55 protein-coding genes and 1 pseudogene (1 of these 56 cut by a window edge) are annotated in these 56,248 nt (G+C 57.1%); 37 read left to right on the plus strand and 19 right to left on the minus strand.

Annotated elements, in window-relative coordinates:
* Positions 1-323: 323 nt before the first annotated feature.
* Positions 324-1,463, minus strand: coding sequence for a tRNA epoxyqueuosine(34) reductase QueG (queG, locus tag NKJ21_RS20440; protein WP_008807198.1), 1,140 nt, complete (start codon positions 1,461-1,463; stop codon positions 324-326).
* Between the two features lie 13 nt (positions 1,464-1,476).
* Here queG and nnr point away from each other — a divergent pair, with 13 nt between their 5' ends.
* The 9 genes from nnr (at position 1,477) to hflC (ending at position 11,713) form a co-directional block, all read left to right on the plus strand.
* Positions 1,477-2,988, plus strand: coding sequence for a bifunctional ADP-dependent NAD(P)H-hydrate dehydratase/NAD(P)H-hydrate epimerase (nnr, locus tag NKJ21_RS20445; protein WP_254733179.1), 1,512 nt, complete (start codon positions 1,477-1,479; stop codon positions 2,986-2,988).
* Positions 2,981-3,442, plus strand: a complete 462-nt coding sequence (gene tsaE / locus NKJ21_RS20450; protein ID WP_008807197.1) for a tRNA (adenosine(37)-N6)-threonylcarbamoyltransferase complex ATPase subunit type 1 TsaE — start codon at positions 2,981-2,983, stop codon at positions 3,440-3,442. The genes nnr and tsaE overlap by 8 nt, the downstream gene beginning before the upstream one ends.
* 16 nt (positions 3,443-3,458) lie before the next feature.
* On the plus strand, positions 3,459-4,808 hold the full coding sequence (amiB, locus tag NKJ21_RS20455) for an N-acetylmuramoyl-L-alanine amidase AmiB (RefSeq protein WP_022064852.1): 1,350 nt from the start codon (positions 3,459-3,461) through the stop codon (positions 4,806-4,808).
* A 10-nt stretch (positions 4,809-4,818) separates the two neighbouring features.
* Positions 4,819-6,678, plus strand: a complete 1,860-nt coding sequence (gene mutL, locus NKJ21_RS20460; protein WP_022064853.1) for a DNA mismatch repair endonuclease MutL — start codon at positions 4,819-4,821, stop codon at positions 6,676-6,678.
* Positions 6,671-7,621 carry a tRNA (adenosine(37)-N6)-dimethylallyltransferase MiaA gene (gene miaA / locus NKJ21_RS20465; protein ID WP_002885652.1) on the plus strand — a complete coding sequence of 317 codons (951 nt, stop codon included), beginning with the start codon at positions 6,671-6,673 and terminating at the stop codon, positions 7,619-7,621. Before mutL ends, miaA begins: the two co-directional genes overlap by 8 nt.
* A gap of 92 nt (positions 7,622-7,713) precedes the next feature.
* On the plus strand, positions 7,714-8,022 hold the full coding sequence (gene hfq / locus NKJ21_RS20470; protein ID WP_002885659.1) for an RNA chaperone Hfq: 309 nt from the start codon (positions 7,714-7,716) through the stop codon (positions 8,020-8,022).
* Positions 8,023-8,097: 75 nt separating this feature from the next.
* Positions 8,098-9,378 carry a ribosome rescue GTPase HflX gene (gene hflX, locus NKJ21_RS20475; protein ID WP_008807194.1) on the plus strand — a complete coding sequence of 427 codons (1,281 nt, stop codon included), beginning with the start codon at positions 8,098-8,100 and terminating at the stop codon, positions 9,376-9,378.
* 65 nt (positions 9,379-9,443) lie between these two features.
* On the plus strand, positions 9,444-10,706 hold the full coding sequence (gene hflK / locus NKJ21_RS20480) for an FtsH protease activity modulator HflK (RefSeq protein ID WP_012543112.1): 1,263 nt from the start codon (positions 9,444-9,446) through the stop codon (positions 10,704-10,706).
* A 2-nt stretch (positions 10,707-10,708) separates the two neighbouring features.
* Entirely contained in the window at positions 10,709-11,713 is a 1,005-nt protein-coding gene (gene hflC / locus NKJ21_RS20485) for a protease modulator HflC (protein WP_002885662.1), read from the plus strand.
* 83 nt (positions 11,714-11,796) lie between these two features.
* Here hflC and NKJ21_RS20490 read toward each other — a convergent pair whose 3' ends face one another.
* The gene (locus tag NKJ21_RS20490; RefSeq protein WP_008807192.1) at positions 11,797-12,087 is read right to left on the minus strand and encodes a hypothetical protein; all 291 of its coding nucleotides are present in this window, start codon (positions 12,085-12,087) and stop codon (positions 11,797-11,799) included.
* Positions 12,088-12,310: 223 nt separating this feature from the next.
* On the opposite strand from NKJ21_RS20490, the gene NKJ21_RS20495 reads away from it, so the two are divergent.
* The 6 genes from NKJ21_RS20495 (at position 12,311) to NKJ21_RS20520 (ending at position 19,537) form a co-directional block, all read left to right on the plus strand.
* Positions 12,311-12,508, plus strand: a complete 198-nt coding sequence (locus tag NKJ21_RS20495) for a DUF2065 domain-containing protein (protein WP_002885664.1) — start codon at positions 12,311-12,313, stop codon at positions 12,506-12,508.
* 102 nt (positions 12,509-12,610) lie between these two features.
* Positions 12,611-13,909 (plus strand): adenylosuccinate synthase, encoded by a 1,299-nt coding sequence (locus tag NKJ21_RS20500; RefSeq protein WP_032736719.1) that lies wholly within the window; start codon positions 12,611-12,613, stop codon positions 13,907-13,909.
* Between the two features lie 150 nt (positions 13,910-14,059).
* Positions 14,060-14,485, plus strand: a complete 426-nt coding sequence (nsrR, locus tag NKJ21_RS20505; protein WP_002885667.1) for a nitric oxide-sensing transcriptional repressor NsrR — start codon at positions 14,060-14,062, stop codon at positions 14,483-14,485.
* 36 nt (positions 14,486-14,521) lie between these two features.
* Positions 14,522-16,960 carry a ribonuclease R gene (rnr, locus tag NKJ21_RS20510; protein ID WP_008807189.1) on the plus strand — a complete coding sequence of 813 codons (2,439 nt, stop codon included), beginning with the start codon at positions 14,522-14,524 and terminating at the stop codon, positions 16,958-16,960.
* 82 nt (positions 16,961-17,042) lie between these two features.
* The gene (gene rlmB, locus NKJ21_RS20515; RefSeq protein WP_008807188.1) at positions 17,043-17,774 is read left to right on the plus strand and encodes a 23S rRNA (guanosine(2251)-2'-O)-methyltransferase RlmB; all 732 of its coding nucleotides are present in this window, start codon (positions 17,043-17,045) and stop codon (positions 17,772-17,774) included.
* A 125-nt stretch (positions 17,775-17,899) separates the two neighbouring features.
* Positions 17,900-19,537, plus strand: a complete 1,638-nt coding sequence (locus NKJ21_RS20520; RefSeq protein WP_016160152.1) for an isovaleryl-CoA dehydrogenase — start codon at positions 17,900-17,902, stop codon at positions 19,535-19,537.
* Here NKJ21_RS20520 and yjfN read toward each other — a convergent pair.
* Together yjfN and bsmA are read right to left on the minus strand one after the other, a co-directional pair.
* A complete protein-coding gene (gene yjfN / locus NKJ21_RS20525; RefSeq protein WP_008807186.1) occupies positions 19,528-19,803 on the minus strand; it encodes a DUF1471 family protease activator YjfN in 276 nt (91 codons plus the stop codon). The two genes, NKJ21_RS20520 and yjfN, sit on opposite strands and share 10 nt — an antisense overlap.
* A gap of 137 nt (positions 19,804-19,940) precedes the next feature.
* On the minus strand, positions 19,941-20,249 hold the full coding sequence (bsmA, locus tag NKJ21_RS20530; RefSeq protein ID WP_008807185.1) for a biofilm peroxide resistance protein BsmA: 309 nt from the start codon (positions 20,247-20,249) through the stop codon (positions 19,941-19,943).
* 209 nt (positions 20,250-20,458) lie between these two features.
* Here bsmA and yjfP point away from each other — a divergent pair, with 209 nt between their 5' ends.
* Entirely contained in the window at positions 20,459-21,175 is a 717-nt protein-coding gene (yjfP, locus tag NKJ21_RS20535) for an esterase (protein WP_064143092.1), read from the plus strand.
* Here the strand turns inward: yjfP and ulaR are convergent.
* Entirely contained in the window at positions 21,172-21,927 is a 756-nt protein-coding gene (gene ulaR / locus NKJ21_RS20540) for an HTH-type transcriptional regulator UlaR (protein ID WP_008807183.1), read from the minus strand. The genes yjfP and ulaR overlap by 4 nt on opposite strands.
* Positions 21,928-22,034: 107 nt before the next feature.
* A complete protein-coding gene (ulaG, locus tag NKJ21_RS20545; RefSeq protein ID WP_008807182.1) occupies positions 22,035-23,099 on the minus strand; it encodes an L-ascorbate 6-phosphate lactonase in 1,065 nt (354 codons plus the stop codon).
* Between the two features lie 366 nt (positions 23,100-23,465).
* Between ulaG and ulaA the strand changes: the two genes are divergently transcribed.
* From ulaA to NKJ21_RS20575, 6 genes are read left to right on the plus strand one after another with little or no spacing between them, the layout of a single operon-like run.
* Positions 23,466-24,866 carry a PTS ascorbate transporter subunit IIC gene (gene ulaA, locus NKJ21_RS20550; protein ID WP_012543107.1) on the plus strand — a complete coding sequence of 467 codons (1,401 nt, stop codon included), beginning with the start codon at positions 23,466-23,468 and terminating at the stop codon, positions 24,864-24,866.
* Positions 24,867-24,878: 12 nt separating this feature from the next.
* A complete protein-coding gene (gene ulaB, locus NKJ21_RS20555; RefSeq protein ID WP_002885682.1) occupies positions 24,879-25,184 on the plus strand; it encodes a PTS ascorbate transporter subunit IIB in 306 nt (101 codons plus the stop codon).
* 9 nt (positions 25,185-25,193) lie between these two features.
* Positions 25,194-25,661 carry a PTS ascorbate transporter subunit IIA gene (ulaC, locus tag NKJ21_RS20560; RefSeq protein ID WP_110190787.1) on the plus strand — a complete coding sequence of 156 codons (468 nt, stop codon included), beginning with the start codon at positions 25,194-25,196 and terminating at the stop codon, positions 25,659-25,661.
* A gap of 13 nt (positions 25,662-25,674) precedes the next feature.
* Positions 25,675-26,325 carry a 3-keto-L-gulonate-6-phosphate decarboxylase UlaD gene (ulaD, locus tag NKJ21_RS20565; RefSeq protein ID WP_008807179.1) on the plus strand — a complete coding sequence of 217 codons (651 nt, stop codon included), beginning with the start codon at positions 25,675-25,677 and terminating at the stop codon, positions 26,323-26,325.
* 9 nt (positions 26,326-26,334) lie between these two features.
* On the plus strand, positions 26,335-27,189 hold the full coding sequence (locus tag NKJ21_RS20570) for an L-ribulose-5-phosphate 3-epimerase (RefSeq protein ID WP_008807178.1): 855 nt from the start codon (positions 26,335-26,337) through the stop codon (positions 27,187-27,189).
* Positions 27,189-27,875, plus strand: a complete 687-nt coding sequence (locus NKJ21_RS20575; protein WP_012969108.1) for an L-ribulose-5-phosphate 4-epimerase — start codon at positions 27,189-27,191, stop codon at positions 27,873-27,875. The genes NKJ21_RS20570 and NKJ21_RS20575 overlap by 1 nt, the downstream gene beginning before the upstream one ends.
* 65 nt (positions 27,876-27,940) lie before the next feature.
* Here the strand turns inward: NKJ21_RS20575 and NKJ21_RS20580 are convergent, their stop codons facing one another.
* Both NKJ21_RS20580 and NKJ21_RS20585 read right to left on the minus strand, forming a co-directional pair.
* On the minus strand, positions 27,941-29,134 hold the full coding sequence (locus tag NKJ21_RS20580; RefSeq protein ID WP_239270675.1) for an MFS transporter: 1,194 nt from the start codon (positions 29,132-29,134) through the stop codon (positions 27,941-27,943).
* Between the two features lie 149 nt (positions 29,135-29,283).
* A complete protein-coding gene (locus NKJ21_RS20585) occupies positions 29,284-29,559 on the minus strand; it encodes a DUF1471 domain-containing protein (protein WP_002885689.1) in 276 nt (91 codons plus the stop codon).
* Positions 29,560-29,900: 341 nt separating this feature from the next.
* On the opposite strand from NKJ21_RS20585, the gene rpsF reads away from it, so the two are divergent.
* Genes rpsF through rplI form a run of 4 tightly spaced genes read left to right on the plus strand, consistent with a single transcriptional unit; the run spans position 29,901 to position 31,339 of the window.
* Positions 29,901-30,296, plus strand: a complete 396-nt coding sequence (gene rpsF, locus NKJ21_RS20590; protein ID WP_008807174.1) for a 30S ribosomal protein S6 — start codon at positions 29,901-29,903, stop codon at positions 30,294-30,296.
* 5 nt (positions 30,297-30,301) lie between these two features.
* A complete protein-coding gene (gene priB, locus NKJ21_RS20595) occupies positions 30,302-30,616 on the plus strand; it encodes a primosomal replication protein N (protein ID WP_002885722.1) in 315 nt (104 codons plus the stop codon).
* Positions 30,617-30,620: 4 nt separating this feature from the next.
* The gene (gene rpsR, locus NKJ21_RS20600; protein WP_000135199.1) at positions 30,621-30,848 is read left to right on the plus strand and encodes a 30S ribosomal protein S18; all 228 of its coding nucleotides are present in this window, start codon (positions 30,621-30,623) and stop codon (positions 30,846-30,848) included.
* Between the two features lie 41 nt (positions 30,849-30,889).
* Entirely contained in the window at positions 30,890-31,339 is a 450-nt protein-coding gene (gene rplI / locus NKJ21_RS20605; protein WP_008807173.1) for a 50S ribosomal protein L9, read from the plus strand.
* A 108-nt stretch (positions 31,340-31,447) separates the two neighbouring features.
* On the opposite strand, the gene NKJ21_RS20610 is transcribed toward rplI, so the two are convergent.
* Positions 31,448-32,125, minus strand: coding sequence for a LysM-like peptidoglycan-binding domain-containing protein (locus NKJ21_RS20610; protein WP_016160154.1), 678 nt, complete (start codon positions 32,123-32,125; stop codon positions 31,448-31,450).
* Positions 32,126-32,343: 218 nt separating this feature from the next.
* On the opposite strand from NKJ21_RS20610, the gene fklB reads away from it, so the two are divergent.
* Positions 32,344-32,964: an FKBP-type peptidyl-prolyl cis-trans isomerase gene (gene fklB / locus NKJ21_RS20615; RefSeq protein WP_002886687.1), complete on the plus strand. Its 621-nt coding sequence runs from the start codon at positions 32,344-32,346 to the stop codon at positions 32,962-32,964.
* A 305-nt stretch (positions 32,965-33,269) separates the two neighbouring features.
* Entirely contained in the window at positions 33,270-34,673 is a 1,404-nt protein-coding gene (gene cycA / locus NKJ21_RS20620; RefSeq protein ID WP_012969106.1) for a D-serine/D-alanine/glycine transporter, read from the plus strand.
* A 63-nt stretch (positions 34,674-34,736) separates the two neighbouring features.
* Here cycA and ytfE read toward each other — a convergent pair whose 3' ends face one another.
* The 4 genes from ytfE to NKJ21_RS20640 form a co-directional block, all read right to left on the minus strand.
* On the minus strand, positions 34,737-35,399 hold the full coding sequence (ytfE, locus tag NKJ21_RS20625) for an iron-sulfur cluster repair protein YtfE (protein ID WP_012543104.1): 663 nt from the start codon (positions 35,397-35,399) through the stop codon (positions 34,737-34,739).
* A gap of 82 nt (positions 35,400-35,481) precedes the next feature.
* The gene (locus NKJ21_RS20630; protein ID WP_012969105.1) at positions 35,482-36,453 is read right to left on the minus strand and encodes a DMT family transporter; all 972 of its coding nucleotides are present in this window, start codon (positions 36,451-36,453) and stop codon (positions 35,482-35,484) included.
* 76 nt (positions 36,454-36,529) lie between these two features.
* A complete protein-coding gene (locus tag NKJ21_RS20635; protein ID WP_012543102.1) occupies positions 36,530-37,354 on the minus strand; it encodes an AraC family transcriptional regulator in 825 nt (274 codons plus the stop codon).
* Positions 37,355-37,431: 77 nt separating this feature from the next.
* The gene (locus NKJ21_RS20640) at positions 37,432-38,280 is read right to left on the minus strand and encodes an SDR family oxidoreductase (protein WP_008807166.1); all 849 of its coding nucleotides are present in this window, start codon (positions 38,278-38,280) and stop codon (positions 37,432-37,434) included.
* A 90-nt stretch (positions 38,281-38,370) separates the two neighbouring features.
* Here NKJ21_RS20640 and NKJ21_RS20645 point away from each other — a divergent pair, with 90 nt between their 5' ends.
* A complete protein-coding gene (locus NKJ21_RS20645) occupies positions 38,371-38,742 on the plus strand; it encodes a helix-turn-helix domain-containing protein (protein WP_012543100.1) in 372 nt (123 codons plus the stop codon).
* A 128-nt stretch (positions 38,743-38,870) separates the two neighbouring features.
* Here the strand turns inward: NKJ21_RS20645 and cpdB are convergent, their stop codons facing one another.
* Entirely contained in the window at positions 38,871-40,814 is a 1,944-nt protein-coding gene (gene cpdB / locus NKJ21_RS20650; RefSeq protein WP_023323514.1) for a 2',3'-cyclic-nucleotide 2'-phosphodiesterase, read from the minus strand.
* Positions 40,815-41,006: 192 nt separating this feature from the next.
* On the opposite strand from cpdB, the gene cysQ reads away from it, so the two are divergent.
* Positions 41,007-41,750, plus strand: a complete 744-nt coding sequence (cysQ, locus tag NKJ21_RS20655) for a 3'(2'),5'-bisphosphate nucleotidase CysQ (RefSeq protein ID WP_012543098.1) — start codon at positions 41,007-41,009, stop codon at positions 41,748-41,750.
* On the opposite strand, the gene NKJ21_RS20660 is transcribed toward cysQ, so the two are convergent.
* Entirely contained in the window at positions 41,740-42,297 is a 558-nt protein-coding gene (locus NKJ21_RS20660) for a YtfJ family protein (RefSeq protein WP_008807162.1), read from the minus strand. The genes cysQ and NKJ21_RS20660 overlap by 11 nt on opposite strands.
* Before the next feature lie 323 nt (positions 42,298-42,620).
* Here NKJ21_RS20660 and NKJ21_RS20665 point away from each other — a divergent pair, with 323 nt between their 5' ends.
* Positions 42,621-42,827 (plus strand): DUF1107 domain-containing protein, encoded by a 207-nt coding sequence (locus NKJ21_RS20665; protein ID WP_002886707.1) that lies wholly within the window; start codon positions 42,621-42,623, stop codon positions 42,825-42,827.
* A gap of 61 nt (positions 42,828-42,888) precedes the next feature.
* On the opposite strand, the pseudogene NKJ21_RS20670 reads toward NKJ21_RS20665, so the two are convergent.
* Both NKJ21_RS20670 and NKJ21_RS20675 read right to left on the minus strand, forming a co-directional pair.
* Positions 42,889-43,026 (minus strand): annotated as a pseudogene (locus NKJ21_RS20670) (helix-turn-helix domain-containing protein); the annotation flags it as partial.
* 62 nt (positions 43,027-43,088) lie between these two features.
* Positions 43,089-44,426 (minus strand): hemolysin family protein, encoded by a 1,338-nt coding sequence (locus NKJ21_RS20675; RefSeq protein ID WP_008807158.1) that lies wholly within the window; start codon positions 44,424-44,426, stop codon positions 43,089-43,091.
* A gap of 520 nt (positions 44,427-44,946) precedes the next feature.
* On the opposite strand from NKJ21_RS20675, the gene NKJ21_RS20680 reads away from it, so the two are divergent.
* On the plus strand, positions 44,947-45,699 hold the full coding sequence (locus NKJ21_RS20680; protein ID WP_032736724.1) for an oligogalacturonate-specific porin KdgM family protein: 753 nt from the start codon (positions 44,947-44,949) through the stop codon (positions 45,697-45,699).
* A 104-nt stretch (positions 45,700-45,803) separates the two neighbouring features.
* On the opposite strand, the gene NKJ21_RS20685 is transcribed toward NKJ21_RS20680, so the two are convergent.
* Positions 45,804-46,826, minus strand: coding sequence for a LacI family DNA-binding transcriptional regulator (locus NKJ21_RS20685; protein ID WP_012543095.1), 1,023 nt, complete (start codon positions 46,824-46,826; stop codon positions 45,804-45,806).
* A gap of 291 nt (positions 46,827-47,117) precedes the next feature.
* Here NKJ21_RS20685 and NKJ21_RS20690 point away from each other — a divergent pair, with 291 nt between their 5' ends.
* The 3 genes from NKJ21_RS20690 (at position 47,118) to NKJ21_RS20700 (ending at position 50,240) form a co-directional block, all read left to right on the plus strand.
* Entirely contained in the window at positions 47,118-48,050 is a 933-nt protein-coding gene (locus tag NKJ21_RS20690) for a dihydrodipicolinate synthase family protein (RefSeq protein WP_022065390.1), read from the plus strand.
* 129 nt (positions 48,051-48,179) lie between these two features.
* Positions 48,180-49,469: an Nramp family divalent metal transporter gene (locus NKJ21_RS20695; protein ID WP_012543094.1), complete on the plus strand. Its 1,290-nt coding sequence runs from the start codon at positions 48,180-48,182 to the stop codon at positions 49,467-49,469.
* Positions 49,470-49,568: 99 nt separating this feature from the next.
* Positions 49,569-50,240, plus strand: coding sequence for a hypothetical protein (locus NKJ21_RS20700; protein ID WP_008807153.1), 672 nt, complete (start codon positions 49,569-49,571; stop codon positions 50,238-50,240).
* 30 nt (positions 50,241-50,270) lie between these two features.
* Here NKJ21_RS20700 and msrA read toward each other — a convergent pair whose 3' ends face one another.
* On the minus strand, positions 50,271-50,906 hold the full coding sequence (gene msrA / locus NKJ21_RS20705) for a peptide-methionine (S)-S-oxide reductase MsrA (protein ID WP_008807152.1): 636 nt from the start codon (positions 50,904-50,906) through the stop codon (positions 50,271-50,273).
* Between the two features lie 208 nt (positions 50,907-51,114).
* On the opposite strand from msrA, the gene tamA reads away from it, so the two are divergent.
* Positions 51,115-52,848, plus strand: a complete 1,734-nt coding sequence (gene tamA / locus NKJ21_RS20710) for an autotransporter assembly complex protein TamA (RefSeq protein ID WP_012969095.1) — start codon at positions 51,115-51,117, stop codon at positions 52,846-52,848.
* Positions 52,845-56,248 carry the 5' portion of an autotransporter assembly complex protein TamB gene (gene tamB, locus NKJ21_RS20715; RefSeq protein WP_008807150.1) on the plus strand. The gene runs 373 nt beyond the window's last position, so the window shows 3,404 of its 3,777 coding nt (coding positions 1-3,404); it begins with the start codon at positions 52,845-52,847; its stop codon lies off the right edge, out of view. Before tamA ends, tamB begins: the two co-directional genes overlap by 4 nt.

Consider the following 56,248-nt stretch of genomic DNA (forward strand, 5'->3'; position numbering starts at 1 on the left):
GCACGACCTTGCCAAGGTCGGGGTCGCGAGTTCGAGTCTCGTTTCCCGCTCCAAATTTTCTTCCATCTCTTATTTATCCACAGTGCAATCCAGCGCCGGGGATGATTTTCATTTGATATCCAGAAATACTGTGAACAGAGTTATCCACAGGTTGTCGTTCCGTCTTTGACGGCGTAAATGCTTCGCTTTGTAAATAGTATCTTTATATGTCATTGAAATTTAACAATTAAATTTCATTTCGAAATGTTAATCCGATCACTTGACCTCGGTCTGCGCCTTGAAACGCAATGTGTTTTAGATTTTATTCACAGCCTGTGAATGAATCAGGCGTCGCGCGGCAAGCCTTTCTCTACCACCCTGACCAGACGTAATTTTTTCGGCAGTTGTACTTCGACGGCGTCGGCGTTCCGCTTGTTTATTTGCTCAGCGATAGCCCATTCGATGTGCTCGTCGAGAAGCGGGTGCTCACCCCGGCGACTCTCCAGCGCGCGAAGATGGGCTTCATCCCAGGGCGCATTGCCCAGCGCGACGGCGATATTGCGCAGCCAGCGCAGGTGGCCAATGCGACGAATCGCCGACCCTTCGGTTACCTTCAGAAACCACGCTTCGCTCCAGGCGAACAGCTCCACCAGCGGTGGCGCATGCAACGCTTTGCGTGGACTGAAATCCTCTTCATCGGTGAGCTGTGAGAAACGGTTCCACGGACAGATCAACTGACAATCATCACAACCGTAAATACGGTTGCCGATAAGCGGACGGAACTCCTCCGGGATAGAGCCTTCCAGTTCAATGGTGAGATAGGAGATGCAGCGCCGGGCGTCGACGGTGTAGGGCTCAACGATGGCGCCGGTGGGGCAGATGGTCATGCAGGCGACGCAGCGTCCGCACTCCTCCGCAACCGGGCTGTCGACCGGTAGAGGCAGATCGATCAGCAGTTCGCCGAGGAAAAAGAATGATCCCGCGTCGCGGCTTAAGATAAGTGAGTGCTTACCTGTCCAGCCAAGGCCCGCTTTTTCTGCGATTGGCCGCTCCAGGATAGGCGCGGAATCGACAAAAGGTCTAAAATTGAGCGAAGCACACTGTTCCTGAATCTTCTCCCCCAGTTTTTTCAGGCGATTACGTAGCAGCTTATGATAATCACGCCCGAGGGCATAACGGCTGACGTAACCCAGTGCGGGATCTTTCAGGGTGCGGGCAAAGGCGGCGTTGGCGGGCAGATAGTTCATCCGCACGCTGATAACGCGTAACGTACCGGGCAGCAGTTCGTGGGGACGGGCGCGCATCATACCGTGACGGGCCATCCACTCCATTTCGCCGTGGTATTGTTTATCCAGCCATGCCTGCAGTTTGGGTTCACTGGCGCTGAGGTCGGTATCGGCGATACCCACCTGCTGGAACCCGAGCTCTGTGCCCCACTGTTTGATTTGTTGCGCTAACTGAACGAGATCGAGGGGCTGTGACATGATGGACCATACAATGACGAAAAACCCTGACAGTATACCATACAACATTTGGCCTGCGGAGGCGCTGCGCCTGGCCGAACGAGAGGCGGCGGACAGCCTGGGGCTGACGCTGTTCGAACTGATGCAGCGCGCGGGCGAGGCGGCCTTTCAGCTGGCCAGCCGCGCTTATCCCGCCAGCGCGCACTGGCTGATCCTCTGCGGACATGGCAACAACGGCGGCGACGGATATGTTGTCGCGCGTCTGGCACAGGCCGCGGGGCGGCGGGTGACGCTGCTGGCGGTAGAGAGTGACAGCCCGCTGCCGGAAGAGGCGCAGGCGGCGCGGGAGGCGTGGCTTAACGCCGGCGGCGTGATCCATGCGGCGACTATCCCGTGGCCCGACGATATCTCACTGATTATTGATGGCCTGCTCGGCACCGGTCTGCACAGTGCGCCGCGCGATCCCGTCGCGGCGCTCATCCACCAGGCGAACCACCACCCGGCGCCGGTGGTGGCGCTGGATATCCCTTCCGGCCTGAATGCGCAGACCGGCGCGACGCCAGGTGCAGTGGTTCAGGCCGACCACACCCTGACCTTTATCGCCCTCAAACCCGGGCTGCTGACCGGCAAGGCGCGGGATGTCGTCGGGCATCTCCATCATCATGCCCTTGGGCTCGAGCGCTGGCTCGCCGGGCAAAGTACTCCCCTGACGCGGTTTTGCGCCGCCCACCTCCCCGACTGGCTGCCGCCGCGGCGGGCCACCTCCCATAAGGGCGATCACGGCAAGCTGGTGATTGTCGGCGGCGATCGCGGCACAGCAGGCGCTATCCGTATGTGCGGTGAAGCGGCCCTACGCAGCGGTGCAGGGCTGGTGCGAGTGCTTACTCACCCGGAGAACGTGGCGCCCATTGTCACCGTGCGGCCGGAATTAATGGTAGATGAACTGACGCCCCAGACCCTGAAAGCCGCGCTGGAATGGGCTGATGTGGTGGCGATTGGCCCGGGTCTGGGGCAGCGCGAATGGGGGCGCAGCGCCCTGCGCACGGTGGAAAGTTTTAACAAACCGATGGTCTGGGACGCCGACGCGCTGAACCTGCTGGCATTCAATCCCGATAAACGTCACAATCGCGTGTTAACGCCGCACCCCGGCGAAGCGGCCCGTCTGCTGAACGTTAGCGTGGCAGAAATTGAAAGCGATCGCTTACTTTCTGCGCAGCGTCTGGTAAAACGGTATGGTGGCGTGGTTGTGCTGAAAGGCGCAGGCACGGTGGTGGCCAGTGAAAGCGGGGCGATGGGCATTATCGATGCCGGCAATGCCGGGATGGCCAGCGGCGGGATGGGCGATGTGCTTACCGGCATTATTGCCGCATTGTTAGGACAGCACCTGACGCCGTATGATGCAGCCTGTGCCGGGTGCGTCGCTCATGGCGACGCCGCCGACCGGGTGGCCGCTCGCGAGGGCACCCGCGGTATGCTGGCGACCGATCTCTTTTCCACGCTCAGGCGTGTTGTTAACCCGGATGTGATTGACGTAGACCATGATTAACCGAGTGATTCCTTTACCCGATGAGCAGGCCACGCTGGCCCTTGGCGACCGCATCGCGCAGGTCTGTACCGGCGCCACCGTGATTTATCTGTATGGTGATTTAGGCGCGGGGAAAACGACCTTCAGCCGCGGATTTTTGCAGGCGCTCGGTCACCGCGGCAATGTCAAAAGCCCAACCTATACCCTGGTGGAGCCGTATACCCTCGAGAATCTGATGGTATATCACTTCGATCTCTACCGACTGGCGGATCCTGAGGAGCTCGAATTTATGGGGATCCGTGATTATTTTGCCGACGATGCCATCTGCCTGGTGGAATGGCCGCAGCAAGGCGCAGGTGTCCTGCCTGACCCGGATGTTGAAATTCACCTTGATTACCAGGCACAAGGGCGTGAGGCGCGTATTACCGCGATCTCCTCACGGGGTGAGTCTTTACTGGCGCGTTTAGCCATTTAGCCTGAAGGATGACGGGATGAAGTATCGCATAACCACCTGGCTTGCCGCTGCGCTAATGCTCTCGAGTCTTCACGCCACTGCGGCGAGTTTATCCGATATCCAGGTCTCTAACGGAGACCAGCAGGCCCGTATTACCCTAAGCTTTGTCGGTGAGCCGGAGTACTCCTTTACCCCACAGGGTAAACGTCTGGTCGCGCTGGATATCAAGCAGACCGGCGTATTGCAGGGACTACCGCTGCAGTTTAGCGGCAGCAACCTGGTGAAGAGTATTCGCGCCGGTACGCCGCAGGATACGCAGACGCTGCGTCTGCTGGTGGATCTGACGGAAGATGGTAAAACGCGAGCGGTGAAGCAGCAGAACGGGGCGAATTACACGGTGGTCTTTACCATCAACGCCGACGCACCGCCGCCACCGCCGCCTGTGGTGGTGAAACGGGCTGACCCGCCGCCGGTGATGCCTTCCCGGACGGCGACGTCAGGGCGTAACCCGTTCAGCTCGTCGGGTCATGAACGGCAGACGGCGATGACCTCCTCCCAGCCGGCGATGACCAACAATCAGACCGTGACTCGCCCGGCGGCCCGTACGGTGTCGGCGGATGATAAGGTGATTATCGCCATCGATGCCGGACACGGCGGTCAGGATCCTGGCGCGATTGGTCCGAATGGCACCAAAGAGAAGAACGTCACTATCGCTATCGCGCGCAAGCTGCGGGCGTTACTGAACGCCGATCCGCAGTTTAAGCCGGTGCTGACCCGCGACGGAGATTACTTTATTTCGGTGATGGGCCGCTCTGACGTGGCGCGTAAGCAAAACGCCAACTTCCTCGTCTCTATCCATGCTGATGCCGCGCCAAACCGCGATGCGACCGGCGCCTCGGTGTGGGTGCTCTCGAACCGTCGCGCCAACAGCGAAATGGCCGGTTGGCTCGAGCAGCATGAGAAGCAGTCTGAACTGCTCGGCGGGGCAGGCGACGTGCTGGCGAACAGCCAGGCCGACCCCTACCTGAGCCAGGCGGTGCTGGATCTGCAGTTCGGTCATTCCCAGCGCGTCGGCTACGATGTGGCGACCAACGTGCTGAGCCAGCTGCAGCGCATTGGCAACCTGCACAAACGCCGCCCGGAGCATGCCAGCCTCGGTGTATTGCGCTCGCCGGATATCCCGTCGATCCTCGTGGAAACGGGCTTTATCAGTAACAACGGTGAAGAGCGGCTGCTGGGGAGCGATGATTACCAGGAGCAGATTGCGGAGGCGATTTATAACGGCCTGCGCAACTACTTTATGCAGCATCCGCTGCAGTCGGCGCCTCGCGGCGAGGCGGCGCAGACCGCCAGCGCCGCAGCGCCAGGCGGGATGTTGATTAACTAAGGAGCAGGGGATGCCGATTCAGGTTCTGCCGCCGCAGCTCGCCAACCAGATTGCCGCCGGCGAAGTGGTGGAGCGGCCCGCGTCGGTGGTGAAAGAGCTGGTTGAGAACAGTCTTGATGCTGGCGCTACGCGGATTGACATTGATATCGAACGCGGCGGCGCGAAGCTCATTCGCATCCGCGATAACGGCAGCGGCATCAAAAAAGACGAGCTGGCGTTGGCCCTGGCTCGTCATGCGACCAGTAAGATCGCCTCGCTTGACGATCTGGAGGCGATTATCAGCCTCGGCTTTCGCGGCGAAGCGCTGGCCAGTATCAGTTCGGTGGCGCGCTTAACGCTGACTTCGCGCACGGCGGAGCAGCAGGAAGCCTGGCAGGCTTATGCCGAAGGCCGCGATCAGGCGGTAACGGTGAAGCCGGCGGCGCACCCGGTTGGCACCACCCTGGAAGTCCTCGATCTGTTCTACAACACGCCGGCGCGGCGCAAATTTATGCGCACCGAAAAAACCGAGTTCGGCCACATTGACGAGGTGGTGCGCCGCATTGCGCTGGCGCGCTTCGACGTCACCATTAACCTCAACCATAACGGTAAGGTGATACGACAGTATCGGGCAGTGGCGCAGGATGGCCAGCGGGAGCGGCGGCTGGGAACCATTTGCGGCGCCGCTTTTCTCGAACATGCGCTGGCGATCGAGTGGCAGCATGGCGATCTGACCCTGCGCGGCTGGGTTGCCGATCCGCTCCATACTACCCCGGCGCTGGCGGAAATTCAGTACTGTTACGTCAACGGCCGGATGATGCGCGACCGGCTGATCAATCATGCTATCCGCCAGGCCTGTGAAGACAAGCTGGGCGCCGATCAGCAGCCGGCGTTTGTGCTGTATCTGGAGATCGATCCCCATCAGGTGGATGTGAACGTCCATCCGGCCAAGCATGAGGTGCGTTTCCATCAGTCTCGCCTGGTGCATGACTTTATCTACCAGGGCGTACTGAGCGTGCTGCAGCAGCAGCTTGATGCGCCGCTGGCGGAAAAAGACGACCCGCCGACGCCGCGCCAGATGCCGGAGAACCGCATCGCCGCAGGCGGCAACCAGTTTGCTCGGCCGTCGGAAGCGCGTGAACCGGCAACCCGATTCAGCATCACATCGTCGCGTGAGCCGGCTGCCTCCGGCGGCAGTTCTGGCGGCGCGAGCTGGCCGCATGCGCAGCCCGGTTACCAGAAGCAGCAGGGCGCGCTTTATCGTCAGTTGCTCGACACGCCCGCCGCTCCGCGACCCGCGCAGCCGTCCGCCGCCCCGGCGGAACTGGCTGGTCACAGTCAGAGTTTTGGCAGAGTGCTGACGATTGTCGGCGGCGATTGCGCGCTGCTGGAGCGCGAGGGCAGTCTGGCGCTGCTGTCGTTGACCGTTGCCGAGCGCTGGCTGCGCCAGGCGCAGTTGACGCCGGGTACGGAAGCGGTATGTGCCCAGCCGCTGCTGATCCCGTTGCGGTTAAAAGTCACGGAAGGGGAGAAGCGGGCGCTGGCCGCTGCGCAGTCGGCGCTGGCGCAGTTGGGGATCGAGCTTCATACCGATGCCCTGCACGTGACGGTGCGCGCGGTCCCTTTACCCTTAAGACAACAAAATTTACAAATCTTGATTCCTGAACTGATAGGCTACCTGGCGCAGCAAAACGCATTCGACGTCGGCAACATCGCCCAATGGATGGCGCGTAATCTGACGAGCGAACAGGCGTCATGGAATATGGCGCAGGCGATTGCGCTGCTGGCGGACGTCGAACGTCTTTGCCCGCAGCTGGTGAAAACGCCGCCGGGTGGCCTGTTACAACCTGTAGATCTCCATTCGGCGATGAATGCCCTGAAAGATGAATGATGTAACCGAGGCGAGCCTGCCCAAGGCAATTTTTTTAATGGGCCCGACGGCCTCAGGTAAAACCGCGCTGGCGATAGCCTTACGTAAAGTTTTGCCAGTAGAGTTGATTAGTGTTGATTCCGCCCTCATTTATCGGGGAATGGATATTGGCACTGCCAAACCGGATGCCGCGGAGCTTAGCGCTGCGCCGCACCGGCTGCTGGATATTTTGGATCCCGCAGAAGCTTATTCCGCGGCTGATTTTCGCCGCGACGCGCTGGCGGCGATGGCCGATATTGTCGCCGCCGGGCGTATTCCGCTGTTAGTCGGCGGAACGATGTTGTATTTCAAAGCGTTGCTGGAAGGATTGTCGCCCTTACCGTCGGCTGACCCAGAGGTCAGAGCGCGGATTGAGCAGCAGGCCGCAGAGCAGGGGTGGAACGCGTTACATCAGCAATTACAGGAAATTGATCCCGTGGCTGCTGCGCGTATTCATCCAAATGATCCGCAAAGGCTTTCCCGGGCACTGGAAGTTTTTTTCATTTCGGGTAAAACTTTAACGGAACTGACGCAAACGTCAGGAGACGCTCTGCCATATCAGGTGCATCAGTTCGCCATCGCCCCGGCGAGCCGTGAACTGCTCCATCAACGCATAGAACAGCGTTTTCATCAGATGTTAGCTTCAGGTTTTGAAGCAGAAGTACGGGCGCTTTTTGCCCGCGGAGATTTGCATACGGATATGCCTTCCATCCGTTGTGTTGGATACCGCCAGATGTGGTCATACCTCAATGGCGAGATCCCTTATGATGAGATGGTTTATCGAGGTGTTTGCGCCACGAGACAGTTAGCCAAACGTCAGGTCACCTGGCTGCGCGGTTGGGAAGGTGTGCACTGGTTAGACAGTGAACAACCTGAACAAGCGCTCAACAAAGTATTACAGGTTGTTGGTGCGAGCCAGAACTGAACGTGTACAATTGAACGGTATCGTGCGTAATTTTTTTTAAGAATCGTAAGGTTCTGAGTACAAAACAAGCATACATATAAGGAAAAGAGAGAATGGCTAAGGGGCAATCTTTACAAGATCCGTTCCTGAACGCTTTGCGTCGGGAACGCGTTCCGGTTTCTATTTATTTGGTGAATGGTATCAAGCTGCAAGGGCAAATTGAGTCTTTCGATCAGTTCGTGATCCTGTTGAAGAACACGGTCAGCCAGATGGTCTATAAGCACGCAATTTCTACTGTTGTCCCGTCTCGCCCGGTGTCTCACCACAGCAATAATGCTGGCGGCGGTTCCAGTAACTATCACCACGGTGGTAGCGCGCAGGGCTCTTCTGCGCCGCAACAAGACAGCGACGACGCCGAATAAGGCCAGTGCTGTTTTTCCACGCCGGGGAGCCAGGTTTTCTGTGTTCCCCGCTGGTATTTTATAAGGGGTTTACGCTTGTTTGACCGTTATGACGCCGGTGAGCAGGCGGTACTGGTACACATCTATTTTTCGCAAGACAAAGATATGGAAGATCTCCAGGAGTTTGAAACTCTGGCCTCTTCCGCCGGTGTCGAAGCAATGCAGGTGATTACCGGTAGCCGTAAAGCACCGCACCCGAAGTATTTTGTTGGTGAAGGTAAGGCAGTCGAAATTGCGGAAGCCGTTAAAGCGACCGGCGCGTCGGTCGTGCTCTTCGATCATGCCCTGAGTCCGGCGCAAGAACGCAACCTGGAACGTCTGTGCGAATGCCGGGTTATCGATCGCACCGGTCTTATTTTAGATATTTTCGCCCAGCGCGCGCGCACCCATGAAGGGAAACTGCAGGTTGAGCTGGCGCAGTTGCGCCATATGGCAACCCGTCTCGTCCGCGGCTGGACCCACCTTGAAAGACAGAAAGGCGGGATTGGTTTGCGTGGCCCGGGTGAAACCCAGCTCGAAACCGACCGTCGTTTATTGCGTAACCGCATCATGCAGATCCTGTCGCGACTGGAAAAAGTTGAGAAACAGCGTGAGCAGGGGCGGCGGTCGCGCGCGAAAGCCGATATTCCAACCGTGTCGCTGGTGGGCTACACCAACGCCGGAAAATCAACGCTCTTTAACCAGATCACCGCTGCCGAGGTCTATGCCGCGAACCAGCTGTTCGCCACCCTGGACCCGACGCTGCGCCGCATTGACGTCCCTGACGTCGGCGAAACGGTACTGGCCGATACCGTCGGCTTTATTCGCCATCTGCCGCACGATCTGGTAGCCGCGTTTAAAGCGACGTTGCAGGAGACGCGTCAGGCGACGCTGCTGCTGCATGTGATTGACGCGGCGGATGTCCGTGTGCAGGAAAACATTGATGCGGTAAATACGGTTCTCGCTGAGATTGAAGCCGATGAGATCCCCGCGCTGATGGTGATGAACAAAATCGACATGCTTGACGATTTTGAACCGCGCATCGATCGCGACGATGAAAATAAACCGATTCGGGTCTGGCTTTCAGCCCAGACCGGGGTTGGCGTACCACTGCTTTTTCAGGCATTAACGGAACGTCTTTCCGGTGAAGTGGCCCAGCATACGCTGCGCTTACCGCCGAAAGAAGGGCGACTGAGAAGCCGTTTCTATCAGCTTCAGGCGATAGAAAAAGAGTGGATGGAGGATGACGGCAGCGTGAGTCTGCAGGTGCGCATGCCGATCGTTGACTGGCGGCGCCTCTGTAAGCAAGAGCCAACGCTTGTTGACTATGTGGTTTAACCTTGCAGCTTGCCTGAAGATATTGACCCCTGTGGGGATATCAAAAACAAATATGGAGCATATACATGGCGTGGAATCAGCCCGGTAATAACGGACAGGACCGCGACCCGTGGGGGAGCAGCAAACCTGGCGGCAACTCTGAGGGAAATGGCAACAAAGGTGGTCGCGAGCAGGGGCCGCCGGATCTGGATGATATCTTCCGCAAGTTAAGTAAAAAACTTGGCGGGCTCGGCGGCGGCAAGGGCGGACTGGGCGGTGGTAATAACGCGCAGACCCCTCGCGGACCGATGGGCGGGCGTATTGTCGGCATCGTTGCCGCGGCGGCAGTGATTATCTGGGCGGCCAGCGGTTTTTATACCATTAAAGAAGCCGAACGCGGCGTCGTGACCCGTTTTGGTAAGTTCAGCCATCTGGTTGAGCCAGGCCTGAACTGGAAACCGACCTTTATCGATAACGTTCAGGCGGTGAACGTGGAGTCGGTACGTGAACTAGCCGCTTCCGGCGTCATGCTGACCTCTGACGAAAACGTCGTGCGCGTTGAGATGAACGTGCAGTACCGCGTCACCGATCCGGAACGCTATCTGTTTAGCGTTACCAGCGCGGATGACAGTCTGCGTCAGGCGACTGACAGCGCGCTGCGCGGCGTGATCGGCAAATACACCATGGATCGCATTCTGACCGAAGGTCGTACCGTGATCCGTAGCGATACCCAGCGCGAGCTGGAAGAGACTATCCGCCCGTACAACATGGGGATCACCCTGCTGGACGTCAACTTCCAGACGGCACGTCCGCCGGAAGAGGTGAAGGCGGCGTTTGACGATGCCATTGCCGCGCGTGAGAACGAGCAGCAGTACATCCGTGAAGCGGAAGCTTATACCAACGAAGTACAGCCGCGGGCGAATGGCCAGGCGCAGCGTATCCTTGAAGAGGCGCGTGCCTACAAGACCCAGACCGTCCTGGAAGCCCAGGGTGAAGTGGCTCGCTTTGCTAAGCTCCTGCCGGAATACAAAGCCGCGCCGGAAATTACCCGCGAGCGTCTGTATATCGAAACCATGGAAAAAGTGCTGAGCCACACCCGCAAAGTGCTGGTCAATGACAGCAAAAACGGCAATCTGATGGTTCTGCCGCTTGACCAGATGCTGAAAGGCGCCGCCGCGCCGGCAGCAAAGAGCGATAGCAGTGACGCCAGCGATCTGCTGCGTCTGCCACCTGCATCCAGCACAGGCAGCGCCAGCACCTCATCAACCTCGAGCTCAACCGGGGGTAGCATTATGGACCAACGCCGCGCTAACGCGCAGCGTAACGACTACCAGCGTCAGGGGGAATAACGATGCGTAAATCTGTTATCGCGATCATTGTCATCGTGCTGGTAGTGCTCTACATGTCAGTCTTTGTCGTAAAGGAAGGCGAGCGCGGGATTACGCTGCGTTTCGGTAAAGTTCTGCGCGACGACGAAAACAAGCCGCTGGTGTATGCGCCGGGCCTGCACTTCAAGATCCCGTTTATCGAATCGGTGAAGATGCTGGATGCGCGTATCCAGACCATGGACAACCAGGCTGACCGTTTTGTGACCAAAGAGAAAAAAGACCTGATCGTCGACTCCTATATCAAGTGGCGCATCAGTGACTTCAGCCGTTACTACCTGGCAACCGGCGGCGGCGACGTCTCCCAGGCCGAGGTGCTGCTGAAGCGTAAATTCTCTGACCGTCTGCGTTCTGAAATTGGTCGTCTGGATGTGAAAGACATCGTCACCGACTCCCGTGGCCGCCTGACGCTGGAAGTGCGCGATGCGCTGAACTCGGGTTCTGCTGGCACGGAAGACGAGGTCAGCACCCCGGCGGCTGATGACGCTATCGCCAAAGCCGCTGAGCGGGTGGAAGCGGAAACCAACGGCAAAGTGCAGGTGATCAACCCGAACAGTATGGCGGCGCTGGGTATCGAAGTTGTCGACGTGCGTATCAAACAGATCAACCTGCCGGCAGAAGTGTCGGAAGCGATTTATAACCGTATGCGCGCGGAGCGTGAAGCGGTTGCTCGTCGCCACCGTTCACAGGGTCAGGAAGAAGCTGAGAAACTGCGCGCGACCGCAGACTACGAAGTCACCAAGACGCTGGCGGAAGCCGAGCGCCAGGGTCGTATCCTGCGTGGTGAAGGCGATGCGGAATCGGCAAAACTGTTTGCCGACGCGTTCAGCCAGGATCCAGGCTTCTACTCCTTTATCCGTAGCCTGCGTGCCTATGAGAAGAGCTTCCAGAGCAACCAGGATGTGATGGTCCTGAGCCCGGACAGCGATTTCTTCCGCTATATGCGTTCACCGGATTCGGCGCGTAAATAAGCCGCAGAGGGTGTAAGCCTGAAGTGCTAACGCGAAAAGGCGCCTGTTTCAGGCGCCTTTTTTCATACTGCGGGGGGCGTGAATTAGTTGCCGAGCAGTTTGTTCAGCAGGCCACCGATCACCGGCAGGCTCGCCAGCGCACTTTCGATGGTGCCACCGATAGTCGACCCAACGCTTTCGCCCAGGGTTTTGCCCAGGTCTGGCGCCAGGTCGGCCAGATTGAGGGTGCCAATCAGCGGCAGGTTGATGCTCAGGGCATCGGTACCCATCGTCCATGCGGCGGCGCCGACCTTGCTGCCTAAGGAAGCCAGGCCATCCTGTAACCAGCCTGCGCCGCTCACATTTTCGATTTCAAACGCGGTTAATTCTCTCATGATAATCTTCCTGATTATGTAGACGTACCGGGTTGTAGTACGCGACGGCATAGTTACAATTTAAAAAATATGCAGCAATACAATTAGTTGTGAATTTTGTTTCACCTTGCCAGTTCATAATGAAGATGAAATACGGGACAATGTGAAATGAGTGAATGAATTCACCATGCTGGCCGATGACGCCCGCGAGGGCGACGATAATACTTTTCAATTAGGGTTGATAATGAACTCCACCATTTGGCTGGCGCTGGCGCTGGTTTTAGTACTCGAAGGGCTCGGCCCGCTGCTCTATCCTCGCGCCTGGCGCAAAATGGTCGCCAGCCTGAGCCAGTTACCGGATAATTTATTGCGCCGCTTTGGCGGCGGACTTGTGGTTGCAGGGATTGTGATCTACTACATGTTGAGGAAATCGATTGGCTGATCAAAAAGTGGTCGGATTTGCCTTATTTTGGATGCAAAAAGTGCTGTAACTCTGAAAAAGCGATGGTAGAATCCATTTTTAAGCAAACGGTGATTTTGAAAAATGGGTAACAACGTCGTCGTACTGGGCACCCAATGGGGTGACGAAGGTAAAGGGAAGATCGTCGATCTCCTGACAGAACGGGCTAAATATGTTGTGCGCTACCAGGGTGGCCATAACGCAGGCCATACTCTCGTAATCAACGGTGAAAAAACCGTCCTCCATCTTATTCCATCAGGTATTCTCCGTGAGAATGTAATCAGCATCATCGGTAACGGTGTTGTGCTGTCTCCGGCTGCGCTGATGAAAGAGATGAAAGGTCTGGAAGACCGTGGTATCCCTGTTCGTGAGCGTCTGCTGCTGTCCGAAGCCTGCCCGCTTATCCTCGACTATCACGTGGCGCTGGACGTCGCACGTGAGAAAGCACGCGGTGCGAAAGCTATCGGTACGACCGGTCGCGGTATCGGCCCGGCTTACGAAGATAAAGTTGCTCGTCGCGGTCTGCGCGTTGGCGACCTGTTTGATAAAGCCACCTTCGCTGACAAACTGAAAGAAGTGATGGAATATCACAACTTCCAGTTGGTGAACTTCTACAAAGCAGAAGCGGTTGACTACCAGAAAGTGCTGGACGATGTCATGGCGATTGCCGACATCCTGACCGGCATGGTGGTTGACGTATCCGATCTGCTGGATCAGGCGCGTAAGCGCGGCGACTTCGTGATGTTCGAAGGCGCGCAGGGTACCCTGCTGGATATCGACCACGGTACCTATCCGTACGTGACTTCCTCCAACACCACAGCTGGTGGCGTGGCGACCGGTTCTGGCCTGGGTCCGCGTTATGTGGATTACGTACTGGGTATCATCAAAGCTTACTCGACTCGCGTAGGCGCGGGTCCGTTCCCGACCGAGCTGTTTGATGAAACTGGCGAGTTCCTCTGCAAGCAAGGTAACGAATTCGGCGCCACCACCGGTCGTCGCCGTCGTACCGGCTGGCTGGACGCTGTCGCGGTACGCCGCGCGGTGCAGATTAACTCCCTGTCCGGCTTCTGTCTGACCAAACTGGACGTCCTGGACGGCCTGAAAGAAGTGAAAATCTGCGTCGGCTACCGTATGCCGGATGGCCGCGAAGTGACGACCACTCCGCTGGCTGCCGACAACTGGGAAGGTATCGAGCCTATCTACGAAACCATGCCGGGCTGGTCCGAAACCACCTTCGGCGTGAAAGAGCGCAGCGGTCTGCCGCAGGCAGCGCTGAACTATATCCAGCGTATTGAAGAGCTGACCGGCGTGCCGGTGGATATCATATCTACTGGTCCAGACCGTACCGAGACCATGATTCTGCGCGACCCGTTCGACGCGTAATCACTCTCAAGGGGCGCCGTTCGGGCGCCCTTGTTTTTACTGTTCGCCCGCCCCATTTCAAATAAATTAGCGGCCTGAGCGCTGGCTGGTTTATCATCAATAATAATGATGTCGCTCGACATACCCTGTTTTCTTTTCCCTGAGGTTTATGTGCAGTTAACGAGTTTCACCGATTACGGATTACGCGCGCTGATTTATATGGCGTCGCTGCCGGAAGGACGCATGACCAGCATCTCGGAAGTGACCGAGGTCTATGGCGTCTCCCGTAATCATATGGTTAAAATAATCAATCAGTTAAGCCGCATGGGCTACGTGACTGCCGTGCGGGGGAAGAATGGGGGCATTCGCCTCGGTAAACCAGCAGGGCAGATCCGCGTGGGCGACGTGGTGCGCGACCTTGAACCCTTATCGCTGGTCAACTGCAGCAGCGAATTTTGCCACATTACACCAGCCTGTCGTCTGAAACAGGCGCTAGCTGAAGCCGCGCAGAGTTTTCTCAAGGAGCTGGATAACTATACGCTGGCTGATTTGGTTGAGAAGAATCAACCGCTTTATAAATTATTACTGGTGGAGTGACGCCACTCTGCCGGAGATGACAACGGAGGAACCGATATGTCACAAGATCCATTCCAGGAACGCGAAGCTGAGAAGTACGCGAATCCCATCCCGAGCCGGGAATTTATCCTCGAACATTTAACCAAACGGGAAAAGCCTGCCAGCCGCGATGAGCTGGCCATCGAGTTGAATATTGAGGGCGAAGAACAAATAGAAGCGCTGCGCCGCCGCCTGCGCGCGATGGAGCGCGACGGTCAGCTGGTCTTCACACGCCGCCAGTGCTATGCGCTGCCGGAGCGTCTTGATCTCCTCAAAGGTACCGTTATTGGCCACCGTGATGGCTATGGATTCCTGCGCGTTGAAGGGCGCAAGGACGATCTGTATCTGTCGTCAGAGCAGATGAAAACCTGTATTCACGGTGACCAGGTGCTGGCCCAGCCGCTGGGTGCGGACCGTAAGGGCCGCCGCGAGGCGCGCATCGTTCGTGTGCTGGTACCGAAAACCAGCCAGATTGTTGGCCGCTACTTCACCGACGCTGGCGTCGGCTTCGTCGTCCCGGACGACAGTCGCCTGAGCTTCGATATCCTGATCCCGCCTGAAGATATTATGGGCGCGCGGATGGGCTACGTGGTGGTGGTCGAACTGACCCAGCGCCCAACCCGCCGCACCAAAGCGGTCGGGAAAATCGTCGAAGTGCTGGGCGACAACATGGGCACCGGCATGGCCGTCGATATGGCGCTGCGTACCCATGAAATTCCTTACGTCTGGCCGCCGGCGGTGGAAAAACAAGTTTCCGGCCTCAAAGAGCAGGTGCCGGAAGAGGCGAAAGCCGGACGCGTCGATCTGCGCTCTCTGCCGCTGGTCACTATTGATGGCGAAGATGCCCGCGACTTCGATGACGCGGTGTACTGCGAGAAGAAACGCGGCGGCGGCTGGCGTCTGTGGGTGGCTATCGCCGACGTGAGCTACTATGTGCGCCCTGGTACGCCGCTGGACGGCGAAGCGCGTAGCCGCGGGACGTCGGTCTACTTCCCGTCGCAGGTGGTACCGATGCTGCCGGAAGTGCTGTCGAACGGCCTGTGCTCGCTGAACCCGCAGGTCGATCGCCTGTGTATGGTGTGCGAGATGACGATTTCGTCAAAAGGCCGCCTGACCGGCTTTAAGTTCTATGAAGCGGTGATGAGTTCACATGCTCGCCTGACCTACACCAAAGTGTGGCATATGCTGCAGGGCGATCAGGAGCTGCGCGAACACTACGCGCCGCTGGTGAAGCATATTGAAGAGCTGCATAACCTCTACAAAGTGCTGGAGAGCGCCCGCGAAGAGCGCGGCGGTATCTCATTTGAAAGTGAAGAAGCTAAATTCATCTTCAATGCCGAACGCCGTATTGAGCGTATCGAACAGACTCAGCGTAACGATGCGCATAAGCTGATTGAAGAGTGTATGATCCTGGCGAACATCTCCGCCGCGCGTTTCGTTGAGAAAGCGCAGGAGCCGGCACTGTTCCGTATCCACGATAAGCCAAGCACCGAAGCGATTACCTCGTTCCGTACCGTGCTGGCTGAGCTGGGACTGGAGCTGCCGGGCGGCAACAAGCCGGAGCCGCGCGATTACGCCGAACTGTTGACCTCCATTGCCGATCGTCCGGATGCCGAAATGCTGCAAACGATGCTCCTGCGCTCCATGAAGCAGGCGGTCTACGATCCGGAAAACCGTGGCCACTTTGGCCTGGCGCTGCAGTCATACGCCCACTTCACCTCGCCGATTCGCCGCTACCCGGATCTGTCGCTCCACCGCGCCATCAAGTATCTGCTGGCAAAAGAGCAGGGACATAAAGGGAATAGCACCGAGACCGGCGGCTGGCACTACAGCATGGAAGAGATGCTCCAGCTGGGCCAGCACTGTTCGATGACCGAGCGCCGCGCCGACGAAGCGACGCGTGAAGTGTCCGACTGGCTGAAGTGCGACTTCATGCAGGATCAGGTGGGCAACACCTTCTCCGGTGTCATCGCCAGCGTGACCGGCTTTGGCTTCTTTGTCCGCCTGAACGATCTGTTTATCGATGGTCTGGTGCATGTCTCCTCCCTGGATAACGACTATTACCGTTTTGACCAGGTTGGCCAGCGGCTGATCGGCGAGTCCGGCGGCCAGACTTATCGTCTGGGCGACCGCGTGGAAGTCCGCGTGGAAGCCGTCAACATGGATGAGCGTAAGATTGATTTCAGCCTGATTTCCAGCGAGCGTGCGCCGCGTAATGTTGGCAAAACCGCCCGTGAGAAAGCGAAAAAGAGCACCTCTGGCAAACCGGGTGGCCGTCGCCGCCAGGTGGGTAAACAGGTGAACTTCGAGCCGGATAGCGCGTTCCGCAAAGAAAAAGACCAGGCTAAAGCGAAGCCCAAAGGCGAGAAGAAAGCGAAAAAACCGTCGGCGAAAACACAGAAAATCGCCGCCGCGACCAAAGCCAAGCGCGCGGCAAAGAAGAAAATCGCCGAGTGATTGACGTCCCTTCACTCCAGAAGTCTGCTGGCGCAGAACGGGGTGAAGGGGACGGATAACAGAACCTAAAACGAGTACATCAATGAGTGAAATGATTTACGGCATCCATGCGGTGCAGGCACTGCTGGAACGCGCACCTGAGCGTTTTCAGGAAGTTTATATTCTGAAAGGCCGTGAGGATAAGCGCCTGCTGCCGCTGATCCATGCCCTGGAAGCGCAGGGCGTGGTGATTCAGGTGGCCAACCGCCAGTTCCTCGATGAGAAGAGCGAAGGCGCGGTGCATCAGGGGATCATTGCCCGCGTGAAGCCAGGACGTCAGTATCAGGAGAACGATCTGCCGGATCTGCTGGCGCAGCACGATCAGCCGTTCCTGCTGATCCTCGACGGCGTAACCGATCCGCACAACCTCGGCGCCTGCCTGCGTAGCGCTGATGCCGCTGGTGTGCATGCGGTGATCGTGCCAAAAGATCGTTCCGCTCAGCTGAATGCGACGGCGAAGAAAGTGGCCTGCGGCGCGGCGGAGAACGTCCCGCTGATCCGCGTGACCAACCTGGCGCGTACCATGCGTCTGCTGCAGGAAGCGAACGTCTGGATCGTCGGGACCGCTGGCGAAGCCGACCATACGCTGTTCCAGAGCAAAATGACCGGCCCGATGGCGCTGGTGATGGGCGCTGAAGGTGAAGGTATGCGTCGTCTGACCCGCGAGCACTGCGATGAGCTGATCAGCATCCCGATGGCGGGTAGCGTCTCCTCGCTGAACGTCTCGGTGGCCACCGGCATCTGCCTGTTTGAAGCGGTACGCCAGCGCAGCTAAGCTGAACCGTCGACGAATCCAAAAAAGCCATCCTCCGGGATGGCTTTTTTGTGACCGCTTTCGCGGGCGAGAATCCCCCTGGAAAACCATACTTATGGCTATCGCCATTGATGGAGGGAGACACGATGCACTGGCAAACGCACACCGTTTTTAATCAACCGACTCCGCTGAATAACAGCAATCTTTTCCTGTCCGATACCGCCTTGCGTGAAGCGGTGGTCCGCGAAGGCGCCGGCTGGGATGGCGATCTGCTCGCCAGCATTGGCCAGCAGCTGGGGACCGCCGAATCGCTGGAGCTGGGACGCCTGGCCAACAGTAACCCACCGGAGCTGCTGCGCTATGACGCCACTGGCGCCCGGCTGGACGACGTACGCTTCCATCCCGCCTGGCACCTGCTGATGCAGGGGCTGTGCGCGAACCGGGTGCATAACCTCGCCTGGCAGGAGGATGCCCGCGAAAGCGCGTTTGTGGCGCGTGCCGCCCGCTTTCTGCTTCATGCCCAGGTGGAGGCCGGGACGTTGTGCCCGATTACCATGACCTTCGCCGCGACGCCCCTGCTGCAGCACGCCCTGCCCGCGCCCTTTCGCGACTGGCTGTCGCCGCTGCTGAGCGACCGTTACGATCCCCACCTCGCGCCTGGCGGCCAGAAGCGCGGCCTGCTGATCGGCATGGGGATGACCGAGAAGCAAGGGGGCTCCGATGTGCTGAGCAATACCACCCGCGCGGAGAAAACGGCGGAAGGGTTTTACCGGCTGGTGGGACACAAGTGGTTCTTCTCAGTGCCGCAGAGCGATGCCCACCTGGTGCTGGCCCAGGCCCCCGCGGGACTGTCGTGCTTCTTTGTGCCGCGTCTGCTGCCCGACGGGCAGCGCAACGGCGTGCGTCTTGAACGCTTAAAAGAGAAGCTCGGCAACCGCTCCAACGCCAGCAGTGAAGTGGAGTTTTATGATGCCTGCGGCTGGCTGGTGGGCGAAGAGGGCGATGGCGTGCGGCAGATCCTCAGGATGGGCGGCCTGACCCGCTTTGACTGCGCGCTGGGCAGCCATGCCCTGATGCGTCGCGCCTTCTCGGTGGCGCTGTATCACGCGCTACAGCGTCAGGCGTTTGGCAAAAACCTGGTCGATCAGCCGATGATGCGCCAGCTGCTGGGGCAAATGGCGCTGCGTCTGGAGGGGCAAACCGCGTTTCTGTTTCGCCTGGCTCGCGCCTGGGACCGTCGGGAGGATGCCCGGGAAAGCGCCTGGGCGCGCCTGTTTACGCCGGCGGCCAAGTTTGCCATCTGTAAGGCCGGCATCCCGTTTGTCGCCGAGGCGATGGAAGTGCTCGGCGGCATCGGCTATTGCGAGGAGAGCGAACTCCCGCGCCTCTACCGTGAGATGCCGGTCAACAGCATCTGGGAAGGTTCCGGCAACATTATGTGTCTCGATGTCATGCGGGTGCTCAGCAAGCAGCCGGCGGCGATGGAGCTGCTGGCGGCAGAGTGCGCGGAGGTGAAAGGACAGAATCGCCATCTCGACCGCGCGTGGCGTCAACTGCAGCAGCTGCTGAGACGGCCCGCCGAAGAGCAGGGGAGAGAGATTGCCCGGCTGGTCTATCGTCTTGGCGCGGGGGCGCAGATGCTGCGCCACGCTTCGCCGCCGCTGGCTGAAGCCTGGTGTCGGATGATGCTCGACACCCGCGGCGGCATGCGTCTTGATGCGCCGACCCTCGACGACCTGCTGCTGCGGGCCATGGGGCGCGGGCGCCAGGCGCCTCAGGCGTAGAGAATGGCCTGAACGCGCCAGCTGTCCGGCTGTTGTTCTTCGTACATCTGAATAATGCGATACCAGGAGGCGCCTTGCTCGTCCGCTTTGCGGGCAATGGCGTGCTCCACATCCTGTTGGCTGCCGGAAAGATTAGTGACGGAGATCAGACCGATTTCATTCAGGCCAGTGACGCAATCCGCGCTGGCGAATTCGGCTGACTGCGCGGACGTATTGGCCGTCGCAGCGGTAAACAGCAGGCTGGGTAGGGTAAAAGATCGTTTCATCGTCAGCTCCATTTCACGTAGTCCCAAGGGCAGTCCGTTGCTAACGTCCTGCCAGGTGGCTGGCCGAACGTTATTATGCACAGGAGAACGTGAATGGACGCAAAGCTGTGTAAAGCAGATTTAAAGACGCCGCCTCGTCATCGACGATAGAGGATCGCCTGCGAATACCACTGGCCGGGTACCATGGTGTCATCGATCATGATGATGACGTAGTAATCGGCTTTGGCCGCTTCTGCTTTGGCCTTCAGCGCCGCTTCGACATCCATCGGCGAACCGTACATCAGCACACTCACCGTGGCCATTTTCTGCAGGCCAGCCGTCTGGTTACGCTGGATCTCCTGCGGATGGTCGGTGGCGGGCGGCGGGGCTTCCGGCGTTCCCTGCAAGGCACTACACCCGCTGAGGACGATAGCCAGTAACCACGGTGAAAACCTGCGCATAACCATATCTCGTTTCCTGATAGTGATAGTGTAGTGGTAGCCTTAACAGGATTGCCGGGGAATGTTCCCGAACTGTTATCTCTGACGCGATTTTCGAATGAAAATGTTGTGAAAGCGTAACCGGGTTCTCAACATTATGAATCGTAGCAAACTGGGTTGCCCGGTGAATGAATTTTCCCATGACGCCTTACCACGATAGAGAAGGGAGACGATAAATGATTGCACTAGAAATGCGCAACCTCGGCGGCGGTGAAATTTTGCATGCCTGCCCGCAGGAGAGTCTGAATAAACCCTTGCCCTGTATCGTTTTTTATCATGGCTTTACCTCGTCGAAGCTGGTCTACAGCTACTTTGCGGTGGCGTTGGCCGAGGCGGGCTTCCGGGTGATCATGCCGGATGCGCCGGAGCATGGGGCGCGTTATCAGGGCGACGAGGCCGGGCGGATGCAGCGCTTCTGGCCGATCCTGCAGCAGAATTTCAGGGAGTTTCCCGCGCTGCGCGAGGCGATTATCGCCGAGGGATGGCTGGAGGGAGAGCGGCTGGCGGTGGCTGGCGCCTCGATGGGAGGGATGACGGCGCTGGGCATCATGACGCACCATCCCGAACTGAACAGCGTCGCTTGTCTGATGGGGTCGGGCTATTTTCGTTCGCTGTCGCAAACCCTGTTTCCCTCGCCTGGCTTTGATGCTGACAGTCTCCGCGAATGGGATGTCAGCCATCAGCTGGCGTCCCTTGCCCGGCGGCCGCTGTTGCTCTGGCATGGGGACGCTGACGATGTGGTGCCGCCGGAAGAGACCTTCCGTCTTGAGCAGGCGCTGCGGCAAGGCGATCTTGCCGCCAGGCTGACCTGCCTCTGGCAAAAGGGCGTCCGCCATCGTATTACGCCAGAGGCGCTGGCTGCGACGGTCGCCTTTTTCCGCCAGCATCTTTAAACGCGGATCACGCTGACGCCCTGATCCTCAAGCTGTTTGAGGATTGCGGCATCAGCCTGTTTCCCGGTGATCACCACGTCAATTTGCCCGGCCTGGCTGAATAACATCCCGGCGCGCTCGCCGACCTTGCTGCTGTCGACCAGCACCGCCAGTTTGCCGACCACGTTGAGCATTTTCTGCTCGGCCATGGCGGTCAACATATCGGTTTTGTAGAGCCCTTCGGCGGTGAGTCCTTTGCCGCTGGTGAACATCCAGTGTCCGGCATACAGGCTGTTTTCGCTACCGTGGGGGCTGAGCGTGATGGCGTGGCTACGGTTGTACTGTCCACCCATGATAATCACGCTGTCGTGCTCCTGGTCGATCAGGTAATTAGCCAGCGGCAGATAGTTGGTGATGATCTGCACCGGTTTACCGCACAGTTCCCGCCCCAGCAGAAAGGCGGTGGAGCCGCAGTTAATGACGATACTTTCCCCCGGCGCGATCAGCTGCGAAGCGGCGCGTGCGATACGCACTTTTTCATCCAGGTTTTGCGCCTGATGGATATTCATCGGCGTCCAGCGGGGGCGCTGCTCACTAATGGCTTCCGCGCCATTGCGAACCTTTTTCAGTTTGCCGCTTTCATCCAGCTTGTTGATATCACGTCGGGCGGTTGCGGGTGAGATCCCGAGCCGCGACATCACCTGCTCTACGGTAACAAACCCCGTTTGGGCGAGCAGATCCAGCAGAATTTGGTGCCTTTGCGCTTCCGTCATGAGCGAATCCGATTAAAAGTGAACGGCAAAGATGATATTTGAAATCATGTGAAAATACTAACCCTGCGGCGGGGTATTTCCGGCAGGCAGTGCCTGCCGGAGGCGGCTTACAGGAAGGATTTGAACGGCAGGTCCGGCTCAATGGTGAAGCAGTCATCGAAGCCGCGCGGGTAGTGATATTCGAAATTGTCTTTATCCAGCGGCCAGGTAAATTTGCCGCCGACCTGCCAGATAAACGGCTTGAAGCCGTACTTCAGACGATCCTTTTTCATCTCCCACAGGACGCGGATCTCCTGCGGATCGGCCTGAAAGTTTGACCAGATATCATGGTGGAACGGGATCACCACTTTAGCGTTGAGCGACTCCGCCATACGCAGGATATCGGCGCTGGTCATTTTGTCGGTGATGCCGCGCGGGTTCTCGCCATACGAGCCGAGGGCGACGTCAATTTGATGCTCGTTGCCGTGCTTCGCGTAGTAGTTGGAGTAGTGGGAATCGCCGCTGTGGTAGAGATTGCCGCCCGGCGTTTTAAACAGATAGTTGACTGCGCGCTGGTCCATGCCGTCCGGCAGCACGCCGGCGGCTTTTTGATCCGCCGGGAGGGTGATCAGCGCTGTGCGATCGAACGCGTCGAGCGCGTGGATCTCAATGTCTTTGATCTTCACCACATCACCGGGCTTCATGACGATACAGCGCGCTTTCGGTACGCCCCAGCCGATCCACAGGTCGACGCAGGTTTTCGGCCCAATAAAGGGCACATCGGCCGGGCAGTTCTGCATCACGGCGGCGGCGACGTTGACGTCAATATGATCGTTATGATCATGGGTCGCCAGTACGGCGTCAATCTGGCGAATGGCGAACGGATCGAGCACGAACGGGGTGGTGCGCAGGTTCGGCTGCAGTTTCTTCACCCCCGCCATCCGCTGCATTTGATGGCCGGTTTTCATCAGCGGATTGCCGTGGCTCTGTTTGCCGGTGCCGCACCAGAAATCGACGCAGACGTTAGCCCCACCCTCGGATTTTAACCAGATGCCGGTACAGCCCAGCCACCACATGGCGAAGGTGCCTGGCGCAACCTGCTCTTGTTCAATCTCTTCATTCAGCCAGCTACCCCATTCCGGAAAGGTGTTCAGGATCCATGATTCTCGGGTGATGGTTTGGACTTTACTCATCGCGGTCTTCCTCATGCATTTTCAAAAGTAATCAGTATTTGATTGGTTTTGATTTATGTTGTCACTGTGTTTTCAAGATTGCAATCTTGTTTTCCTGCATTTTTGCGAGGCGTCGCGCATAATTTCCGGGCTCTATCCGCTCAAATTGACGTTAGGTTTTGTTTTATCTATATGATTTAAAAATGTTTATTTATGTGTCTACGTACATAATTGGTAATGACCAGAGTGAAAGTGAGGATTATTGCGGCGTACGTCACATTTAATCAAATTCAATCTTGTTGTGATTATTTTTGATTATTAGAGTGAGGGCGACGACAACTGCTGAGCGACATGCGCGTTCAAAGCCTTCCTCTTCTGGAGTGTGTTATGGAGATCCTCTACAACATCTTTACCGTCTTCTTTAATCAGGTCATGACCAATGCCCCGCTGCTGCTGGGTATCGTGACCTGCCTTGGCTATATCCTGTTGCGTAAAAGCGTCAGCGTGATTATCAAAGGTACGATCAAAACCATCATTGGTTTCATGCTGTTACAAGCCGGTTCCGGCATCCTCACCAGCACCTTTAAGCCGGTGGTGGCGAAAATGTCAGAGGTCTATGGCATCAATGGCGCGATTTCCGATACTTACGCCTCGATGATGGCGACCATCGACCGGATGGGCGAGGCCTACAGCTGGGTGGGGTATGCGGTGCTCCTGGCACTGGCGCTGAACATCTGTTACGTCCTGCTGCGCCGCATTACCGGTATCCGCACCATCATGCTGACTGGCCATATCATGTTTCAGCAGGCGGGGCTGATTGCGGTCTCGTTCTTCATCTTTGGTTACGGGATGTGGACGACCATTATCTGCACCGCGGTACTGGTCTCTCTGTACTGGGGGATCACCTCCAACATGATGTTCAAGCCGACTCAGCTGGTCACCGACGGCTGCGGCTTCTCCATCGGTCACCAGCAGCAGTTTGCCTCGTGGATTGCCTACAAAGTGGCGCCGTATCTGGGGAAAAAAGAGGAGAGCGTCGAAGACCTCAAGCTGCCCGGCTGGCTGAATATCTTCCATGACAACATTGTCTCTACCGCGATTGTGATGACCATTTTCTTTGGCGCGATCCTGCTTTCCTTCGGTATTGACGTGGTGCAGGCGATGGCGGGCAAAACCCACTGGACGGTCTATATCCTGCAGACCGGTTTCTCCTTCGCGGTGGCTATTTTCATCATTACCCAGGGCGTGCGGATGTTCGTCGCCGAACTGTCCGAAGCCTTCAACGGCATCTCGCAACGCCTGATCCCCGGCGCGGTGCTGGCGATTGACTGCGCCGCGATCTACAGCTTTGCGCCGAATGCGGTGGTGTGGGGCTTTATGTGGGGCACCATCGGCCAGCTGATTGCCGTCGGCATTCTGGTCGGCATCGGCTCTTCAATTCTGATTATTCCAGGCTTTATCCCGATGTTCTTCTCCAACGCGACGATTGGCGTTTTTGCCAACCATTTCGGCGGCTGGCGTGCGGCGCTCAAGATCTGCCTTGTGATGGGCATGGTTGAAATTTTCGGCTGCGTATGGGCGGTGAAGCTCACCGGTATGAGCGCCTGGATGGGGATGGCGGATTGGTCGATTCTGGCGCCGCCGATGATGCAGGGCTTCGCCTCCATCGGGCTGGCGTTTATGGCCGTCATCATCCTGATTGCACTGGCTTATATGTTCTTCGCCGGCCGCGCGCTGCGTGCCGAGGAAGACGCGGAAAAACAACTGGCAGAGGCCTCTGCCCAATAAGGAGTTCTGATTATGACCGTACGTATTCTGGCTGTGTGTGGCAACGGGCAAGGCAGTTCCATGATCATGAAAATGAAGGTGGATCAGTTCCTGACGCAATCCAACATCGACCACACGGTAAACAGCTGCGCGGTAGGTGAATACAAAAGCGAACTGAACGGCGCGGATATCATCATCGCTTCAACCCATATCGCGGGGGAGATTACCGTCTCCGGCAATAAACACGTGGTGGGCGTACGCAATATGCTGTCGCCGGCGGATTTCGGCCCAAAACTGCTGGAGGTGATCAAAGCTCACTTCCCGCAGGACGTGAAATAAGGAGCGGCCATGAAACTGCATGACTCACTGGCGCAGAACCACTCCATTCGCCTGCAGGCGGAAGCGGAAACCTGGCAGGAGGCGGTGAAAATCGGCGTCGATCTGCTGGTGGCCGCCGACGTCGTGGAACCGCGCTATTACCAGGCCATTCTCGACGGCGTGGCCGAGCACGGCCCCTATTTTGTGATTGCCCCCGGGCTGGCGATGCCGCACGGGCGGCCGGAAGAGGGCGTCAGGAAAACCGGCTTTGCGCTGGTGACGCTAAAAAAACCGCTGATTTTCAACCATGAAGATAACGACCCGGTCGACATTCTGATCACCATGGCGGCGGTTGACGCCACCACCCACCAGGAGGTGGGCATCATGCAGATCGTTAACCTGTTTGACGATGAAGCCAATTTCGACCGTTTACGCGCCTGCCGTAGCGAGCAGGAAGTGCTGGATTTAATCAAAAACGCCACCGCGGCGGCTGTTTAAAAGGAACACCATCATGTCATTACCTATGTTACAGGTCGCTCTGGACAACCAAACGCTGGCCAGTGCCTATGAAACGACCCGCCTGATCGCCGAAGAGGTGGATATCATTGAAGTCGGTACTATTCTTTGCGTCGGCGAAGGGGTGCGTGCGGTGCGCGATCTGAAGGCGCTGTATCCGCATAAAATCGTGCTGGCGGACGCCAAAATTGCCGACGCCGGCAAGATCCTGTCGCGGATGTGCTTTGAAGCCAACGCCGACTGGGTCACGGTGATCTGCTGTGCCGATATCAATACCGCCAAAGGGGCGCTGGACGTCGCCAAAGAATTTAACGGCGATGTGCAAATTGAGCTGACCGGCTTCTGGACCTGGGAACAGGCGCAGGCATGGCGCGAGGCGGGTATTCAGCAGGTGGTCTATCACCGCAGCCGCGACGCACAGGCGGCAGGCGTGGCGTGGAGCGAGGCGGATATCAGCGCGATTAAACGTTTGTCCGATATGGGCTTCAAAGTGACTGTCACCGGCGGTCTGGCGCTGGAAGACCTGCCGCTGTTCGCGGGTATCCCTATTCACGTCTTTATTGCCGGGCGCAGCATCCGCGATGCCGCCTCGCCGGTGGAAGCGGCGCGCCAGTTTAAACGCTCTATCGCCCAGCTGTGGGGTTAAGGAGCGGTTATGTTGGCGAAATCCATTCCGCTCGGCATCTATGAAAAAGCGCTCCCCGCCGGGGAGTGCTGGCTGGAGCGGCTGCAGCTGGCGAAGGCGCTGGGCTTTGATTTTGTGGAAATGTCTCTCGATGAAACGGACGTGCGCCTTGCGCGACTGGACTGGAGCCCCGAGCAGCGTCTGGCGCTGGTCAAGGCGGTGGCTGACACCGGCGTCCGGGTACCATCGATGTGCCTTAGCGCCCATCGCCGTTTTCCGCTGGGTAGTGAAGACGACGCGGTGCGTCATCAGGGGCTGGAAATTATGCGTAAAGCCATCCAGCTGGCGCAGGATGTGGGGATCCGGGTGATCCAGCTGGCAGGCTACGACGTCTATTACCAGCAGGCGAACGATGAGACGCGCCGCCGCTTTCGCGACGGCCTGAAACAGAGCGTCGAAATGGCCAGCCGTGCCCAGGTCACGCTGGCGATGGAGATCATGGATTACCCGCTGATGAACTCGATCAGTAAGGCCTTAGGCTACGCCCATTACCTGAATAATCCGTGGTTCCAGCTTTACCCTGATATCGGCAATCTGTCAGCGTGGGATAACGATGTCCAGATGGAACTGAAGGCGGGGAGCGGGCATATCGTGGCGGTACACGTCAAAGACACGAAACCTGGCGTCTTTAAAAACGTGCCGTTCGGCGAAGGGGTGGTCGATTTTGAACGCTGCTTCGAAACGCTCAAGCAGACCGGCTACTGTGGCCCGTACCTGATTGAGATGTGGAGCGAAACCAGCGCTGACCCGCTGGCGGAGGTGGCGAAGGCACGTGACTGGGTGAAGGCGCGGATGGCCCGCGCGGGCCTGATGGAGGCGGCGTAATGCAACAACTGAAACAGCAGGTGTTCGAGGCCAATATGGATCTGCCGCGCTACGGTCTGGTGACCTTCACCTGGGGCAATGTCAGCGCCATTGACCGGCAGCGCGGGCTGGTGGCGATCAAGCCCAGCGGCGTCGCCTATGAGACCATGAAGGCGGACGATATGGTTGTCGTGGATCTTGAGGGCAACGTGGTGGAAGGGCTGTATCGCCCCTCCTCTGATACCGCCACCCATCTGGCGCTCTATCGTCGTTATCCCGACCTTGGCGGAGTGGTGCATACCCACTCGACGCATGCCACCGCCTGGGCGCAGGCGGGGCTGGCGATCCCGGCGCTTGGCACCACCCATGCGGACTACTTCTTCGGTGATATCCCCTGTACCCGGGCGCTTAGCGCACAGGAGGTGGACGAGGCTTACGAGCTGAACACCGGGCAGGTGATTATCGAAACGCTGGGCGCGTCGAATCCGCTGCATACGCCTGGGATCGTCGTCTATCAGCACGGGCCGTTTGCCTGGGGCAAAGACGCCCACGAGGCGGTACACAACGCGGTGGTGATGGAAGAAGTGGCGCGCATGGCGTGGATTGCCCGCGGGATTAATCCGCAGTTGCAGCCCATCGATAGCTGGCTGATGAATAAGCATTTTCAGCGTAAGCATGGGCCAAACGCCTACTATGGGCAAAAGTAGATAGCGCGCTCCGGGGCTTTCACCCCTCACGGTGAAGCAACTGGTCTGGCCCCGGAGCCGTTTTTTTAGCCCTGACGATAGGCCGACGGCATCACGCGCATGCCGATGAGCGTTACCATACAAATTATCGCGCCGGCGTAAAACGTCGAGGCGGCGCCGAAGGTTTCCCACAGTACCCCTGCGCCGGTACTGGCCAGCAGCAGCGCCAGGCCGCTCATCAGGTTGAACATACCGAATGCCGTACCGCGTAGTTCCGGCGGCGCGGTATGCGCAACCATCGCTGCCAGCAGGCCCTGGGTCATTCCCATATGAATCCCCCACAGCGCGACGCCGAGCAGTAGCGTACTCCAGTGGCCGCTGAGCGCCAGCACGATATCGGCGAGGATCAGCACCAGCAGTCCCCACTGCAGCAGTTTGCTGTGGCTCATGCTGTCTGAGAGTTTACCGAACGGGTAAGCCGTGAGGCTGTAGACCAGGTTCATCGCCACCATCACCAGCGGGATGGTAAACAGCGGGATCTCCATCTGCTGGGCGCGCAGCACCAGAAAGGCTTCGCTGAAGCGGGCGAGGGTGAAGATGCTGCCGATGGCGACTACCCACCAGTAGGCGGCGGAGAGCTTTTTCAGGTTTTCGCGCTTCAGCGGATTGCTGCGTTTGTGTGCGATGGCGGATTTTGGCTCCTGCAGGCCAAACCCGAGCAGGAGAATGGAGAGCACGGCGGGAATGACCGCCACCCAGAAAATAGCGTGAAAATCGTTGGCCCAGATAAACATCAGCAGCACCGCCAGCAGCGGGCCGAGAAAGGCGCCGACGGTATCCAGCGCCTGGCGGAGCCCGTAGGCGGCGCCGCGGAACTCCGGCGGGGTGACGTCGGCAACCAGCGCATCGCGTGGCGCACCGCGAATACCTTTGCCTACGCGGTCAATCATGCGGGCGCTAAACACCACTCCGGCGGTGGGGGCGATGGCAAACAGCGGCTTACTGAGCGCGCCCAGGCCGTATCCCAGCAGCGCCAGTCCTTTGCGCTTGCCGACATAGTCGCTGATCACGCCGGAGAAGACTTTCAGGATCAGGGCGGTGGCTTCCGCCAGTCCCTCGATAAGACCGATAATTATCACGCTGGCGCCGAGGGTGGTGGCCATAAACAGCGGTAAGAGGCTGTGGATCATCTCGGAGGAGACATCCATCAGCAGGCTGACGCCGCCGAGTACCCAAACGCCTTTGGGGATACGGCCTAAGGTGGCGAAACGCGGAACCATCAATCACTCCTGATTATCAAATGGCGAGTGGCTGATTAAATCAGGTTGCGATGGCGCTGATAAGTCGGTTTGTAAAATAATTCTCAATTGCGTTTAGGCGCAGGCCTCGCTTCGCCCCTCGCAAGGAGAGGCGAAGAATCGGGCAGGCGTTAGCGGTATATCACCGCGCTGGCGCGAAGCGGGCCGTTGGTTTCGGGTTCGTGCATCAGGATAGGCTGAAAGTATTTCGCCCCCTGCGCATCGCTCATCTGGCTAAGGGCCTGCTCGGCCTCGTGCTCAGTGGCCATATTGTGATTGATATAGATAACGCCGAGGCTCTGCACGTCGTCCATGTTGCGGGCCTGTCGTTCGGTGATTTGGATAGCTGCCAGCGCGTTGGCGCTGAAGAAAAGCGCAGCCATCATGGCGATGATTTTCAGTTTCATATACTACGCTCCTGACTGACAGTCCTGACGCTGACTCGGGGGCTCTCCTGTGGTCGTTTGGCTCTGATATAAGTGTAATCGCTGCGCGTTCGTCGCATGGCGACCTTTTCTGATGCAGTCGTTCAAAAAAATGCCGCTTCCTTTATTGGTTAATTTTAAATCACCCACTTAGCGCCACTTGGCGCTAAGTGCGAATTATTTGTGCAAATCCGCTTGTGTTCCTGGGGGGGCGCCATTAGAATGACGCGTCAATTTTTCAGCCGCCCTTTAACACGTTCCTTGCCTCCATGGGCCGCGGCTGACCCAGACAGGAGGCTGAATAATCCGTAAGGAGCAATTCGATGCGTCATTACGAAATCGTTTTTATGGTCCATCCTGACCAGAGCGAACAGGTTCCGGGCATGATCGAACGTTACACTGGTGCAATCACTGCAGCAGCAGGTACGATCCACCGTCTGGAAGACTGGGGCCGCCGTCAGCTGGCTTATCCGATCAACAAACTGCACAAAGCTCACTACGTTCTGCTGAACGTTGAAGCGCCGCAGGAAGCGATCGATGAGCTGGAAACTAACTTCCGCTTCAACGACGCCGTTATCCGCAGCATGGTAATGCGTACTAAGCACGCTGTTACCGAAGCATCTCCGATGGTTAAAGCGAAAGACGAGCGCCGTGAGCGTCGCGAAGATTTCGCCAACGAAACCGCAGATGATTCTGAAGCTGGGGATTCTGAAGAGTAATCCTGATGACCAACCGTCTGGAGCTGTCCGGCATTATTTGCAGGACTCCACTTCGTAAGGTCAGCCCGTCAGGAATTCCTCACTGCCAGTTTGTGCTTGAGCATCGTTCAGTGCAGGAGGAAGCCGGTTTTCACCGGCAGGCATGGTGTCAAATGCCCGTTATTATTAGCGGTCACGAAAACCAGGCCATTACTCACAGTATAACGGTCGGTAGCGCAGTAACCGTTCGAGGGTTCATCTCTTGCCATAAGGCAAAGAACGGCTTGAGCAAAATGGTTCTGCATGCCGAGCAGATTGAATTGATAGATTCTGGAGACTAGCCATATGGCACGTTATTTCCGTCGTCGCAAGTTCTGCCGTTTCACCGCGGAAGGCGTTCAAGAGATCGACTATAAAGATATCGCTACGCTGAAAAACTACATCACCGAAAGCGGTAAGATTGTCCCGAGCCGTATCACCGGTACCCGTGCAAAATACCAGCGTCAGCTGGCTCGCGCTATCAAACGCGCTCGCTACCTGTCCCTGCTGCCGTACACTGATCGTCATCAGTAATCGGTCACGGTCCATTAATACGACTTTGAGAGGATAAGGTAATGCAAGTTATTCTGCTTGATAAAGTAGCAAACCTGGGTAGCCTGGGTGATCAGGTTAACGTTAAAGCGGGCTATGCTCGTAACTTCCTGGTCCCGCAGGGTAAAGCTGTTCCTGCTACCAAGAAAAACGTTGAATTCTTCGAAGCACGTCGCGCTGAACTGGAAGCCAAACTGGCTGACGTTCTGTCAGCTGCTGAAGCTCGTGCTGCGCAGATCAACGCCCTGGAATCCGTAACCATCGCGTCCAAAGCTGGCGACGAAGGTAAACTGTTCGGTTCCATCGGTACTCGCGACATCGCTGACGCTGTTACTGCAGCAGGCGTTAAAGTTGCTAAGAGCGAAGTTCGCCTGCCGAACGGCGTTCTGCGTAACGTTGGCGAGCACGAAGTGGACTTCCAGGTTCACAGCGAAGTATTCGCTAAAGTTATCATCAACGTGGTTGCTGAGTAATCGGCCTCTGACGTTCTGGTAACAACAAATCGCCGGCCTTGTGCCGGCGTTTTGCTTTTTAGCGCCTTTCATTTTGGGGCGGCGTAACGCTTGCTGTCGTCTTCTCCACTATCGCGCACGCACAAAGCTGCCGTTCGACTGGCGGGTAAACAACACCTGCTGGCCGTTGCCGGTATCGATAGTGAGGCCGGTGACTACGCCGTTTGCGTTCTGCCGAATTTGTACCGTCTGTCCGCTCTGCAACGTGCTTAATGGTTTGCCAGCGCCTTCAACCTGCGCCATCGCGTAGACGTCGGTGGCCGGCAGCCCATGATCGCGGAACAGCTGGGCCAGGGTTTTGCCTGACTCGATGCGATAGGTCCGCCACTGCTGCTCAATGCCCGGGGCGGACTGCTGCTGCGAGGATTGATACGGTTGGGAAGCTGGCTGTTGCGTCTGCGTCTGCGCCTGATCTGGCTGCTCGTCCTGTATCGGCTCCGGGGCGACGGGCGCCATCTGATCGGCATCGCTCACGGTCGGCGTATTGGTGATCGGCGGGAGCGGAACGGCCTGATTGCCGCCAGCTTGCGGCTGGGACTGCGACTGAAGATTCAGGTTCGCTTCGCGGCTGTTTGTCGCCGGGCTTTGGCTATCGTCGGAAGGAAGAAGGATACCGATAATGACCAACAGGAAGCCTGCGATGATACCCCGGCGGTGCATCGGGGGCAGCGGGTCCAGGAGGCGAAAATGATCCGGGGCGTGCCAGATCTTCGCCAGGGTAGATGTCAGTTCAAAGCGCCCGGGCATGGCTTTCCTCCTGCTCCGCATATTTTTATCCTGCATATGAGTATAGATGGCTAACGTCCTGATGACCGGAACAAAGTAAAGTTAACCTGCTGCCGCCTATTGTTTCTGTTTCGCTGAGATTTGTCATCATCCGCCGACAAAGTTTTACCCATTTCGCTATGGCTGTTATGCTTTCGCACGCTTTTCTCTTGATGTTTATCACCCAAAAAGGAACAAAGATGGCAACCCCAACTTTTGACACTATCGAAGCGCAGGCAAGTTACGGTATCGGCTTGCAGGTTGGACAACAGCTGAGCGAATCCGGCCTGCAGGGGCTGCTGCCGGAAGCGCTGGTGGCGGGTATCGCTGATGCGCTGGAAGGTAACCAGCCGCAGGTGCCGGTAGAAGCCGTTCACCGTGCGCTGCGTGAAATCCACGAGCGTGCTGACGCCGTACGCCGCGAACGTTTCCAGGCCATGGCCGCCGACGGCCAGAAATACCTCGATGAAAACCGCGAGAAAGAGGGTGTGAATAGCACCGAATCTGGTCTGCAGTTCCGCGTACTGACCCAGGGCGAAGGCCCGATCCCGGCACGTACCGACCGCGTACGCGTGCACTACACCGGCAAACTGATCGACGGCACCGTCTTCGACAGCTCCGTCGCCCGTGGTGAGCCAGCTGAATTCCCGGTGACCGGCGTGATCGGCGGCTGGATTGAAGCGCTGACCCTGATGCCGGTCGGTTCTAAATGGGAACTGACGATCCCGCACAACCTGGCCTACGGCGAACGCGGCGCTGGCGCGTCGATTCCTCCGTTCAGCACCCTGATCTTCGAAGTTGAACTGCTGGATATTATCTAAACAGCAGAGGCTTCCTCTTCCCCTGAGGTGGGGGAAGCCGCAAAAATAGCGTAAAATCCTTAAGTTAAAAATTAATTAGAATTATGTTTTGCATTCATCGCGTATGGGTGTATTTTTGTGAGCTATTTCGCGGTGGATGAGTGATATAACACTCACTTTAAACATAAAATTAACATTATATCTAAATCATAGTATTCATCCCTCCGATTCTTACCTAATATCGACTAGCCCTTGCTGGGGTTAATGACAGACGACGGGCCATCAGAGCCTGAACAACACAGACAGGTACAACAGGAAGAAATCACATGGTAGATCAGATTAAAGTCGCTGCTATTGAGCAGGAGCCGACTGAACAATCGCTACGGCGAAATCTCACAAACCGACATATTCAGCTGATTGCGATTGGCGGGGCGATCGGCACTGGGTTATTTATGGGTTCTGGCAAAACTATCAGCCTTGCCGGGCCATCTATTATTTTTGTTTATATGATTATCGGTTTTATGCTGTTTTTCGTTATGCGAGCCATGGGCGAATTACTGCTGTCGAACCTCGAATATAAATCCTTCAGCGATTTTGCGGCCGATCTGCTGGGGCCGTGGGCGGGTTACTTTACCGGCTGGACCTATTGGTTCTGTTGGGTCGTCACCGGAATGGCGGACGTAGTGGCGATCACCGCCTACGCGCAGTTCTGGTTTCCCGGGCTCTCCGACTGGGTCGCCTCGCTGGCGGTGATCCTGCTGCTGCTGGGCCTGAACCTGGCCACCGTCAAAATGTTTGGCGAAATGGAGTTCTGGTTCGCGATGATCAAAATCGTCGCCATTGTGGCGCTAATCGTCGTCGGCCTGGTGATGGTCATGATGCATTTCAAATCGCCGACCGGCGTCGAAGCCTCTTTCGCCCATCTGTGGAATGACGGCGGCTGGTTCCCGAAAGGGCTGAGCGGCTTCTTTGCCGGCTTCCAGATTGCGGTGTTCGCCTTCGTGGGGATTGAGCTGGTGGGGACCACCGCCGCCGAAACCAAAGACCCGGAGAAATCCCTGCCACGGGCGATTAACTCCATCCCGCTGCGTATCATTATGTTCTACGTCTTCGCGCTGATTGTGATTATGTCGGTGACGCCGTGGAGCTCCGTGGTGCCGAGCAAGAGCCCGTTCGTCGAGCTGTTCGTGCTGGTCGGCCTGCCGGCGGCAGCGAGCCTGATCAACTTTGTGGTGCTGACTTCCGCAGCCTCCTCGGCCAACAGCGGCGTGTTCTCTACCAGCCGTATGTTGTTCGGTCTGGCGCAGGATGGCCAGGCGCCGAAGATGTTCGCCAAGCTGTCGAAGCGTGCGGTGCCGGCGAAGGGTTTAACCTTCTCCTGCATGTGCCTGCTGGGCGGTGTGGTCATGCTGATGGTCAACCCGAGCGTGATTGCCGCGTTCACCATGATCACCACGGTGTCGGCGATCCTGTTTATGTTCGTCTGGACGATTATCCTCTGCTCTTATCTGGTCTACCGTAAAAAGCGCCCGCAGCTGCATGAAAAGTCCAAATACAAGATGCCGCTGGGCAAATTCATGTGCTGGGTGTGCATGGCCTTCTTCGTCTTCGTACTGGTGCTGTTGACCCTGGAAGATGATACCCGTGAAGCGCTGATGGTCACCCCGCTGTGGTTTGTTCTGCTGGGCGCGGGCTGGCTGTTTGCCGGCAAAAAACGTCTGGCGAAATAAAAAAGGCCACCCGGAGTGGCCAAAGTAAGACGGACAATGTCGAGGGCGCCTGCGGGCGCCTTTTTATTTTCCGGCAAGGGCGCGCGGGAACAGTACGTTATTTTCCAGACTGATGTGCTCCATCAGATCGTCAATCATCTCGTTGATACCGTTATACATCGCCTTCCAGGTGGTGCAGGCTTCCGGCGGCGGCGTCACGTTATGGGTGATGTGCTTAATGACCTCCAGCAGTTCACCCGCTTCATCGTGCTCGCTTTCCATTACGCTGATCGGCCCCCCGGCCTGGGCGCCCATCCCCTGTTTGATCATCGGGAACAGGATCTGCTCCTCTTTCATCATGTGGCTGGAGAGTTCCTGATGCAGCATGGTCAGGTATTTGGTCAGCCCTTTCGGCACGTTCGGTTTATCGGCATGCACACGTTCAACCTTGGTGGCCTGCAGGATCAGCTCCGGCAGCTGTTCGCGGTGCCGGTCGTGATAGCGGACGATGATGTGGTCAATAATCTCCGGGAGGGGCGCCGCGCGCCAGTCGCGGGAAAGAGGCTGCTCGGCCAGTTTCGCCAGCTCGGCTTCAATCACCGCGACATCCAGCGCTTTCCGCGATGCGGCGCGCGCCAGGGTCTGTTTGCCGCCGCAGCAGTAATCCATATCGTATTGACGGAACAGGGCGGAGGCGCGCGGGATGGTCAGCGCCAGCTCGCCTAAAGGTTGGTCACGGAAAGCCATAGCAGTTACCTCGTCATCAGGAATATAAGATGTATTTTAAATGCATCTTTTTGGCGAGGGAATACCCCTTAAGGAGGCCTGGCTACTTTTTTTCGTCCGTCAGCGGCTGCAGCATCGGTTTTTCCGGTCTGGCGCGTACGGCGGAGACCACGCCGAGCACCAGCAACAGGATCCCGCTCAGGGTCAGCAGCGGCGGTAAACTTTGCCGCAGCAGAAAGGTATACAGGAGCCCGGCCAGGGTTTCGAAGACGATCAGCGGCCCGAGGATCACCGTCGGCAGCCGCTGGCTGGCGATATTCCAGCACAGCGCGCCGACCCATGAGCAGAGCACCGCGATGGCCAGCATCAGCGTAATGAACACCGCCGGGCGCGGGCCGAAGGGCAGGGGAAACCCGGCCTGCTGGCCGTGCAGCCAGGCGCAGGCGGCGAGATAGCCGGCCAGCGAAACCGGAAGCGTGACCAGTGCCTGAGCGGTAGCCCACATCATCGGCGGCTGATGCGGATTTTCCCGCAACCAGCGGGCGTTGCGCAGGGCATACCAGGCCCAGCAGGCCACCGATCCCAGCGCCAGCGCGATGCCGGAGCCGTAGCGCCACGGGCTAAAATCAGGCAGCCCCTGGCGCAGTTCTGCGACGTTAACGCAGATCAGGCCCACGGCGATGCAGACCAGCGCCGGAAACAGACGCCGCCACGGCAGCTTTCCGTCGCGCTGGCTGTAGAGCAGATTGGCGAAGACCGGCAAGACCACCGGCAGCGTGCCGATAATCATGGTGGAGACCGGCGCCCCGGTGCGCTGAATGGCGCTGGCCAGGCAGGCGTAATAGATAAGATTTCCCATCATCGTCAGGCCCAGCGCAGTCCACCAGTCGTTGCGGCTCAGCTGGCGCAAACGCGCGCGCCCGAGCCACGCCAGCGGCAGGGCGATCAGGCCCAGCGCCAGATAGCGCCCCATCGACTGCAGCATCGCCGGGTACTCTGGCACCAGCAGAGGCCCGACAAAAATTAATCCCCACATCAGCCCCGCCAGCAGGGCGTACAGCACACCACTAATCATCATTGCATCCGTTTTCATCACTGTTGGTCTGCAGTGTAGAAGGGGGCCGGGCAGGAATATTGTATGAGATTGCGCATTAGCGCCTGGCGACCTGCTTCTGATAGCGCACCGGCGTAATGCCGTAACGCAGGGTGAAGGCGCGGGTCAGGTGGGACTGGTCGGTGAGGCCGACGGCTATCGCCACTTCGGCGGCGGGCATACCGTGGGTGAGAAACGCTTTGGCGCGCCACAGACGGATGGCCATCAGCATCTGATGGGGCGTCACGTGATAGTGGGCTTTAAACTGGCGCTGAAAGTGGTATGGGCTAAGCGCCGCCACCTGCGCTAGCTCGTCGAGGGTGATGGGGCGCATATAGTTATCGTGCAGGTAGTCGCGCACCCGGTCGAAGCGATGCCCGGCCTCACCCTGCGCAGAGGCATGGTGGGCCAGAGGGCGGAAGGCGTCGATGAGGTCGAGCAGCAGTCCCTGCTGGGCCAGCGGATCGTCGCTATGCCACAGGCCATAAATCAGCTGGCCAATCTGTCGGGAACGCAGGGGATCCTCGCGGACCACCTCGCTGAACCACCAGTCGCGCACCCCGGTGATGGCTTCCAGACGGTCCGGCTCCAGATAAATCATCCGGTAGCGCCAGCCGTCAGCGGTTTCCGCTTCGCCGGTATGCAGCTCGTCGGGATTCATGGTGACAATGGCGTTCGCGGCGGCGATATGCTGGCTGCCGCGGTAGCGAAAGCGTTCAGCGCCTTGCTCAATCACGCCGATGCCGAAGGCTTCGTGGGTATGGGGTTCAAAGGCGTAGCGAGAGATATGGGCGTGGTAAAGCTCCACCCCGGGCAGCTGTTCGAGATGGCGAAAGCGCGCGCGGTCTTTTTCATCACTAAATTGGGGTGGTACGCCCTGCATGCCTGCCTCCCGACGGTTATCCCTTCAATATGAGAGAGGAACCGCCGGGACGCAACCGCAAAAGCTGTCAGGGGTGGTTACAGAATGCCTTTCACGCTTTCAGCAAGGGAGGTGGTCGGACGGCCGATCAGCGTACTCAGGGTGCGGCTGTCGTCAAACAGCCCGCCTTTCGACGCGCCGACATCGGAATCCGCCAGCATATCCGCCAGACCCGCCGGCAGACCGACGCTTTTCAGCGCGGCGGCGAAATCGGCTTCGCTGAGGTTCTGGTAGACCACGTTTTTTCCGCTTTGCGTGCTCAGCTCAGCAGCCAGGTCGCTCAGCGTCCAGGCGTTATCACCCGCCAGTTCGTAAATCTTCCCTTCATGGCCTTCACCAGCGATAACGCGGGCGGCAGCGGCGGCATAATCCGCACGGGTGGCGGAGGCAATTTTACCCTCGCCGGCGGCACCGATAAACACGCCATGCTCCAGCGCCGGCGGTGCGCTGGCCAGATAGTTTTCGGTATACCAGCCATTGCGCAGCAGGGCGTAAGCGATACCAGAGTCGGCCAGCATCTGCTCGGTTTCAATATGCTCTGCGGCCAGGCCCAGCGGCGAGGTGTCGGCGTGCAGCAGGCTGGTGTAGGCGATGAATGTCACCCCAGCGGCTTTGGCGGCGTTGATGACGTTGCGGTGCTGAACGGCGCGCTGACCGACTTCGCTGGAGGAGATTAACAGCAGTTTATCCACGCCCTGCAGCGCGGCGGTCAGTGCCGCTTCGTCGCTATAGTCGGCCTGACGGACAACGACGCCCTGCTGGCTGAGGGACTGGGCTTTGGCCGGGTTGCGGACAATCGCCACAATCTGGCTGGCAGGGACGGTTTTTAACAGGTCTTGCAGAACGTAGTGGCCAAGCTGGCCGGTGGCACCGGTAAGGGCGATCATGGGTCTTCTCCTTCGTGTTTAGTGGCAGTTGTGGTAAGCTAACACCTTAACTAACTTTTAGTAAGTACGTACAAAAAGGTAAGTGTGAAAATGGCCGAACCGACGCTGAGCGAGAAACTGCGCAACGGCAACCTGTTTGCGGAACAGTGCCCGTCGCGCGATGTGCTTAAACATGTCACCAGTCGCTGGGGCGTGTTGATTCTGGTGGCGCTGCGCGAGGGGACCCATCGCTTCAGCGATCTGCGCCGCAAAATGGGCGGGGTCAGCGAAAAGATGCTGGCGCAGTCGCTGCAGGCCCTGGAGCAGGATGGTTTTATCGACCGCGTCTCTTATCCGGTGGTACCGCCACACGTTGAATATAGCCTGACGCCGCTCGGCCTGCAGGTGAGCGAGAAAGTGGCGGCGCTGGCGGACTGGATCGAGAGCAATCTGCCTGCGGTGTTGGCTAACCACGGGGAGTGAAAATGTATCACTCCCTGTAGCCCCGCCACCGGGGAGATATTCCCGGATAGCGGCTGGCGTCTTATCCGGGCTACCAGCCAGCCCCGGTTTGTAGCCCCGGTAAGCGCAGCGCCACCGGGGAACAGGCATTACTTGCTCAAATCCAGCTGATAAATGGCGAAGCCGATATCATCGGTGGCCACCTGGCGCATTGGATACTGTGCTTTCTCTTTGATAAACGCCGCGGCTTTGTCGCCTGGCGAGGTCTCAAAACGAATATCCAACGGCGTGTTGCTGTGGATCGGCGCCAGACGCCAGTTGTTATCCGCCGCCGGATGGATCGCGCCATCCTTCTTCGATTGCGCGCCTATCCACGCCGCCAGCACTGAACGGTTTTCATCCGGTGAGGCAAAGGCGATATGGCTCTCACCGGTGCCGGCGAATTTGCCGCCGTAAGCGCGATAGTTATTGGTCGCGACCAGGAAAGTGGCCTGCGGATCGACAGGTTTACCGTTAAAGGTCAGGTGCTTAATACGCTCTGCCTGCGGATGGATCATCTGACATTCGCCGTCGTAGCGGGCCGGCTGGGTGACGTCAATCTGGTAGTTCACCCCGTCAATGACGTCGAAGTTATAGGTGCGGAAGCCGTCCCAGTTGATCAGCGACTGCGGCTTGCTGCTGGCGGGATCGATCTGGTTAAACTGTCCGGCGGAGCACTCCAGCCACTCCTTGACCTCTTTCCCGCTGACCTTCATCACCACCAGGGTGTTGGGGTAGAGATAGAGGTCGGCGGCATTGCGGAAGGTGAGCTGACCTTTCTCCACTTCGACAAAGCTCGCCGGATCGTTTTTACGTCCGCCGACTTTAAACGGCGCGGCGGCGGAGAGCACCGGCAGCTTCGCCAGATCCGGGTCGCCCTGAATATAGTGTTCTACATAGGCTTTCTGCGCCATGTTGACCACCTGCACCGTCGGGTCGTCCTGCACCAGCGCCAGATAGCTGTACATGTTGTCGGCGGACTTGCCGATCGGCTTGCTGACGAATTCGCGAGTGGCGTCGTGGTCGGCTTTCAGCACCGCCACCAGCTTGCCGTCTTCGGCCGCCAGCGATTTCTTCGCCACCGCGTCATAGATTGGCCGCGCTTCCGCTCTATTCTGAGTTACCTGCCATTTGCCGCTGTCGTTGTTCAGCACCAGATCAACCACCCCGAGATGATCGCCCCACATTCCCGGCATCACCGCCGGTACGCCGTTCAGCGTCCCTTTGGCGATATCCGCGCCTTTGATGTTGGCGAAGTCTTTACCCGGGAACACCGCGTGGGCATGGCCGAACATAATGGCGTCCACGCCGGGCACCTGGCTTAAGTAGTAGACCGAGTTTTCGGCCATCGCCTGATACGGGTCGGCGGAGAGGCCGGAGTGCGCGACCACGACCACCACATCAGCCCCTTTCGCCCGCATCTCCGGGATATATTTGCGCGCGGTTTCGGTAATGTCGTTGACCGTCACTTTACCGCTGAGATTGGCTTTATCCCAGGTCATGATCTGCGGCGGCACAAAACCGATATAGCCGATGCGCAGAGTATGGGGTTGACCATCGCTGTCCACGACCCGGGTATCCTGGATCAGGTACGGCGTAAACATCGGTTTGCCAGTTTTGGCATCGATGATATTGGCGTTCACGTAGGGGAATTTCGCCCCGGCCAGCGCCTTATGCAGGAAGTCGAGGCCATAATTGAATTCATGGTTGCCCAGGTTGCCGACGGCGTAATTCAGGGTATTCATCGCCTTATACACCGGATGCACATCGCCTTCTTTCAACCCTTTCGCGGCCATGTAGTCGCCTAACGGGCTCCCCTGGATAACATCCCCGTTATCCACCAGCACGCTGTTTTTCGCTTCTGCCCGCGCCTGTTCGATCAGGGTGGCGGTACGGACCAGGCCGAATTTCTCCGTGGCGGCATCTTTGTAATAGTCAAAGTCCATCATATTGCTGTGCAGATCGGTGGTTTCCATGATCCGCAGGTCGACCGTCGCGGCGTTGACGCTGGCGGCGATCAGCGTGGCCAGGAGCGTTGCGCTAAACTTAATCATCAGAGGCGTCCTTTTTTTATGAGCGATAGCACAGTAGAAAATGTATTTATATTCTGTTGCTTACAGAAATGTGAATCTTGCCAGAAAAGCGGGCAGAGAAACCGCCATCGTTATCACAGATAGCGGAACTCGCGGTGATGCGATATAAATAAAACAACGAGTTAACGCCACTGTAACCAGACGAGGTGGAGAATGTTAGAACAAGTATGTCAGCTTGCACGGAACGCGGGCGATGCCATCATGGAAGTCTACGATGGAAACCAGCCGATCAACGTCGCTAGCAAGAAAGATGATTCTCCGGTCACGGCGGCGGATATCGCAGCGCACAACGTCATCATCAGCGGTCTGAAAGCGCTGGATCCTGACACCCCGGTTCTTTCCGAGGAGGACCCGCCGGCCTGGGAGGTACGTCAGCACTGGCAGCGCTACTGGCTGGTCGACCCGCTGGACGGCACCAAAGAGTTTATTAAGCGTAACGGCGAATTCACCGTCAATATCGCGCTGATCGAAAACGGCAAGCCGACGCTGGGCGTGGTCTATGCGCCGGTGATGAAGGTGATGTACAGCGCGGAAAAAGGCAAAGCGTGGAAAGAAGAGTGCGGGGTGCGCAAGCAGATCCAGGTCCGCGATGCCCGTCCGCCGCTGGTGGTGATCAGTCGCTCTCACGGTAACGATCCGGAGCTGCAGGAGTATCTTGAGCAACTGGGCGAGCATCAAACCACTTCTATCGGATCTTCGCTGAAGTTCTGCCTGGTGGCGGAAGGCCAGGCCCAGCTCTATCCGCGCTTCGGGCCGACCAGCACCTGGGACACTGCCGCCGGCCACGCGGTCGCGGTGGCCGCCGGGGCGCATGTTCACGACTGGCAGGGCAAAACCCTCGACTACACGCCGCGTGAATCCTTCCTCAACCCCGGCTTCCGGGTCTCTATTTATTAAGCAATTTATGCAGCAGGTCGATGACCTGCTGCACCTCCTGCTGGGTCAGCGCACCGTCTTTGGCCCACTTTACGCGCCCGTCCTTATCCAGCACCACGATCGCGGAACTCTTCTCGTCCAGTTGCCAGGCTTTACGCACCAGCCCGTTGCTGTCGACGATAAACTGCGACCATGGAAAAAGCTTTTTATTACTCTCAATGCTGCTGCGCACGAACATGCCGGTGCCCGGAATGGCATCGTCGGTGTTAACGATGGTGGTGGTCTGGTAACGATCGTGCGGGAAACCTGCCGCTTTAATCGCCTCGATCAGGTTGGCATTTTTCTCTTTGGCTGACGAGCGACCGGCAATGTGCTGGATAACTCGCACTTTTCCCACCAGCTGCGAGCTGTTCCAGTTTTTATAGCTAAACTTATCCTTATCCAGAATGAGTTCTCCCCGATCCGCGACGCCGACCGGCGCCACACGCTGGCCGTCGACGAAGTTATGCGCTGTGGCCAGCAGCGGGAGAAGCAGTAACGAGGCGGCCAGTATGCTACGTAGGGTCATGCGTAATCCTTAATCATTTTTATGCAGGTGATCCGACCACTTGGTCTCGTTTAATCATAAGTGCGATTGGCGGCGATTACCCGCAATGAGGATGCCAGTTTGCGTGTTGACGCACAAATTAGTAGAAAAACGGCGACTTATACTTACTTCATCGTATGTCCGAAACGAAAATTCTGAATTATTGTCATCAAACGGTAAATAAACTTATACACACTGGGTCCCTCTGAGATTCTGGACTATAGTTTTAGGGCATTAAAATTTGCGCTCCCGATACGTGGGCTAACTGTGGCACCACAGGAGCGTAACCCTGGCAGGAGAGAAGAATGAAAATTTTCCAACGCTACAATCCGCTGCAAGTGGCGAAGTACGTGAAGATCCTGTTTCGTGGACGGCTGTACATCAAGGACGTTGGCGCATTTGAATTTGATAAGGGCAAAATCCTTATCCCGAAGGTCAAGGACAAGCTGCATCTGTCAGTGATGTCCGAAGTCAATCGTCAGGTGTTGCGTCTGCAAACTGAGATGGCATAACCTGAAACGTAGCAGTACGTAGTAGGTAAAAGACGGCTCCCGATGGGAGCCGTTGATGTTTTTAGCCCTTCATTTCCGCATAGCGTTTGCGATATTCGCCCGGTGGGATGCCGTTATGTTTACGAAAAAGGCGGGTGAAATAGACCGGATCGCTGTAACCCACCGATAAAGCAATTTTGTTAAGTGGGAGCGAGGACGTTATATTCGGGCAATAAAAAGGGCGGATGGTTATCCGCCCTGAAAATAGAGGAAGGGTTACGCTCAGGCGTTCTGGCTTTCCGCCGCTTCCGCCTGCTTCGGCACCAGCACCGTTGGCTTGTTATCGATGCGGGTCACCAGCAGCTGGTCGATACGGTAGTTATCGATATCCACGACCTCAAACTTATACCCGGAGAACTTCACCGCGTCGGTGCGTTTGGGGATTTTACGCAGCATAAACATCATAAAGCCGCCGATGGTCTCGTAATTCCCGGACTGCGGGAACTCGTCGATATCCAGCACACGCATCACGTCATCAATCGGCGTACCGCCATCGATCAGCCACGAGTTTTCATCGCGGGCGACAATCTGCTCTTCCAGCCCTTGGCCGACGAGGTCGCCCATCAGGGTGGTCATGACGTCGTTGAGGGTGATGATCCCGACGACCAGCGCGTATTCATTCATGATCACCGCGAAATCTTCGCCGGCGGTTTTGAAGCTTTCCAGCGCTTCTGACAGGGTCAGGGTATCCGGCACGATCAGCGTGTTGCGGATCTGCACGCCGCCGGTCAGGACCAGGCTCTGGTTGGCCAGTACGCGGTTCAGCAGATCTTTTGAATCGACGTAACCGATAATGTGGTCGATATCTTCATTACAGACGAGGAATTTCGAGTGTGGATGTTCGGCCACTTTATTCTTCAGGCTCTGCTCGTCTTCGTGTAAATCAAACCAAATGACGTTTTCGCGCGAGGTCATGGAGGAAGGAACGGTACGGGATTCCAGCTCGAACACGTTCTCAATCAGCTCGTGCTCCTGCTTGCGCAGCACCCCGGCCAGCGCGCCGGCTTCAACGACGGCATAGATATCGTCGGAAGTAATATCGTCTTTACGCACCATCGGCAGTTTGAAGATGCGGAAGATCATGTTGGCCATGCCGTTAAACAACCACACCAGCGGGCGGAAGACTAACAGGCAGAAGCGCATCGGGTTGATGATGCGCAGAGCCACGGTTTCGGGCGCAATCATACCGATGCGTTTCGGAGTCAGGTCAGCAAACAGGATGAACAAGCTGGTGACCAGGGTAAAAGAGATGATGAAGCTCAGCTGCTCGGACAGCTCCGGCGACATATACCCGCTGAGCAGGCTATGAAACGCCGGGGAGAAGGCCGCGTCGCCCACGATACCGCCAAGAATGGCGACGGCATTGAGGCCGATTTGCACGACGGTAAAGAAGGTGCCCGGGTTCTCCTGCATCTTCAGCACGCGCTGTGCGTTGACGTTGCCTTCATCGGCCAGCAGTTTCAGTTTGATTTTACGTGAGGCGGCCAGTGAGATTTCCGATATCGAAAAAAAGGCACTGACGGCTATCAGACAGAGTATTACTAAAATACTGTTTAACATATCTTTTCTGACCGTTGAGGTCAGATCCTCGGAAGGGAAGTTGATCGAACTATAAGGAAGCTACTTGAACACCCGCCCACAGGCGTGGGCTGGCAATTTCAGAAGGTAGTATAGCGTAACAGTCAGCAAAATCGCCAGAGCATTGATTAATCATTGTTAATTACGCGGTTATCTCTCCGCCATGCATCATCGTAAACGCGTACTTATGATGACAGGCGCACGCCGGTTATTTACCACAACAAGAGCGACTCGCTGCAGGTGAAAGGGAAGGTGATGATCGGCTAATAAAGGGAGCGGAGTCGATCACAGAAATTCATCTGCCATGATAATAACGGATGAAAATTTGTGATGAAAATAGCATAGGTATTTTTACCGGCTTGACCGTTTATATTCAGCAATAGAACTATATCTGCAATAGAAAACGATACTGCAAACGATTTCACATTGATTTGGAAAATATATAAATACGGTCATATTCTTTTCCGTTTTATTTCGAGATGATTAATTTTAGGGATAAAATATGCGTACAAAAACCGCTTTTATTATGTGTTGCGTTCTTGGCAGTCCTGCAGCCGGCCACGCGCTGACCTTTGATGTCAGGGGAGGATATCGGGCGGGAAGCCACTCTTACGAGTCCCGCTATAAGGTCAGCCAGGGGTGGGAAACAGGCTGGTGGGCGAGTATGGAGATGGATAACAAAAACAACAAAAATAACCATCAGGGCAACCAGGGTACTGACAGAGCTGATGGTTCCCACTCCTTTGGCGACAGCACGGTCGATTATAATGAAATAGAGGTTAACTATAGCTGGCCATTCGCTGAAAAATGGGCCTTGCAGCCTGGCGGCATCTATCACTGGAGCAGCAAAGGCACTCAGCTACGGCCTTATCTGCGCGTTAATTATAAAGCCACGCCCGACCTTACCTTTGGGCTGCGTTATCGCTATGACTACAACACTTATGAAACGGTCAATAGTGCCGGTGAGTCGCATCGGGATAGCGTCAATCGTCTGGATTTATATGTTGCCTATAAATTTAATGCACAATGGAGCGCCTTATATCAAGGCACGGTCTATCGCCACGTCAATGACGACTATAAGTATAAAAATGATAAGTCTTCGGCGACAGAAAATGCGCTAACGCTACGCTATAAATGGAATGACTGGTTTAGTCCCTATATCGAATATGATTATCTCGGGAAACAGGGCTACCATGACGGCCAAAATAAAATCTCAGAATCACGGTATCGTATTGGCATGACGTTTACGCTATAACCTCCCCCTGAAGAGCAAGAATCAATATCTGATAACATTAGCTGGCATAATATTAAATACTGCCCCGGCCCTGTCACACCCTTTGGGCCGGGAACCTTCGCCGCTTAGCGATAAGGCCGCGTGGAAGCGCGCGGGATCAGCGTCGGCAGAGAATAGCGCTGGGGATTTTCCGCATGGTTGCTTAACAGTAATTCGACAGCATGGCTGGCAAGCTGATCAAGCGGCGTTTTTACCGAGGTTAAGGGGATCGGCAGGCGGCTGACCAAAGGAATATCGTTATAACCCACCAGCGAAACGTCGCGGCCTATCTCCAGCCCGAGTCGATGTGCCGCCGCCATCACGCCGATCGCCAGGTCATCATTGACGGCGAAAATGGCGCTGGGGCGCGCAGGACTATTCAGTATTTCATAACCGGCGTTTTCACCGGCCACAATGGTAAAATCGGAATCTCGCCACCACTGGGGATTCACCTCGGCCTGCGCTTCCTGCATGGCACGCAGGAAACCCTTTTGCCGGTTTAAGGTGCTTGATGAAAAATTCGGCCCGGCAATGATGCCGATTTCCCGGTGCCCTAAATCCAGTAAATGGCGGGTCGCCAGATAACCCCCCAGTTCGTCATCACCAATGGCCGATGGACTTATACCGTCGGTACGTAGCGCCAGAACATGGTTGATCTGTTTTTCCCGTAGCTGCTGGGGCAGGCGATCGCCCAGGCGGCAGGTGGAAAGGATCAGGCCGTCCACCCGGCGGTCTAACAGAGATTGCGTGGCGCGCTCTTCCGTTTCTGGATCGTTGCCACAGGTGGCCACTACCGTGAAATACCCATGGCGCGCAGCGGCCTGAGAGACGGCTTCATAGAACATCGCCGTCACGGTATCAGTCAATCTGGGGACCAGTACGCCTATCGTGCCGGTATCGCCCCGGCGCAGACTTGACGCCACATAGTCACGTCGATAACCCAACTGCTTCGCCGCTTCGCGTATTTTTTCAGCGGAAGGGCTGCGGGACGGGGGGAGACGTTCATCCAGCACGCGTGAAACAGTTGAAACACTCACGCCTGCAGCGCGTGCCACATCCTGCATCGTGATCGTTCTTCCATTTTGCTCTGAAGATGACTGATTTCCCATGACCGATTCCCTGTTTAAATTCAGCTGAGATTGTATTCGTAGTTATTTCGCCCACGCAACTGAATTGGCGTGAACGGTAACAGGCAATAATGTGGGAAATAGATCACGTAATGCAGATTGATAAACATTTAAGCCGCTCTTTTTTGTGATGCGAATTGCATTTATTCGCAGAGTACCCTTGATCTTGCGGAGTAAAGGGAAGACATTTCAACTCACTTGCAATCGTTCCTGCAATCGATTTCAAGAAGGGGATTTTATCATCTTTATTGTTGAAATGTGTAAGGAGTTAACATGAAAGCACTTGATTTGCGTGGTATTGTTCCAGCCCCCGTTACCCCTTTTACCCGCGATGGACGCATCGATCATCAAGCGATCAAACGCTTAGGTTCCTGGCTTGGCAGCGTGAAAGGCGTGAAAGGTCTGGTGGTGCTGGGACATGCCGGGGAAGGTACCTTCCTGACTCAGCAGGAGCAGGCCGATGTTATCCGTAGTTTTGTGGACTCGACCGAAGGCCGCGTGCCGGTTATCGCCGGTATTACCGGCGAAGGGACGGAAGTGGCGGCGCTGGAAGCACAGCGTGCCGTGGAAGCCGGGGCCTCTGCTGGCCTGCTGTATCCCTCCCATGGCTGGCTGCGTTTTGGCTACCAAAAAGGGGCGCCGCAGGATCGTTATCGCGTGGTATACGAAGAGAGCGGCCTGCCGCTTATTCTGTTCCAGTATCCGGATGTCACGAAAGCCACCTATAACCTCGAAACGATGCTGGATATCTCCGCGCAACCGGGAGTCTTTGCGATGAAAAATGGCGTGCGGAATATGCGCCGCTGGGATACGGAAATTCCGGTGATTCGCCGCGAACGCCCTGATTTACAGATCCTCAGCTGTCATGATGAATATTTGCTGCATACCGCTTTTGATATTGATGGTTTCCTGGTGGGGTATGGCAATATTGCGCCGGAACTCCTGTTAGAGCTGCTGGAGGCCGGAAAAGCGCAGGATTATGTGAAGGCCAAAGCGGTTCACGATCGTCTGCTGCCGGTTACCAAGGCCGTTTATCACCGTGGCTCGCATATGGAAGGCACGGTCGCGCTGAAACATGCTCTGGTTGAACGTGGCATCCTGGAACACGCGACCGTTCGTTCACCGTTGTTACCGCTGGAACCCGGCGCGGAAGAAGAGATCAAAGCGGCTATCCGTGAAGCAGGTATTAAAAAAGCGGTTATTTAATTCATTATTTGTATGTTAAACCCGTATTCTTCATGAATACGGGTTGGTTTTACCAGGGACTATCCGGTTTTATTCAATATATAAGGTTGGCCATATAATATTCTGTAAAGATAATATAATGAGGCTGTCATGAATAATTTAGAAAAAACATCTTCCACTGTACCCGCACAAATAGAAAAACTTCCCTTCTCTCAATTAATTCGCCGTATTGGTCCGGGTATTGTTCTTACCGGGGTCGTTGTCGGTCCCGGCGCTATCACCACCGCGTCGATGTTAGGGGCGGACTATGGCTACTCTTTGCTATGGCTACTGATCCCCATTGCCTTTATGGGGATCACGTTTATGTTGACGACCTATCGTATCTCGATGCTCACCGGAATGCCGTCAATCGAGGCGATACGTCACTATTACGGTAAAGTCGCCTCGGGGTTTGTCGGGGTGGCTACTTTTTTAGCCTGTCTTTTTTTTACCATGGGGAATATCTCGGGTACCGGGGCCGGCATGAACCTGGTTTTCGGCATTGACTGGAAACTCGGTGCGTTAATTATGATTGCGGTGATGATCTATTGCTATTTCTCTAAAGGCGTTTATTCCAAAGTCGAAAAAGGGATCACTATTTGTATTGTGGCAATGATTATCGCTTTTTATATTACCCTGGTAGGGACGGGGGGACCAGACTGGAAAGCCAGTGGCGAAGGGTTAACGCATTGGATGTTTCCTGCGGGGAGTTTAGTCACCGCCCTGGGCTTTATCAGTACCAATGCCTCCCTGACGACCGGGATCTACGGCACTTACCTTGGCAAAGAGAAAAAATGGAAAAAAGATGACCTCTTTAATGGCGTGATGGTGGCGGATACCGTCGCCCATATTATCGGTGTGCTGCTGATCAGCGGGGCGATTATTCTGGTGGGGGCCATCGTCCTTTTTCCGCAAGGGATATCAATCAATACGCCGACGCAGCTGGCCGATTTGTTAACGCCCAGTATGGGACGGGCGGCAAAATACATTATGGGTGTCGCCCTATTGGGGGCGGGTTTCTCATCTCTACTGGGGAATACTCAGCGTGGGGTTGTGCTGCTCAATTCCGGCTTCAATAAATCTACCGCGCTGGAGAGTAAAGCGGTCCAGTGGGGATCCATGGTGGTGCTGGTGGTGGCGGGGTTAATCTGCTTTAGCTTTGGCGGTTCGCCGGTGCAGTTAATTTACTTAGCGAATGTGGCAACGGCGGTATCCACGCCGGTCGCCGGCTTGTTTATTTGCCTGCTGCTGTGGCGAAAGGATATTAATAAAGGATACAAGGCGCCACGGTTATTACAAATATGCATGGCGATCAGCTATCTCTTTTGTTTGTTGCTCACTCTCGTTGCGCTGATAAATACCTTACCTAAGTTTATGTCCTCTCTTTCAACCCTGTTTTGAGGTGGGGTATGACTGATGCTGCGCGATTAAGCGAAGGCTGGAATCAGATGCGTCCCGGCATGGGCGTTGTGCAAGTACGTATAACAGAGGGAAAATAAAATGGAAGAGACTGTTTTACTGGATGTGCAGAGAATACAGACCTCCGAACAGAGCAGCATTATTCTTCACTCTGTCCGGGCGGTGGATTTAGTGAATCACCTGGTACCTGAGTTACATCTCCTCGATAGCCACAGCGAGCCATACAACGTCCAAAAAACAGTGGTTAACTGCCTTTATGCCGGACAGCAGCTTGCCAGAGAACGGCGGGTTGTTTTGCCATTATTGCCAGAGTCGCTCTATTTGCTGGGTGGGATGGTGATTGCTGCCGGGAAGACCATCGAGAAAAAAGAGGTTATTACCCATAATCGTCTGTGCGAAGAGGCCGGGAGGCTGCTGAAAGACGAGGCGGTATGGGAGAGTATCGACATTATAAGAAGTGTTGCTCTGCCTGTTTACCGCCGGCTGGTGAAAGAGCAGCGCACCCACGTCGCCTCTTTATTACAGGCTCTGCTGCATATCCTTGCCTGGCGTAGCGAGAGTGGCTGGGCGCGGGACCAGGCGCAAAGAATACTATGGGCCGGGGGCGTGTTCGGAACGGCAGGCATCGATTCGCTAATCGCTTTCGATCGGGCATTGGCAGAGAAAGAGATGACGTTTCCGTCATTGCGTGAATGGTTAACCGTGACGGCATTTCTGGCCCACTTCCCTGCGGGCCCGGTCTTTTCTGATTAACCACCACTCCCCGATAGCGCAATCGGGTTGTTACTGAGGCGGCAGGCACACGCCGATGCCGCCGATGCCGCAATAGCCGTGCGGGTTTTTATACAGATACTGCTGATGATCGTCTTCGGCATAGTAGAAGGGTTTGGCGGTAGCGATCTCGGTAGTGATGTGACGAGTATCGTGCGCGTCGTTCATCGCCGCCTGGAAGCGGGCGAGGCTGGCCTTTGCCGCTGCCGTTTGTTCCGGCGTCAGCGGGTAAATCGCCGAACGGTACTGGGTACCGTGGTCGTTGCCCTGTCGCATGCCCTGCGCCGGATCGTGATTTTCCCAGAACACCTGTAATAACTGCTCATAGCTAATCACCTGCGGATCGTAAACCACGCGCACTGCTTCCGCGTGACCGGTCTGGCCGCTGCACACTTCGCGATAGGTCGGATTTGGCGTATAGCCGCCGGTATAGCCTGCGGCGGTGCTGTAAACCCCCGGCAATTGCCAGAACAGGCGCTCCACTCCCCAGAAGCAGCCCATGGCGAACAGCGCCACTTCCATCCCCGCCGGGACGTTGGTCATCGAGTGGCCGTTAACTGCGTGGAGCGTCGCCACTGGCATGGGGGTATTGCGTCCAGGCAGCGCATCCGCCTGGGCGACAAGATGCGTTTTATCAAATAGACTCACGGTTGGCCTCTCAATACAGAAATCGTCGTTAAGGTTGTAACGAAGCGTGTCTTTTAACACAATAAACACGCGTAATACGTCTAGATTAATACATAAGAATTATTTGGGTTATTGCCACTTTTTCAACCCTGGTTGTTAGGGTTTTGTTAAGCCGTGGAGCGGCGCCAGTGTTTCCTGTAGGGGGAAACAGGGATATTCAGGAGAAAATGTGCTAAAAATCCGCCAGTTATGTATCACCAGCCTTTTGCTGGTCAGCGGGGTCGCCAGCGCAGCGAATGTGCGTTTGCAGGTTGAGGGATTATCCGGGGAGCTGGAGAGAAACGTTCGCGCCCAGCTTTCCACCATCCAGAGTGATGAGGTCACGCCGGATCGTCGCTTTCGCGCCCGCGTCGATGACGCCATTCGCGAAGGTCTGAAAGCGCTGGGTTATTACGAGCCGACGATTGAATTTGATTTACGTCCGCCGCCGAAAAGGGGGCGTCAGGTGCTGATCGCCAAAGTGACCCCGGGTGAACCGGTGCGCATTGGTGGAACCGAGGTCATTCTGCGCGGCGGCGCCCGTACCGATAGCGACTATCTGGCGCTGCTAAAAACGCGTCCGGCCATCGGGACGGTGCTGAACCATGGCGATTATGACGGTTTCAAGAGCTCGTTGACCCGCGTCGCCCTGCGCAAAGGCTACTTTGACAGCGAGTTCAACAAAAGCCAGCTCGGGATCTCCCTTGACCGCCACCAGGCGTTCTGGGATATCGATTACGACAGCGGCGAGCGCTATCGCTTTGGTCACGTCACCTTCTCCGGATCGCAAATTCGCGATGAATACCTGCAAAACCTCGTGCCGTTTAAAGAGGGCGACTACTACACCTCGCAGGATCTGGCCGAGCTAAACCGCCGCCTGGCGGCGACCGGCTGGTTCAGTTCAGTCGTGGTGGCGCCTGATTTCGCTAAGTCACGGAAAACCAAGGTGCTGCCTCTGCAGGGCGTTGTTTCGCCACGCAAAGAGAACACCGTGGAAACCGGGGTTGGTTTTTCAACCGATGTCGGGCCGCGCGTGAAAGCCACGTGGAAAAAACCGTGGATGAACTCGTATGGCCACAGCCTGACCTCCAGCGTCAGCCTCTCCGCTCCGGAGCAGCAGTTCGACTTTACCTATAAAGTCCCGCTGCTGAAGAGCCCGCTCGAGCAGTACTATCTGATGCAGGGCGGCTTTAAGCGCACCGATCTTAATGACACCCAGGCCGACTCCACCACGCTTGGGGTATCGCGTTTCTGGGAGATGTCGAGCGGCTGGCAGCGGGCGATCAACCTGCGCTGGAGCCTGGACCACTTTACCCAGGCGAACGTCACCAACACCACCATGCTGATTTACCCTGGGGTCTCGGTGAACCGCACTCGCTCTCGCGGCGGTCTGATGCCCACCTGGGGCGATTCACAGCGCTACTCCGTGGACTACTCCAACACCATGTGGGGCTCGGACATCAACTTCATCGTGATGCAGGCCCAGGACGTCTGGATCCGTACCCTCTATGACCGCCACCGCTTTGTGGTGCGCGGCAACCTTGGCTGGATCGAAGCGGACAACTTTGACAAGGTGCCGCCGGATCTGCGCTTTTTCGCCGGGGGCGACCGCAGTATTCGCGGCTATAAATACAAATCTATCTCGCCGAAGGACGATGACGGCAAGCTGATCGGGGCCTCGAAGCTGGCGACCGGCTCGCTGGAGTATCAGTACAACGTCAGTGGTAAATGGTGGGGCGCCGTGTTTGTCGATAGCGGCGAAGCGGTCAGCGATATTCGCGAGAGCGATTTCAAAACCGGCGCCGGGGTGGGCGTGCGCTGGCAGTCGCCGGTGGGGCCGATCAAGCTGGATATCGCCCGGCCGATCGGCGACAAAGAAGAGCATGGTTTACAGTTTTACATCGGTCTGGGGCCTGAATTATGAGTTTATGGAAGAAGATAAGCCTCGGCGTCTTAATCGTGTTGGTGCTCCTGCTGGGCACCGTCGGGTTCCTGGTGGGGACGACCACCGGCTTGCATCTGGTGTTCAAAGCGGCGGATCGCTGGGTTCCGGGGCTGGATATCGGCAAAGTCACCGGTGGCTGGCGTGATTTAACCCTCGATAATGTTCGCTACGAGCAGCCCGGCGTGGCGGTCACCGCCGGCCAGTTTCACCTCAGCGTCAGGTTGCGCTGCCTGTGGGACAGCAGCCTGTGCGTGAACGACATCGCGCTGCGCGATATTTACGTCGCTGTCGATACGAAGAAGATGCCGCCCGCCGCGCCGGTCGAGGAAGAAGACAGCGGGCCGCTGAATCTCTCCACCCCTTATCCGATCACCCTCAGCCGCGTCGCACTGCATAACGTCAACGTCAAAATCGACGATACCGCAGTGTCCGTGCGCGATTTTTCCACCGGCCTGAACTGGCAGGAGAAAAACCTGACCCTGACGCCGACCTCGCTGCAGGGGCTGCTGATCGCCCTGCCGAAAGTGGCGAAAGTGGCGCAGGAGCAGGTGGTCGAGCCGAAAATCGACAACCCGAAGCCGCAGGAAAAACCGCTCGGCGAGACGATGACCGACCTCTTCTCGCAGCCGGTGCTGCCGGCAATGACCGATGTCCATCTGCCGCTGAACCTCAATATTCAGGCGTTCCGCGGGGAACAACTACGCCTGACCGGCGATACCGACATCACCGTGTATAACCTGCTGCTGAAAGTCAGCAGTATCGACGGTCAGATGAAGCTCGACGCCCTCGATATCGACTCCGATCAGGGCAAGGTCAGCGCCTCGGGCCACGCGCAATTGCAGGATAACTGGCCGGTGGACATTACCCTCGCCGGAACGCTGAACGTTGACCCGATGAAAGGGGAGAAGGTGCAGCTGAAGGTGGGCGGCGAAGTGCGTAAAACGCTTAAGGTCGGGGTGGACTTAAGCGGGCCGGTCGCGGCCACGCTGCGCGCGGATGCGCAGCTGGCGGAGGCCGGGCTGCCGCTCAATATGGAGCTGAAGAGTAAGCAGCTCGCCTGGCCATTCAGCGGCGAGAAGCAGTTCCAGGCCGACGACGTCCAGCTGAAGTTTAGCGGCAAAATGACCGACTACGCGCTGGCCTTCTCCACGGCGGTGAAAGGTCAGTCGCTGCCGCCGGCGAAAATCACCCTCAACGCCAAAGGCAATGAGCGGCAGATTAATCTCGACAAGCTGACGGTCAACGCCCTGGAAGGGAAAACCGAGCTGAAGGCGCTGCTCGACTGGCAGCAGGCGATCAGCTGGCGCGGCGAGCTGACCCTCGATGGGATCAACACCGCCAAAGAGGTGCCGGACTGGCCGTCGAAGCTCAACGGCATGATCAAGACCCAGGGCAGCCTGTACGGCGGCAGCTGGCAGATGTCGGTGCCGGAGCTGAAAATTACCGGCAACGTGAAGCAGAACAAAGTGGATGTTTCGGGCTCGCTGCAGGGTAACAGCTATCTGCAGTGGAAAATCCCGGGCCTGCACCTGGCGTTAGGCCCGAACAGCGCCGATATCAAAGGTGAGCTTGGGGTGAAGGATCTTAACCTCGACGCCACTATCGATGCCCCGCATCTGGATAATGCATTGCCGGGGCTTGGCGGAACGGCGAAGGGGCTGGTGAAAGTGCGCGGCACTGTCGATGCGCCGCAGCTTCTGGCCGACATCACCGCCCGGGCGCTGCGCTGGCAGGAACTGACGATCGCCCAGGTCAACGTCAAAGGGGACGTGAAATCCACCGATCAGATTGGCGGTAATCTGGATGTGCGGGTCGATCGCATTAGCCAGCCGGGGGTCAATATCAGTTTGGTGCAGCTCAATGCCAAAGGTACTGAGAAGCAGCATGAGCTGCGGCTGCGCGTGCAGGGCGATCCGGTTTCCGGCCAGCTGACGCTGGCAGGCAGCTTCGATCGTCAGGCCGAACGCTGGAGAGGCTCGCTGAGCGATACCCGCTTCCAGACGCCGGTAGGGCCGGTAGCGCTGACGCGCAGCATTGCGCTGGACTACCGCAACCAGGAGCAGAAAATCAGCATTGGGCCACACTGCTGGACCAACCCGAACGCCGAGCTTTGCGTCCCGCAGACCATCGACGCGGGCGCCAGCGGGCGGGCGCGAGTGAACCTCAACCGCTTCGATCTGGCGATGCTTAAGCCGTTTATGCCGGAGGCGACCCAGGCCAGCGGCGTGTTTACCGGTAATGCCGATGTGAGCTGGGACACCACCAAAGAGGGGCTGCCGCAGGGCAAAGTGACCCTCAGCGGGCGCAACGTCAAGGTGACCCAGGTGGTCAACGACGCGCCGCTGCCGGTGGCATTCGATACGCTGAACCTCAGCGCCGACCTGCATAACAATCGCGCCGAGCTGGGCTGGCTTATCCGCCTGACCAACAATGGTCAACTGGATGGGCAGGTGCAGGTCACCGACCCGCAGGGGCGGCGTAATCTCGGCGGCAACGTCAATATCAGCAACTTCTCGCTGGCGATGATCAACCCGATTTTCGCTCGCGGCGAAAAAGCCGAGGGGAGGCTCAACGCCCGTCTGCGTCTGGGCGGCAACGTGAAAAGCCCGCAGCTGTTCGGCCAGATGCAGCTCAGCGGGGTGGATATCGATGGCAACTTCATGCCGTTTGATATGCAGCCGAGCCAGCTGGCGATGAACTTCAACGGCACGCGCTCGACCCTGCAGGGGACGGTGAACACCCGCCAGGGGCAAATTGCTCTCAGCGGCAACGCCGACTGGACGCAGATCGATAACTGGCGGGCGCAGATTGCAGCGAAGGGCAGCCGGGTGCGGATCACGGTGCCGCCGATGGTGCGTCTCGATGTGTCGCCGGACGTGGTGTTTACCGCCACGCCGAGCCTGTTCAGCCTTGATGGCAAGGTGGATGTGCCCTGGGCGCGGATCGTGGTCAACGAGGTGCCAGAGAGCGCGGTTGGCGTCTCCTCTGATGAAGTGATGCTGGATAAAAACCTCAAGCCGATTAATCAGCAGAGCGCCGGTATCCCGATCAACAGCAACCTGACGATTCACGTCGGCAACAACGTGCGTCTGGAAGCCTTTGGTCTGAAAGCGCGTCTGACCGGTGATTTGAAAGTGGCGCAGGACAAGCAAGGCTTGGGCCTCAACGGGCAGATCAATATTCCGGACGGCCGCTTCCACGCCTATGGTCAGGATCTGATTGTTCGCAAAGGGGAGCTGCTGTTCTCCGGTCCGCCGGATCAGCCGCTGCTGAATATCGAAGCGATTCGTAACCCGGATGCTACCGAAGACGATGTGATCGCCGGCGTTCGCGTCACCGGCTCCGCCGATCAGCCGAAAGCGGAGATCTTCTCTGACCC

The organism is Klebsiella sp. SWET4, assembly GCF_024296565.1.
Lineage (GTDB): Bacteria > Pseudomonadota > Gammaproteobacteria > Enterobacterales > Enterobacteriaceae > Klebsiella > Klebsiella variicola.

Coding starts and splice junctions, on each gene's coding strand:
- queG (WP_008807198.1), bottom strand. CDS start 1,463: ATGTCACAGCCCCTCGATCTCGTTCAGTTAGCGCAACAAATCAAACAG.
- nnr (WP_254733179.1), top strand. CDS start 1,477: ATGACGAAAAACCCTGACAGTATACCATACAACATTTGGCCTGCGGAG.
- tsaE (WP_008807197.1), top strand. CDS start 2,981: ATGATTAACCGAGTGATTCCTTTACCCGATGAGCAGGCCACGCTGGCC.
- amiB (WP_022064852.1), top strand. CDS start 3,459: ATGAAGTATCGCATAACCACCTGGCTTGCCGCTGCGCTAATGCTCTCG.
- mutL (WP_022064853.1), top strand. CDS start 4,819: ATGCCGATTCAGGTTCTGCCGCCGCAGCTCGCCAACCAGATTGCCGCC.
- miaA (WP_002885652.1), top strand. CDS start 6,671: ATGAATGATGTAACCGAGGCGAGCCTGCCCAAGGCAATTTTTTTAATG.
- hfq (WP_002885659.1), top strand. CDS start 7,714: ATGGCTAAGGGGCAATCTTTACAAGATCCGTTCCTGAACGCTTTGCGT.
- hflK (WP_012543112.1), top strand. CDS start 9,444: ATGGCGTGGAATCAGCCCGGTAATAACGGACAGGACCGCGACCCGTGG.
- hflC (WP_002885662.1), top strand. CDS start 10,709: ATGCGTAAATCTGTTATCGCGATCATTGTCATCGTGCTGGTAGTGCTC.
- NKJ21_RS20490 (WP_008807192.1), bottom strand. CDS start 12,087: ATGAGAGAATTAACCGCGTTTGAAATCGAAAATGTGAGCGGCGCAGGC.
- NKJ21_RS20495 (WP_002885664.1), top strand. CDS start 12,311: ATGAACTCCACCATTTGGCTGGCGCTGGCGCTGGTTTTAGTACTCGAA.
- NKJ21_RS20500 (WP_032736719.1), top strand. CDS start 12,611: ATGGGTAACAACGTCGTCGTACTGGGCACCCAATGGGGTGACGAAGGT.
- rnr (WP_008807189.1), top strand. CDS start 14,522: ATGTCACAAGATCCATTCCAGGAACGCGAAGCTGAGAAGTACGCGAAT.
- rlmB (WP_008807188.1), top strand. CDS start 17,043: ATGAGTGAAATGATTTACGGCATCCATGCGGTGCAGGCACTGCTGGAA.
- NKJ21_RS20520 (WP_016160152.1), top strand. CDS start 17,900: ATGCACTGGCAAACGCACACCGTTTTTAATCAACCGACTCCGCTGAAT.
- yjfN (WP_008807186.1), bottom strand. CDS start 19,803: ATGAAACGATCTTTTACCCTACCCAGCCTGCTGTTTACCGCTGCGACG.
- bsmA (WP_008807185.1), bottom strand. CDS start 20,249: ATGGTTATGCGCAGGTTTTCACCGTGGTTACTGGCTATCGTCCTCAGC.
- yjfP (WP_064143092.1), top strand. CDS start 20,459: ATGATTGCACTAGAAATGCGCAACCTCGGCGGCGGTGAAATTTTGCAT.
- ulaR (WP_008807183.1), bottom strand. CDS start 21,927: ATGACGGAAGCGCAAAGGCACCAAATTCTGCTGGATCTGCTCGCCCAA.
- ulaG (WP_008807182.1), bottom strand. CDS start 23,099: ATGAGTAAAGTCCAAACCATCACCCGAGAATCATGGATCCTGAACACC.
- ulaA (WP_012543107.1), top strand. CDS start 23,466: ATGGAGATCCTCTACAACATCTTTACCGTCTTCTTTAATCAGGTCATG.
- ulaB (WP_002885682.1), top strand. CDS start 24,879: ATGACCGTACGTATTCTGGCTGTGTGTGGCAACGGGCAAGGCAGTTCC.
- ulaC (WP_110190787.1), top strand. CDS start 25,194: ATGAAACTGCATGACTCACTGGCGCAGAACCACTCCATTCGCCTGCAG.
- ulaD (WP_008807179.1), top strand. CDS start 25,675: ATGTCATTACCTATGTTACAGGTCGCTCTGGACAACCAAACGCTGGCC.
- NKJ21_RS20570 (WP_008807178.1), top strand. CDS start 26,335: ATGTTGGCGAAATCCATTCCGCTCGGCATCTATGAAAAAGCGCTCCCC.
- NKJ21_RS20575 (WP_012969108.1), top strand. CDS start 27,189: ATGCAACAACTGAAACAGCAGGTGTTCGAGGCCAATATGGATCTGCCG.
- NKJ21_RS20580 (WP_239270675.1), bottom strand. CDS start 29,134: ATGGTTCCGCGTTTCGCCACCTTAGGCCGTATCCCCAAAGGCGTTTGG.
- NKJ21_RS20585 (WP_002885689.1), bottom strand. CDS start 29,559: ATGAAACTGAAAATCATCGCCATGATGGCTGCGCTTTTCTTCAGCGCC.
- rpsF (WP_008807174.1), top strand. CDS start 29,901: ATGCGTCATTACGAAATCGTTTTTATGGTCCATCCTGACCAGAGCGAA.
- priB (WP_002885722.1), top strand. CDS start 30,302: ATGACCAACCGTCTGGAGCTGTCCGGCATTATTTGCAGGACTCCACTT.
- rpsR (WP_000135199.1), top strand. CDS start 30,621: ATGGCACGTTATTTCCGTCGTCGCAAGTTCTGCCGTTTCACCGCGGAA.
- rplI (WP_008807173.1), top strand. CDS start 30,890: ATGCAAGTTATTCTGCTTGATAAAGTAGCAAACCTGGGTAGCCTGGGT.
- NKJ21_RS20610 (WP_016160154.1), bottom strand. CDS start 32,125: ATGCCCGGGCGCTTTGAACTGACATCTACCCTGGCGAAGATCTGGCAC.
- fklB (WP_002886687.1), top strand. CDS start 32,344: ATGGCAACCCCAACTTTTGACACTATCGAAGCGCAGGCAAGTTACGGT.
- cycA (WP_012969106.1), top strand. CDS start 33,270: ATGGTAGATCAGATTAAAGTCGCTGCTATTGAGCAGGAGCCGACTGAA.
- ytfE (WP_012543104.1), bottom strand. CDS start 35,399: ATGGCTTTCCGTGACCAACCTTTAGGCGAGCTGGCGCTGACCATCCCG.
- NKJ21_RS20630 (WP_012969105.1), bottom strand. CDS start 36,453: ATGATTAGTGGTGTGCTGTACGCCCTGCTGGCGGGGCTGATGTGGGGA.
- NKJ21_RS20635 (WP_012543102.1), bottom strand. CDS start 37,354: ATGCAGGGCGTACCACCCCAATTTAGTGATGAAAAAGACCGCGCGCGC.
- NKJ21_RS20640 (WP_008807166.1), bottom strand. CDS start 38,280: ATGATCGCCCTTACCGGTGCCACCGGCCAGCTTGGCCACTACGTTCTG.
- NKJ21_RS20645 (WP_012543100.1), top strand. CDS start 38,371: ATGGCCGAACCGACGCTGAGCGAGAAACTGCGCAACGGCAACCTGTTT.
- cpdB (WP_023323514.1), bottom strand. CDS start 40,814: ATGATTAAGTTTAGCGCAACGCTCCTGGCCACGCTGATCGCCGCCAGC.
- cysQ (WP_012543098.1), top strand. CDS start 41,007: ATGTTAGAACAAGTATGTCAGCTTGCACGGAACGCGGGCGATGCCATC.
- NKJ21_RS20660 (WP_008807162.1), bottom strand. CDS start 42,297: ATGACCCTACGTAGCATACTGGCCGCCTCGTTACTGCTTCTCCCGCTG.
- NKJ21_RS20665 (WP_002886707.1), top strand. CDS start 42,621: ATGAAAATTTTCCAACGCTACAATCCGCTGCAAGTGGCGAAGTACGTG.
- NKJ21_RS20675 (WP_008807158.1), bottom strand. CDS start 44,426: ATGTTAAACAGTATTTTAGTAATACTCTGTCTGATAGCCGTCAGTGCC.
- NKJ21_RS20680 (WP_032736724.1), top strand. CDS start 44,947: ATGCGTACAAAAACCGCTTTTATTATGTGTTGCGTTCTTGGCAGTCCT.
- NKJ21_RS20685 (WP_012543095.1), bottom strand. CDS start 46,826: ATGGGAAATCAGTCATCTTCAGAGCAAAATGGAAGAACGATCACGATG.
- NKJ21_RS20690 (WP_022065390.1), top strand. CDS start 47,118: ATGAAAGCACTTGATTTGCGTGGTATTGTTCCAGCCCCCGTTACCCCT.
- NKJ21_RS20695 (WP_012543094.1), top strand. CDS start 48,180: ATGAATAATTTAGAAAAAACATCTTCCACTGTACCCGCACAAATAGAA.
- NKJ21_RS20700 (WP_008807153.1), top strand. CDS start 49,569: ATGGAAGAGACTGTTTTACTGGATGTGCAGAGAATACAGACCTCCGAA.